The following is a 56981-nucleotide window of genomic DNA, read 5'->3' on the forward strand; positions in this document are numbered from 1 at the left end:
GCCTATACCTTTAACCGCGGTGCTAGATCATTTGCTTATGGTTGGACGGGTGGTTCGAGTGATGCACCTCAATCAGCAGATCAATTCACTGCAAGTTACTATAAAACCATCAATCGTTTTAGCGCCAATTTTTCACTTGTTTCCGATATGGCACTTGGCTTACTCGCAGGAGACCTAAAGCGTAAAGAAATGCTATCAGGCCGCTTGGCAGATATTCACGCGCACTTGTTTATTGCCACAGCGATTTTAAAATTTTATGAGGCTGGACAAAAAACTGAAGCTGAACAATTGCATGCAAAACTAGCACTGCAAAAAGCATTCTTGAATATTCAGGAAGCATTTTGGGGGCTATTTGACAACTTCCCAGCCAAGCTTCCAGCAGCATTTGTCAAATGGATATGTTTCCCGCTAGGTCGTGTGATTTCAAAACCTGACGATGAGTTAAAACAACAAGTTGCTGAACTCATGATGGAAGAACATCCGTTTAGAGAGCAACTCAAACGCCATGTGTACTATTCAACTGAACCTAATGATGTCACTGGCCGTCTAGAGCACACATTCCAAATGTTAAGAACCATTGAGCCGCTTTGGGATAAGTTTAAGAAAGCTGAATCCAAAGGCAAATTTACGGGTCTTACTTTTGAAGAGAATATTGCTCAAGCGATAAAAGAAGGCTTTATTTCTGAAAGCGAAGCTCAACAATTATTGCAGTACAACGCAATTCGATTCGATAGCATGCTTACCGATGTTTTTGATGAAAAGCTAAATAAAGACCTACCTTTATCAAATCCTCATCAAATAGTGTGACTGATGCCTCCACTAATTCACTATTGCAATCATTTTTGAATCGCATTAATTAATAAACAGCCATAAAAGCGTCACTCGACGCTTTTATTTTTAGGAGAAATTAATGTCTAAGCAAGATTACGAAAATGGATTAAAAGTTCGCACAGAAGTGATGGGAGAAGCTTTTGTAAAACGTGCCCAAGAAAATACCGTGCCCTTTACCCAGCCTTTACAAGACTGGATTAATGAACATGCATGGGGATCGACTTGGCAACGTGAAGGTGTGCTGCCACGTAAATATCGCTCATTAATTACTTTGGCAATGTTAACTGCACTCAAATCACCAACAGAACTCAAGGGCCATGTTCGTGGTGCACTCAACAATGGTTGTACAGTTGAAGAAATTCAGGAAACTTTATTGCATAGCCTGCCATATTGCGGTGCCCCTGCTACTCAGGAAGCTTTCCGGGCTGCGTTAGAAGTCATTCAAGAATATCAACAACAATAACTTCAGTATGAGCCAGCACTTTACTGGCTCATTTAAGTTTAATTCAATTTAGTCGAATGAATATTTAAATTACGATCACCAATCACGACAGCCTGACGGCAAATACCTTCTGCTTTACGTTGATTCTCAAAAACTGCTGCCGACATCGGCTCAAAACTATCAAAAAAGCAGATTTCATTTTGATCTATAGAATAAATGAGTGACTGATTCCCTACCCCTTCTAAAGTGTCGTAGTACACAATCACCATTTTTCCATTTTGCGTGTCTGTTTGAATATCTTGATAGCTCAGCGCTGGCCCAGTTGGTATTCTTAATACCTTTGCTTCTTTATAGCTCATGCGTTCGCTTGAGCTAATGTTAGGATCATGATCTGAGTGAAATGACACCTCAAAGCCCAACTTTTTTAAAGCAACGGCTAAAGCAATCGTATAAGTTCCTTCATCGTCATAGCGGCAAACTTTAATCAGCTCAGCAACATCAATTTGTACTCCATGATGTTGAAGTACCATCCAAACTGCAAAAAGGCCACAGTTCGCTTCGAGGGTTGCCAAAGATTCGGGAATATTTAAGGCCATAATTTAGATCTAAAGTCGTAATTACGCAGATAATAAACAAAACTGGATTGGCACTAAAAGCTTTTCCAAGTACAATGTTTCGCTAGTCGAGGGATGCTGCGACAAATGATCGGCACTAAAGATCATTTTGCCAGGCTCGACGATCGGTTAAACACTCGTTTTAACCAACAACGGCATCCGCGAACAGAATGATCAATACTATTTTTTCCTAGGAGATCCTGATGAACGCGGTTAATGCTTCATTTACAGATTACAAAGTTGCTGACATCTCACTTGCTGACTACGGTCGTAAAGAAATCAAACTTGCTGAAGCAGAAATGCCAGCTTTGATCGGCTTACGTAAACGTTATGCAGCGTCTAAACCACTTGCTGGTGCAAAAATTCTTGGTTGTATCCACATGACTATTCAAACAGCGGTTCTTATTGAAACGCTTGTTGAATTGGGTGCTGAAGTTCGCTGGACATCTTGTAATATCTTCTCGACTCAAGACCACGCTGCTGCTGCAATTGCTGCTCGCGGTATTCCAGTTTTTGCTTGGAAAGGTGAAACTGAAGAAGAATATGTATGGTGCCTTGAACAACAAATTAATGTAAATGGCCAACCTTGGGATGCCAACATGATCTTGGATGATGGCGGTGACTTAACTGCTCTTGTTCATGAAAAATATCCTGCACTTTTAGAGCGCATTCATGGTATTACCGAAGAAACCACAACAGGTGTTCAACGTCTTATCGAAATGTGGAAAGACGGCACTTTAAAAGTACCTGCAATCAACGTAAATGACTCTGTTACTAAATCTAAAAACGACAACAAATATGGTTGCCGTCACTCATTAAATGACGCAATCAAACGTGCAACAGATATGCTTTTATCTGGCCGTCGTGCGCTTGTGATCGGTTACGGTGACGTAGGTAAAGGTTCTGCTCAATCTTTACGTCAAGAAGGCATGATCGTTCGTGTAACTGAAGTTGACCCAATTTGTGCAATGCAAGCATGTATGGATGGTTATGAAGTTGTATCTCCATACAAAAACGGCGTACAAACAGGTAAAAAAGAAGATATTAACCACGATCTTCTTGGCAATACTGACCTTGTCGTAACAACAACTGGTAACTACCACGTGTGTGATGCAGCAATGTTAGACAGCTTAAAAGCTGGTGCAGTTGTATGTAACATCGGTCATTTCGATACAGAAATCGACACGGCTTATTTACGTGGTTACAAGTGGGTTGAAGTTAAGCCACAAGTTCACCAAGTTTATCGTTCAGAAGACGAAAACAACTATCTTATCCTTCTTTCTGAAGGCCGCCTTGTAAACTTAGGTAATGCAACTGGTCACCCATCACGTGTAATGGACGGTTCTTTTGCTAACCAAGTTTTAGGTCAAATTCACTTATTCCAAGAGAAATTTGCTGATCTACCTGCAAGTGAAAAGGCTGCAAAAATTCGCGTAGAAGTTCTTCCTAAGAAACTTGACGAAGAAGTTGCTGCTGCAATGGTTGCAGGTTTCGGTGGTGTACTCACTCAGTTAACTCAAGAGCAAGCTGATTATTTAGGCGTTGCTGTTGAGGGGCCATTCAAATCTGACGCTTACAAATACTAAGAACATAAGGGCAGACGGTGAACCGACTGCCCTTTTTTCTAAAAATGTTTCGCTGTTTACAAGGATTTGACATGACTAAACGTACACCTATTTCTTTTGAGTTTTTTCCGCCAAAAACTGATGCCGGTGCTGAAAAACTTCGTATTGTTCACCAAGAATTACAGCAATTAAATCCAGAGTTTTTCTCGATTACTTATGGTGCTGGTGGTTCTACTCGTGAACGCACACTTGCTGCTATTGAAGATTTCAATGGTAAAGGCACTCCTGTTGCCCCTCACCTTTCTTGTATTGGTGATGATAAGACGCGTATTGCTGAACTACTCGATTTATACAAAGCTCAAGGCATTGACCGTATTGTCGCTTTACGTGGCGACTTACCATCTGGACAGGTTGGTCTTGGCGAACTTCCTTATGCTCAAGATTTAGTACGTTTTATTCGTGAGCACTCAGGCGACCACTTTCATATTGAAGTTGCGGCTTATCCAGAAATGCATCCTCAAGCCGAAAGCCTCGACTCAGATATCCAACGTTTTATTGAAAAAGTACAAGCTGGTGCCAATGCGGGAATTACTCAATTCTTCTTTAATCCAGACTCATACTTTTATTTTATAGAGCGTTTGGAAAAAGCTGGAATTAACATTCCAGTCGCTCCTGGTATCATGCCTATTACCAATGCAAGTAATTTAATTCGCTTTGCAGATGGTACTGGTGCTGAAATTCCTCGCTGGATTCGTAAGCAATTACAAGCCTATGGCGATGACAGTGAAAGTATTAAAGCTTTTGGTCATGAAGTTGTTGTTAAGCTATGCGAACGCCTCATTGCAGGTGGTGCACCAAGCTTACACTTCTACTCAATGAACCAAGTCGAACCAACTCGTCAGCTTGTTGTTGACCTTGGTTTAAATTAATTTTGTAAGGCGTACCCAATGAATCGTTTTTTTATCGAAACTGAACTTACAGTTGGCTCAACAATTCAACTAACTGAATCAGTCTTCCATCATTGGGTACGTGTTTTACGCGCACAATTACAAGAACAAGCCATACTATTTAATGGCCAAGGTGGTGAGTATCTCGCGACATTGACCGAAATTAATAAAAAAAATGCGTTTGTCACTATTGAGAATTTTAATCCTGTAGACCGTAATGCCCCATTTAAAGCCATTCTTGGTCAGGTCATGAGTAAAGGTGACCGAATGGATTATGCCATTCAGAAAGCAACTGAACTTGGCGTCAGTAAGATTCAGCTCTTGACCAGTGAACGTTGCGAAATGCGTTTAAAATACGACCGCGATCAAAAAAAACTAGATCATTGGCAAGCTGTTGCAATTGCAGCATGTGAGCAATGTGGACTCAATTTAGTTCCAGAAGTTTTAGCCCCTATTTCTCTTCATGAATGGTTAAACTCATCTGACCTTCCTGTATCTAAATTTGTTTTAGCTCCTGAAAAAGAACAAAAAGATGTATTGGCAGGGATACAACCTGAACTAGCCCTCTTAATTGGTCCTGAGGGTGGTTTAAGTGACAATGAAATTACGCAAGCCAATCAAGCTGGATTTATGAACTGGTGTATTGGGGACCGTGTATTACGTACTGAAACTGCACCTGTTGTAGCATTATCTATTTTAAATTATCGGTTTTTATCCATATAAACTTATTGAACATTGATTAAATCAACAATTAAAGTTAACTTACTTTTACGGTATGAATATTAATTTAAATTTTTTTCCACTGATAAATCAGATTCTTTCTGTATAAATGTAAAAAAATAGGATAGAAAAATCTTATGTCTGGCCTTCAGGAAGAATATTTACAGCATCAAACAAAAATTGAGCAGCTTCGCCTCTCAATTCAATATATCCGCTGGTATCTTGTTAGCCTAATTTTACTGTGCCTAATTTCAGCTATTATTTTCTTTTGTTACTTTACTTCTTACATTACAAACTTTATTTGGTCAATTGGCTTTACTATTTTAACGCTTACTTGTCTATTATTTGTCCCAAAGCTATTAACACATTATCGTGATATTCATTTCATTAAGAAAACAGATTTAGTGCTACAAGGCATTTGTTTAGCATCTGGAATTTTAATGGGAATAAATATCATTGTTCTGCATTTTTCCCTTCCTGACACTTTAATATCTGTTTCTGATGTTCATATCCTCATAGCATTATTTATTACCTCAGCCCACATAATTGGTCTTACATTTTTAACTCAACAACCTCGATATTTTTATTTACTCTTTATTCCAAGTACAGTTCCACTCATTATTGGACAGTTTACTCATTCTCAAATCACCCAACTCCCCTTTTACTTTGCATATAATTTAGCTTTCGTCGCAACTTTACTTTGTGCTTATGCAACTCAGCGTAACTATCAAAAAATTTCTCAACTATTATTTAAAAATAAACAACTTGTTCAAGTAGCAGAACAGCATACTCAATGGGCTGAAGAGTTATGTGTACAGCTCCAACAAGAAGTAAATAAATCTAAAGATATTGAAGCACAGCTTCAATTTAATAATCATTTGCTCGAACAAAAGGTTCGGGAAAGGACATATGACCTCACTAAAATGAATGAGAGGCTTGAAAGCCATCATCATAATTTAGCATTTGCACATGAAACAGCAGGTATCCGACCGTGGGATTGGGATATTGAGAAACAAAAATTAGAAATAACGTTTTTTGATCAACAAAAACAAACTCAAAATACTCCTTTACACCTCAAGTCAATTTTAGAGCGCATTCATCCCAATGACCGAAAGTTATTTGATGAACGTTTAAAAGAACACTTGGAAGGAAAATCTGATCACTTCAATATTACCTTCCGTATTCTACGTCGTAATGGTTCGTGGCGTTGGATTCATGACGTAGGACGTGTCATTAGCCGTGATCCTAAAACCAATAAAGCTTTACGTATGGTTGGAATGACCAGAGATATTCATCAGGAAAAAAAAGATCAAGAACATTTGAGACTTTCTGCGATTGTGCTTGAGCAGGCAGCTGAAGGAATTTTTATTCTAGATGAAAAACTCAACTATATTGAAGTTAACCCCTATTATGAGAAATTAACTGGCTTTTCAAAATCTGAATTATTAAGTCAGCAGCTATTTAATATCACAATAAATCAGAAGCTACAGCAACAACAATTTCACGACTCCATTACTCAACAACTTCTAAAAACTGGCGAATATATGGGCCAATTTGATGAAAAGTTTACATCGGGTAAAAGTGTCTATTTATGGCTTCATATTAATGCAGTTAAAGATGAGTACAACCAGATTATTAATTATATTGGTTTTGCACGTGATTTAACCGACCAAAAGCGACAAGAGCAGCATTTATCTTATTTAAAAAACTATGATAGTTTGACTCACCTTCCTAACCGCTTTTACTATTATAATCAATTACATCAATATCTTGTTAATCCATCTTATAGTTTTAAAAATCTGGCTTTAATACGTATTAATATCGATAGATTTAGAGCATTTAATGAATTTCTAAATAATGATAGTGGGGATGAGTTACTTAAACAATTTGCACAGCGACTACGACTGACCAATATCAATGCAATTTTAGTGGCTTACTTAAACGGCGATGATTTTGCAATTATTTATGAAATATCACCTATTCATCCCAACATTGAGCAATATTGCCAAAATATATTACAAGCTTTAAATGCGCCTTTTTATATTGATGAACAAGAATATTTCATTACAGCTTCTATTGGGGTTGCTTGTTTCCCTGAGCATGGCCGGCAAATTGATCACCTCAACAATCATGCCGAACAAGCCTTGTCGGAAGCAAAACGTTTAGGTGGCAACACTATTAGCTATTATTGTAATAAAACTACAAACCCATATAAGACAGCAGACTTAGAACAAGAGTTGCGTAAAGCCATTCAAAATAATGAATTTGTGGTGTATTACCAACCAAAAATTAATTTAAATGACAAATCGATTAAAGGTTTTGAAGCCCTCATTCGCTGGCAGCATCCTGAAAAAGGGTTAGTTATGCCAAATATGTTCATTCCTTTTGCTGAACGTAGTAGCCTTATTTCCGATATTGGTAAAGTTGTTTTAGATAAAGTTGGCAAACAGCTACAAGAATGGAAAAAAGCTGGCTATGCCGATGTCCGAGTTTCTGTAAATATTGTTGCTCAACAAATTCATCGAGGTCTTTTACTCAGTGATTTAGACGAAGTTTTAGACACATATCATCTTGATGGTTCAAATTTAGAACTAGAAATCACGGAATCTGCTTTATTAGATAATACTGACAATGTAAAAAAACTATTGCACTCCATTAAAGAACGTAATATTTCAATTGCACTAGATGATTTTGGCACTGGATATTCATCGCTAGCTTATTTAACAGAATACCCAATCGATGTTTTAAAAATTGACCGAGCCTTTGTTTCGAAAATCGGTGATCAAAAACAAGAAGCAATTGTGAATGCGATGATTGCGATGGGTAAAAGCATGGGATTAAAGCTAGTTGCAGAAGGTGTGGAAACCGAAGAACAAGTTATTTACCTACAAAAGCAGCAATGTGATTTTTTACAAGGCTTTTTCTTTAGCCGTCCACTTCATCCAAATCAGATTCTTCAATATCTACAAACAAATACGCATATTTGATAATTGTTTTAACAGTCTATTTTACATGCGCTGGTTTTTCCAAAAATGAGCGTTTTTGACTGTGAGAAATAGAGAAGTAGTGTTATATTCTTTAGCATTTAGCTCACCATGAGGCTATTGGCCATTCGTCTACCTATTATGTTACTTGATATAATTTTGTACATAGTAAGCAGATAAATTACCAACCTTTGTGAGCAACTTGACTAGTTTGCTTTTTTGTATCAATAGAGACTCAGATGGACGATCAATCTTTAAAACAGGCCGCTTTAAATTACCACGAATATCCAAATCCAGGGAAAATCAGCGTCACGCCAAGTAAGCAACTTGTCAACCAACGAGATTTGGCTCTAGCTTATTCACCAGGGGTTGCTGCTCCATGTTTAGAGATTGAACGTGATCCTTCAGCTGCTGCAAAATATACAGCGCGTGGTAACTTGGTTGCTGTTGTCAGTAACGGTACTGCGGTTCTTGGTTTAGGTAATATTGGTCCATTAGCTTCTAAACCGGTAATGGAAGGTAAAGGCGTTCTGTTCAAAAAGTTCGCTGGTGTCGATGTATTTGATATTGAAATTGCTGAAAACGATCCAGATAAAATCGTTGATATTGTTGCTTCATTAGAACCAACTTTCGGCGGTATTAACCTTGAAGATATCAAAGCGCCTGAATGTTTCTACATTGAAAAGAAACTTCGTGAACGCATGAAAATTCCTGTGTTCCATGATGACCAACACGGAACAAGTATTATTGTAGGTTCAGCATTATTAAATGCTCTACAAATCGTTAATAAGAAAATTGAAGAAATCAAAATCGTTGCTTCAGGTGCAGGTGCTGCTGCCCTTTCTTGTTTAGATTTACTTTGTGCTTTAGGCGTAAATAAAGAAAACATCATTGTTGCCGATTCTCGTGGTCTTCTTACAACTTCACGTGAAGGCTTGGATGAATCGAAAAAACGTTATGTACAAGACATTAAAGCGACTCAATTACATGAAGTAATGGCTGGCGCGGATATGTTCTTAGGTCTTTCAGCTGCTGGTATTCTCACCAAAGATATGGTGAAACAAATGGCTGAAAATCCGATTATTTTTGCATTAGCAAACCCAGATCCAGAAATTCTGCCTGAACATGCACATGAAGTACGTCCAGATGTAATCATGGCAACTGGTCGTTCGGACTACCCGAACCAAGTAAACAATGCTTTATGTTTCCCTTATATCTTCCGTGGTGCACTTGACGTAGGTGCTACAACAATTAACGAAGATATGAAAATTGCATGTGTACACGCAATTGCACGTATGGCTCACGTAGAAGCTGACGCAGCTACTTATGGTGAAAAATCTGCTTCATTTGGCCGTGACTACTTAATTCCACGCCCACTTGATCAACGTTTGATTTTAGAAATTGCGCCTGCTGTTGCTAAAGCAGCAATGGATTCAGGTGTTGCAACTCGTCCTATTGAAGATTTCTCTGCATATCGTCAAAAACTTTCTGAGTTTGTTTATAACTCAGCATTCTTGATGAAACCGATTTTTGCTCAAGCAAAAACAGATCCTAAACGTATTGCATACGCTGAAGGTGAAGATGAGCGCGTATTACGTGCTGTTCAAATTGCAGTTGATGAAGATTTAGCTAAACCAATCTTAGTTGGTCGTACAGCAGTCATTGAAGCAAACATCAAAAAATTAGGCTTACGTTTACAACACGGCGTAAATATCGAGATTGTAGATCAAGAACAAAATCCGTTATACGAAGAGTTCTGGAAAGACTACTATCAAACTATGCAACGCAAAGGCATCACTGTTGAATATGCTCAACGTGAAGCTCGCCGTCGTTCAACACTCATTGCTGCACTTCTAGTTAAGTTTGGCAAAGCAGATGGTATGTTATGTGGTACTTACAGTAGCTATAACATTCACCTTGACTTCGTACGCAATGTAATTGGTCTTAAAGAAGGCATGAACAACTTCTTCACGCTTAATGCATTAATGCTTGAAGATCGCAACTTGTTTATTGCTGACACTTATGTAAACACTAATCCTACTGCTGAACAACTTGCTGAAATGACTATTTTAGCGGCTGAAGAAGTACGTCGCTTTGGTATTACACCACGCGTCGCGCTACTTTCTCATTCAAGCTTCGGTAGTGACCAGACAGACTCAAGCGCTCAAAAAATGCGTGAAGTTTATCGTATTTTATCTGAGCAAGCTCCAGAGCTTGAAGTTGAAGGTGAAATGCATGGTGATGCAGCATTAGACGAAAATATTCGTCATTTTGCATTCCCTGGTTCTCGTTTCAAAGGTTCAGCGAACTTGTTGATTATGCCGAACCTAGATGCAGCAAATATTTCGTTCAACTTGTTAAAAGCAACTTCTGGTAACAACGTAACAATTGGTCCAATTTTGCTAGGTGCTGCTAAACCAGTTCATATTTTGACTCCGACAGCGACGACTCGCCGTCTTATCAATATGACTGCTTTAACTGTTGCTGAAATTCAACAGCAAGAAAAGTAATTTAGAAACCGCTTTTTACGAAAAGCCTTTCTAATGACTTGAGAAAACCTCTATTCTGTAGCATGATTGCTTGAAGAATAGAGGTTTTTTCATGCAAGTGTATTTAGTAGGCGGTGCTGTTCGAGATTATTTACTTGGGCATCCCTATCAAGAAAAAGACTATGTTGTGGTCGGTGCAACGCCGGAACACATGCTCGCCCAAGGTTTTCAACCTGTAGGCAAAGATTTCCCTGTGTTTCTTCATCCCGAAACCAAAGAAGAATACGCACTTGCACGAACCGAACGAAAGTCTGGACAGGGATATCACGGGTTTCAATTCTTTACTGATACAACCGTTAGTTTAGAAGATGACTTAATTCGTCGAGACTTAACCATTAATGCGATTGCAATGGATCAAGATGGTAAAATATATGATCCATATGGTGGCCAAAACGACTTAGAAAATAAAATTCTGCGCCACGTTTCAGAAGCTTTTGCTGAAGACCCTTTACGGGTATTGCGAGTCGCGCGTTTTGCCGCCCGATATTTCCCATATGGTTTTCAAATTGCGCCAGAGACATTGCAACTTATGCAAACCATGGCAGATTCAGGTGAACTTGATGCACTAACACCAGAGCGCGTCTGGAAAGAAACTTCACGCGCTTTAATGGAAAATCATGCCGATATTTATTTCCAAACTTTGCGTGATTGTGGGGCTTTAAAACATCTTTTCCCTGAGATTGATGCTTTATTCGGTGTGCCTCAACGCCCCGAATATCATCCTGAAGTGGATTGTGGCATTCATACTTTAATGTCATTACAGCAAGCTTGTAAGTCGAACTACTCGCTTGATGTACGTTTCGCTGTTTTAGTGCATGATCTTGGTAAGGCCCTCACTCCAGCTGAAGAACTTCCTCGTCATATCATGCATGAAGAACGCGGGATTAAGCCAGTTACCCAATTATGTGAACGTTTAAGAGTTCCGACACAGACCAAACAATTGGCATTATCAGTGTGCAAAGAACATTTAAAATGTCATCAGATTATGTCCTTGAAACCTGGTACTTTATGGCGTCTATTACAACGCTTAGATGTTTTACGTCGTCCAGAAAGAGTGGAAGCTTTTGTACAAGCCTGCGAGTGTGATGCAAAAGGCAGATTAGGACTAGAAGATCGTCCATATCCTCAAGCTCAATACATGCGTGAAGCCATGCAAATTGTTCGCTCCATTAAAGTTCAAGATTTACCGGAGAACATTAAGGGTGCTGAAATTGGTGAAATGCTTATTCAATATCGAATTGAAGCTTTAGCTGAATTTAAAAATCAGCATCAAAGTCTTAGTCACTCCTAATGAACAACAATAAAAAAAGCCTCAAAATGAGGCTTTTTTTATTTAGGTTTTAACGTCTTGGAAGCGGAATATACTGAGATTGTGTATTCTGTGCTTTTCGCTCACCTACCGTCACAACATAGTTTTGTTGTTTGCCTTCTCTTTCAACCAAAACATTAATTTCGCTATTTGGTGCTTGCAAAGCGACATAATTAATTAAATGAGAAGCTGAAGTGATCGGCTCATTATTCACCTGAACAATTTTATCGCCAACTTTAATTCCTGCAGCATCTGCTGGACCATTTTTTAAGACATCAGCAACCACTACACCTACTTGCTGCTTAGGTGCCAATACATCGTCTTGTGTAGGTGGAAGTAAACTAATACCCAACCAACCACGAACAACACGACCATCTTTTAAAATCGAGTTTAATACTTGCTGACAAACCTTTGCCGGAATCGCGAAGCCAATTCCTAAAGAGCCACCCGATTGTGAGAAAATCGCCGTATTCACACCAATCAAGTTACCAGCCACATCGATTAATGCGCCACCTGAGTTACCTGGGTTAATTGCAGCATCAGTTTGAATAAAGTCTTCATAGGTATTAATACCTAAATCAGAGCGACCGGTTGCTGAAATAATCCCTTGAGTTACAGTTTGCCCTACGCCAAATGGGTTACCAATTGCTAAAACAACATCACCAACTTCATTACCACTGAGCTTAAAAGGCAGTACTGGCAATTTATCTAAATCGATTTTAATAACTGCCAAATCTGTATCAGGGTCGGTGCCAACAATTGTAGCTTCTGCTCGACGTCCATCATGTAATGCCACCACAATCTGGTCAGCTTGAGCAATCACATGATTATTGGTGAGAATATAACCATCGGCGCGAACAATAACCCCTGAACCTAAACTATTTTCATTTTGCTGTTGTTGCTCAGGAACCTGATTTCCAAAAAATTCACGGAATACTGGATCACTTAATAAAGGATGATTTTGTTTAACTTTCTGGGTCGTAAAAATATTAACTACTGCTGGTGCTGCAACTTTTACCGCAGCACTATAAGACACCACCCCGCCCGTTCGAGAAGTATCAACCAGTGGCTCAACTTTCTCAGCTGGCATTTGCACCCCATCAACTGCAACAGTTGGTTTCGGCTGATGGTATTTTTGCCATGCAATAAAACTGGCAATTACAATAATAAGTAACACCCAAGGTAACCATGTAAAGGTGCGGCGCACGTTCATATCCTCTACGCAAAGAAGTTTTTAATTAAATTAATATATTGAACAAAAAGAGTTTTCAGTTAAGCATTTTAAATTAAATATGTCGATATACATAAAAAAGTCAAAAAAGATTTGTCTAGCTTTAGTTACACAACAAAATATGTTTCTATAGCTTTAGCAACTTTTACTACTCAATTCAGGAAATATCATGGCAAATTTGCATGAAATTATTCAGTGGTGCGACCAAACCTTAAAAGCAGCAGAATTTAAAGATTACGCACCAAATGGCCTGCAAATTGAAGGTTCAACTGAAGTAAAACGTATTCTTTGTGCGGTTACTGCTTCTGAAGATGCAATTGATGCAGCCATTGCTCAGAATGCCGATCTCTTACTCGTACACCACGGTTATTTTTGGAAAGGCGAACCGTACCCAATCACTGGTATGCGAGGTAACCGTATAAAAAAACTTATTCAAAATAATATCTCATTAGTCGCTTATCATCTGCCTTTAGATGCACATCCGAGTTTGGGCAATAATATCGCTATTGCAGAAAAACTAAACTTACAAAATTTAGAGCCACTTGATCTAACTGAGAAACATCCAATTGGTAATATTGGTTATTTAGAGCAAGCGCTTTCTGTAGAGGAATTTAAAGCAAAACTACAAAACAGTTTTGATTTTAAAGTGATCCATTTACCGGCTGAAAAACAAAGTATTCAAAAAGTGGGCTTCTGTACAGGCGGTGCTCAAGATTTTATTGCTAAAGCTGCTTTACAAAATTGCGATGCTTATATTTCAGGCGAAGTCAGTGAACGAACTTTTTATGAAGCAAAAGAATTAGGCGTTCATTATTTTGCCTGTGGTCACCATGCAACCGAACGTTATGGGGTTCAACGTTTAGCACAAGCAATTTCAAAACAGTTTGCTATTGAAAGTGAATATTTTGAATTGAATAATCCGATTTAATTAAGTCTTTTTTTCAATCTGTGTTATGCGTATTAATTAGATCTTTATTGTGTATAGTTCTTTAAAAGGCTGCCCTATTGCATCCAGAATCATTTACAATAGAGCCACTTAATTGTATAACCCAGCAAATGCAAGGAATAGGAACATGACAACCATTACTTTACCTGCACTTCCATATGGCTATGATGATTTAGCGCCACATATCAGTAAAGAAACTTTAGAATACCATCACGATAAACACCACAATACCTATGTTGTTAACTTAAACAACTTAATCAAAGGTACTGACCTTGAAGGTAAAACTTTAGAAGAAATCATTAAAGCAACTGCTGGTGATGCATCTAAAGCTGGTATTTTCAACAATGCTGCTCAAGTTTGGAACCACACTTTCTACTGGAACAGCATGAAGCCAAACGGTGGTGGTAAGCCTACTGGCGCAATCGCTGCTAAAATTGACGAAGCTTTTGGTAGCTACGAAAAATTTGCAGAAGAATTTACTGCTGCTGCAACAACTCAATTTGGTTCAGGTTGGGCTTGGTTAGTTGCTGATGAAGTAAACGGTAAACTTTCTATTACTAAAACTTCTAATGCAGACACTCCACTTGCACATGGTCAAATTGCTGTATTAACAATTGACGTATGGGAACATGCTTACTACATCGATTTCCGTAACTTACGTCCTAAATACATCGCAACTTTCTTAGAAAACCTTGTGAACTGGGACTATGCAAATGCAAAACTTGCAGGCCAACCAGCTGGTGTAGAGAAATAATTTTATTTCTTTATAAAAAACCACCCTGTTTTGGGTGGTTTTTTTTATTTTTAGTACAACAAAAGCATATTAATCAAGCAAACGATTCATTTTCTTTAATATTCTTATTGACGCTTTTAGATTTCATCCATAAAATGCGCATCAGATTCTCCAATAGCTCAGTCGGTAGAGCGACGGACTGTTAATCCGCAGGTCCCTGGTTCGAGCCCAGGTTGGAGAGCCATCTACTAATCTCCCATAGCTCAGTCGGTAGAGCGACGGACTGTTAATCCGCAGGTCCCTGGTTCGAGCCCAGGTGGGAGAGCCAAGATTCTAAAAGCCCACATTCATTGTGGGCTTTTTCTTTTCTAATCATTTAATATTTTTCTATTATTTTGAATAAAATCAATGTTTCGAATATTTTTAAACCAATCAGTTAGATATTCTCACTAATTCCATTATTAACCCTTGACCTCGCCCCCTTTCCTGCCTAAAATCCCTTTCCAGATTCTCCCATAGCTCAGTCGGTAGAGCGACGGACTGTTAATCCGCAGGTCCCTGGTTCGAGCCCAGGTGGGAGAGCCAAGATTCTTAAAAACCCACTCATCATGAGTGGGTTTTTATTTGTATGATGTCTTCACATGTTCGAATCGAGTCACTTATTTTTTATTATTTTAGGTTGCTTAAGCACCTGTATTTTTCTTCTTGTTTGTTTACGCCCTTATTTATTTCCAAAACAAAAATTTTTTGCCCGTCCTGTTATTACTAATTTTGAAACTCAAATGTTTATACGCTTAAAACAGAGTTTCCCAAGTTATCATGTTCTAGCACAAGTGGCTTTTAGCGCATTAATAACCAGTAATGATTATAAGATTCGTAGTCAGTTCAACCGTAAAGTCACTGATTTTGTTTTGCTTGATGAAAACATGGAAGTAATAGCCATTATTGAGCTAGATGACCCTACTCACCTTGAGAAAGTAGAAGAAGATCGTCTTCGTGATCAAATGCTCATAGAGGCAGGTTATATCGTAAGACGCTATACAAACATCCCGAGTGTACGCCAGCTACAAAAAGATATTTATTAAAAACTACTGTTATTTCTTGTCAGAATTGGCAGCTTCTTTCTCAGCTATTCTTTTTTGCATTTCTAAACGCTGCTGTTCATATTGTTTCTTATTCTGAGCATCACTTTTTGCAGCCAAAAAAAGTATTCCAATAATCAGAAAAGGAATAAGTAAACCTAATCCCATTAATAACCAAGGAACAGATTTTTTTTCAACAGATTGCTGGCTCATAAGTTCTTCAAACTCAAATAATATCGATTTCAGAATGCGTAACAATATAACAAAAAGAGCCTCTATAAAGAGACTCTTTTTAAAACTAATTTTAATCAAGTAAATAGATCTTAAAATTTACCTGTACAGTGAGGGCTTTGGCTGGCATCTTTCTGCGCATCAGTTAACACAATACCTGTACCCGCTGACATTTTAGCTTGAATGAAATCTACAGCATTGGCATTTTGACATACGATTGCTTGGGTATGGGTCGCATTCGGTACAATGGTTAGCTTATAACCTTGATCGTAGCCTGCTTGAGGGAAAAACTTCAAAGCATTCGCTTTCATATTCGCGAATAAGCCTTGTGTCACCACAGGCAATACTGCTTGATCTTTTTCGCCTTGAATAATAAATACCGGTGTTTTAATAACTTTCTCGGCTGTAGCATTTGTTGCAGGTTGAGTTGCTGTCAAAAAGTTTTGAACAACTTGATCTGTCTTAAATTTACTTAGATCAATACCATACTGTGCAATTTGGTGGGTAGGATCTGCCAAGTAAGCTAAAATACCCGCCTTAAACTTCGCTTGTAAACCATTTGCACTATCAGGTGTAGGGTAACTTAAACAAGCACCATCATCCCCTGTACGACCATAAGCCAATTCTGCAATATCACCCGCTCCTGACGTAAAAATTGCCTTCAAATCATAGTCTGGTTGCTGTGCTTTAATACCCGCACTTGCCAAGGCTGCATATGCTAATAATTCAGCATAACCATCAGCAATTTGGTCAATCATCGCCTGACCTTCAGCTTCTGTAATCAATTTATTAGCCACTGCATAACGAACTTGCAGCAAGTTTTCATCCAATTTATTTACTTCTTTAGGTTTTCCGTTTGAATCAAGATTAAATTGCGGATCAATATAAATTTGAATGATTGTTCCCAAACTTGAAGCAGGTGCTCCGGCTACCGCACCTTTATAACTCGCATCCGTATTGGCAAATTCAGCAGTACCCAATGATGCATGTCCACCTTGAGACTGACCAATTGACATCCAATCACCTTTTAACTGGGCACCATAATGCTCTTTTACTGCTTTAACTGCAGCTAATGCTGATTTTGCTTCGCTAGATAAGTTTAAGTACGGATGTACCCCTGGGGTGCCTAAACCCTCATAATCTGGTGCCACAATCACATAACCTGCTGCCAACAAAGTCTCAGCAAGGATTTTAAATCTCGGATTAATTGCATTTTTACTTGGTGCGCAACCATCACCCACCCCAACAGTTCCGTGTTCCCATACTACTACACGATAACCATCTTTCGGTTGTGTTGCTTTTGGAAACAGTACCATTGCTGTAGCAGTTGCGGTTTTTCCTTGAACATTTGTCATGTTATAAGTCATGACTTTAATTGATGAAGCATTATCAACTTTATCAATAGCATAATTACTTTCAGAGACATAAGCTTTATTTGTGTCTACCCCTGTGTAGTCATCATCATCGTCATTACATGCTGTAAGAAATAATGCTGAAATTGATAATGCTATAGCTAAAGCAATTTTTGACCGTTTCATAGAATATCCTTTTTATGTGTTATTTATTCCGCATATTTTTCATGCACAAATATTAAGACATAAAAAAAGTGCTCTGCATAGAACACTTTTCAACCTCACGGTCATTTTTACTATATGAAATTTAAAAATATTCCTAGAAAAATGATTAATCCAACCCAACGATTGTGACGGAATGCCCAAAAACATACCTGAGGGTTGCGGTCTTTGGTTTTAATTGTTTGATATACAAAATCGAATGCCACTACAACTAAAGCAATAATGGCCCAAGGAAATAAGATATTTTCTAAATATAGCGCTGTACCAATCAAAACAAGACTTATTGCTTGTAAAAGCGCAATAATCTGGATGTCATATCGACCAAAAAGAATAGCGGTAGATTTCACACCAATCTTTAAATCATATTCACGGTCTGTAATTGCATATTGAGTGTCATAAGCCACTGTCCAAGCCAAATTACCAAAATAGAGCAACCAGCAAGTCAGATCCGGAGTTTTACCTACCGCAGTAAAGGCCATTGGAATTGACCATGAAAATGCTGCTCCTAAAAAAACTTGCGGTAAGTTGGTATAGCGTTTCATGAATGGATAAATGAAAGCTAAAAATAATGCTCCAAATGACCAGTAGAAAGTTTCTATGGGTAAAAAGAACAACAAACATGCACTTGCTAAAACAAGACCCAAGAATACATATACTGCTTCTCTTGCTCGAATAACCCCTGTTGCTAAAGGGCGTGTTTTTGTACGCTCTACATGACCATCTACTTTACGATCAGCAAAGTCATTAATGGCACATCCAGCAGCGCGCATAAAAATGACGCCTAAAATCATGACGAATAAAATACCTAAATTCGGTATTCCTTTTGATGCAACCCAAAGTGCCCACATGGTTGGCCAAAACACCAGTTCAGTACCAATTGGCTTATCAAATCGGCATAGATAATAATAAGCTTCTAAACGCTGACGCCATGTTGTACCTGTTGCAGTCGTCATAGTAATTCCTTGTCGTGCTGCTGATATAAAAAAGCTTCAAAAGCCGGTAAGAATGTTTCTTGAACAATAAATTTACATCCATGCCAAGTATAGCAACTTTGTCGCGTCCAGCCTTCTGGTAAACGAATAACCCGGCGATCACAAAGTGGTGTTGTTCTTTGAAATAAAAAAAGACCTATCGGCTTAGAACCAATATGCTGAAATATACGGGCTTTTTTTTGTAAACTTTGAATGGGAAAAATACTTTTTGCTTTCACCCACGGCTCTACATCACTGCCATATAAATAGGTTTCCCTTACCCAAGAAGTGTGGGTATGAGGCATGTTCATCCATTGACTGTCGGCAAAAGTTAAACGCTGGAAATGTTCTTTGAAAGGCTTTACGCTGAACTTCCCCCCACCCAGCTCAGTGAGTTGTTGTGTCAGAGAACCAGACGCATACAACCATGTTTTCAATTCAGGATTTAAAGTCTTTTCCTGCTTAAGTACTGGTTGTCGTTTACGCATAATCTGCTCACATGAAAACTCGCACCTAGTTTACCCCAATTTTTTGATAAAAAACGTAGAGAATTCAATCAACATTCCAAGCAATAAAAAAGCCTGCATAAGCAGGCTTTTTTATGAAGTATGTATTACAGGCTATAGTACATATCGAATTCAACTGGGTGAGTAGTCGTGTTAAGACGACGTACATCTTCAGTTTTAAGTTCGATGTATGCATCAAGCATTTCTTTAGTGAACACGCCGCCTTTTAACAAGAATTCGTGATCTGCCTGAAGTGCTTCAAGAGCCATATCTAGGCTATGAGCAACTGTTGGGATTTTTGCTTCTTCTTCTGGAGGAAGATCGTACAAGTTTTTGTCAGCAGCTTCGCCCGGATGGATCTTGTTTTGGATACCGTCGATACCAGCCATTAATAACGCAGCGAAACCTAAGTACGGGTTCATCATTGGGTCTGGGAAACGAGCTTCGATACGTTTGCCTTTAGGGTTAGAAACGTAAGGAATACGGATAGACGCAGAACGGTTACGCGCTGAGTAAGCAAGCATAATTGGTGCTTCGAAGTGAGGAACCAAACGCTTGTATGAGTTTGTAGATGGGTTTGTGATTGCATTCAATGCACGAGCGTGCTTGATGATACCACCGATGAAGTACAACGCCATTTCTGAAAGGCCTGCATATTCATCACCAGCAAACAAGTTCTTGCCATCTTTAGAGATAGACATGTGAACGTGCATACCAGAACCGTTATCACCTACCATTGGTTTAGGCATAAACGTAGCTGTTTTTGCATATTGATGTGCAACGTTCCAAACAGCATATTTGAACTGTTGAACTTCGTCAGCTTTACGTACAAGCGTATTGAAGCTCACACCAATTTCTAATTGGCAAGAAGCAACTTCGTGGTGGTGTACTTCTACACGACCTGGGCCCATGATGTCTTCAATTTTTGCACACATTTCTGCACGCATATCTTGTGCAGAGTCAACTGGAGGAACTGGGAAGTAACCACCTTTAACACGTGGACGGTGACCTGAGTTACCAGACTCGTAATCTTTACCAGTAGACCAAGCAGCTTCTTCAGCGATTAATGTATGACGAGCGCCAGACATATCGATGTCCCATTTCACTTCGTCAAATACAAAGAATTCTGGCTCTGGACCAAAGAATGCAGTATCACCGATACCTGTAGATTTTAAGTATTCTTCTGCACGGCGAGCAATCGAACGTGGGTCACGTTCATAACCTTGACCAGTTGAAGGTTCAATAACGTCACAAGTCACAACTACTGTTGGCTCAGCAAAGAACGGGTCGATGAAACCAGTTTCTGCATCCGGACGTAAAATCATGTCAGATGCTTCAATACCTTTCCAACCAGCGATTGAAGAACCATCGAACATTTTACCGTCTTCAAAAGTATCTTCATCAATAGAATCAGCTGGGTAAGTTACGTGCTGTTCTTTACCCTTAGTATCAGTAAAGCGAAAATCGACCCATTTTGCGCCACTTTCTTGTATGAGTTGAAGGACCTTGTTCGCCATGCTCATTTTGCTCCAATGAAATTTTGTTGCACTTGTTGAGTGCGTGTTAGTTGCTGGTATTTATTAAGCAATTCTCATACCAACTTTATAAGACTTACCTAAAACATTGAATTGCTTATAAGTATTCATGCTTTAGGCCCCTTGTCTTGAACCCATTATACTGTTTGCTTGTGTAAATGCACCATATTCACACATTTTCAAATTATGGCATATTTAAATAGCTCATTATTGCCCTAATTTAGTGCAAAATTGTTGCACTGATATAAACCGCTGCATCAATTTCTAACAGTCGTCCATGATCATAATACTTTCTTATATATAATGCTGAGATTCTTATCGGATTACTTGAAAATAATCACTCCTTTGACATCGATCTTCCCCAATGAGTTCCTTTGGTTTATTTCAGCAACTTAAATTTATGACTTAAACCATCAGTTAAATGCCTTCTGCTTTAGTTAAAATCTAATAATTATTTTTCTTTTTTATGAATTTCTCTAAATAAACGCACTATTTAGTCGCTATCTAAGCAGTTAATAAGACCACATATAGTAGATCTCACATTACTCAGCAAAAAATAAATTTTACTATTCATGTTCTTTTTCATTCACTTTTTTTATACAGGCCAAACTTGCTTTTATTATTAAAAAAAACTAAAAACTATATGCATAAATTTTTGTTATAAATAAACAAACCAAAAGTTATGTTTATAAAAAACTTAAAAGCATTCAAGGATTTGAATAATGAAATATGACTTTGAACAATCGGATAAAGCTTTTTTCGGCCATCCTAAACCATTACAAACGCTATTTTTTACAGAGCTTTGGGAAAGATTTTCTTATTATGGAATCCGACCCTTACTCGTTCTTTATATGATTGCGATGGTCAATGACGGCGGTCTAGCACTTGATCGACCAACTGCCGCAGCGATTGTTGGATTATTTGCAGGCTCCATGTATTTAATGACCGTTTTTGGGGGGTGGGTTGCTGATAACTGGTTAGGCCAAGCACGTGCTGTCTGGTACGGTTCAATTATTATTGCCTTAGGTCACTTATCAATTGCCCTTACATCTGTATTTGATCAATCTTTCTTTTACTTAGGTTTAGTACTGATTGTTTTAGGTACCGGATTATTTAAAACATGTATTTCTGTGATTGTGGGAACACTATATAAAGCCAATGATTCAAGACGTGATGCAGGTTTTTCCATTTTCTATATGGGAATTAACATGGGGTCATTTATTGCCCCACTTATTACAGGGCTTTTGGCGAAAGACCATGGCTGGCATTTAGGCTTTGGTATTGGTGGCATTGGGATGTTAATTGCTTTATTAATTTTCCGTTTTATGGCAATGCCTCAGCTCCAAACATTTAATGAGCTACGCCAAGAAGCCAATAGCTGTAGCAAACCTGTCGTAGAAAATAAAAATGCGCCTAAAATTGTATTTAGCTTTTTATTCGCAGTTGCAGTCGTTATTGCGCTAACCTTCCTTGGTATCATTCACATCAATCCCGTGGCTGTCGCGACCTATTTAACCGTAGGAATTAGCATTGGGATTATTGCTTATTTTGCATATTTACTACTTTTCCTGAATTTAGAGCAACATGAAAAATTTAAAATAATTATTTGCTTCGTTTTATTAGCAGCCTCTGCCCTATTCTGGTCAGCTTTCGAACAAAAACCCACAACTTTTACTTTATTTGCGCAAGATTATACCGACCGTATTGTTTTCGGATTTGAAATCCCGACTGTATGGTTTGAATCAATCAATGCTCTTTTTATTATTATCTTTGCTCCAGTTGCAGCTTGGCTATGGGCGAAGCTAGGTAAAGCGAATAAAGATCCAAGCTATATCAGCAAATTTATTATTGCGTTGTTATTCGCAGCAGGTGGCTTTTTACTTATGTCTCTAGCCAGTCATTTTGCTATTCATAGTGGAGTAGTTTCACCATTTTGGTTAGTCGGTACTTTATTTCTTCTTACCATAGGTGAACTTTGCTTAAGCCCAATTGGCTTATCAACCATGACCAAACTTGCACCTGATGTCATACGTAGTCAAATTATGGGTTTATGGTTTACAGGTACAGCTCTTGGCAACCTCATGGCAGGTTTAATTGGCGGGCAAGTCTCGGCAGATGGTATTAATCATTTACCTAGCCTATTTATGCGCTGTGTATTAGCCTTGGTTATTGGCGCAATCGTGTTATTTTTATTAAAGAAACCAATGAATAAATTAATGGACAAAAGTACCAACAAAGTTCAACCTGATTTGGAAACGATATGAACGACTTAACTGTTCCAGAAAAACTAGCGAAACTTCGAGAACTCATGATCAATCAAAGTATTGATGTTTTGGTTGTTATGAGTGCAGATCCCCATATGTCTGAATATTTACCAGACTATTGGAAAGCAAGGCAGTGGTTAAGCGGTTTTAGTGGCTCTGTTGGCACTTTAGTTGTGACCCAAAACTTTGCAGGACTCTGGGCCGATGGACGCTATTGGGTACAAGCCGAACAACAACTCGCTGGAACTGGCTTTCAGTTACAAAAACTGACCAGTGATGAATCTTCTACACATCTTGCATGGATTGAGAAAAATCTACCGGCTGGTTCGGTTATTTCAGTAAATGGGCAAACACTTTCAATCCAGCAATTTAAAGCGTTGGAAAATACAGCAAAGCAACGTGGCTTTAAGCTTGAAACACAGCAAGATTTAATTGGTTCAATCTGGTCTAATCGTCCAGAACTTCCTTTAGAGCAGATTCATTTAATGCCTGAAGGATTAAATGCCCTATCTCGTAAAGAAAAAATTCAGGCAATACGCGAAACATTAAAAACTAAAGCGATTGAAGGACATTTCATTTCATCTTTAGATGATATTGCTTGGGTCTTAAATGCACGTGGACAAGATGTAGAATACAACCCTGTATTCCTTTCTCATTTATATATCAGTGCTCAACAGGCTGTTTTATTCATTGATAGCAACAAAGTCGATTTAACCACTCAACAGGCTTTCAAAGCTGATGGCATTGAGATTCGTGACTATCAAGATTCAGCTCAGTTTTTAGCAAATATTTCTAATGCATCTGTGCTGTTAGATCCCGCCAAAGTCTCGATTTTTCATGAGCAAGCTATCGCAAAAGATATTCAGGTTGTCTACGACATCAACCCAAGTACACTTTTTAAATCGCGTAAGCATGAAAGTGAAATAGCTCATATCCGTCACGCAATGGTTAAAGATGGAGTCGCGCTTTGCCACTTTTTTTACTGGTTAGAGAGAGCCCTTCATCATGGTGAAAGCATTTCAGAACTCACTATTGATGAGAAGATTACAGCTTTCCGTGCTGAGCAAAACGGATTTATAGGCCCAAGCTTTTCAACGATTGCCGGCTTTAATGCCAATGGTGCTCTACCTCACTACCGTGCAACTGAAGAACATTACTCATTCATTGAAGGCGATGGCCTATTACTGATTGACTCTGGTGGACAATACGTAGACGGCACTACCGACATTACCCGTGTTGTTCCTGTAGGAACACCAACAGAGCAACAAAAACGTGACTATACTCTGGTTTTAAAATGTCATATTGCTTTGGCAAAAACGATTTATCCAGAAGGTTTAGCCGCTCCTCTACTCGATTCAATTTGTCGCCATACTTTATGGCAACATGGTTTAGATTATCGCCACGGCACAGGTCACGGCGTAGGCTTTGCGCTTAACGTACATGAAGGGCCGCAAGTGCTTTCTTATTACGCACCTATTCATGCCTATAGTAAGTTGCGTGAAGGTATGATTCTTTCCAACGAGCCGGGCTTATACCATGAGGGACAATACGGTATTCGTATTGAAAATCTGGTTGCAAACAGACTTCACTCAGGGTTTGAGAAAACCTACGGCGATTTCTTAGAGTTTGAAACGCTGACCCTTTGCCCGATTCATTTAGATTGTATTGTCGTTGACATGCTAACGGATGAAGAGAAAGACTGGTTAAATAGTTATCATCAAACTGTTCAAGAAAGACTGGCTGAACATTTATCTGGCGATGTTTTAGATTGGTTGATTTATAACACACGTAAGATTTAATCTTCTTGTATGACCAAGGCAGAATAGTTTTTTTATTTACAATAGAAGCTTATTCTGCCTTATTTGTACTTATCTATAATTTCAAAAAACCTCACTTTTTAAAGCCGTTTTTTCTGCAAATTTCTAACGAATGAAATAGTTAAACTGGTTACTTCTTTTTTTGCTATATTAGCCCATTAGAAAACGGCTTCTTATTTTTCAAACCTAAAAAGTCTTTTCTAAACAGTGAGTATGAATGTGAGTAATATTCTAACTACTCATTAAATATATTTTAATTATCATGAGGTTAAGTTCATCATGCTTCTAATGATCGAAAAGAAGTATTGAGCAAATCTAAAAAAATCTAGCAAAATTTTAAAATCCTCAAATTATTGAAAAATATTAAAAATACAAATCTAAGCAAATCTAGGCAAACTATGCAAAATCACCAATCTTGAGTATCATTTTGAGTACCGCCTCAAAAATCAAATCGGATACTCAAGATTTCATGTTAAGTGACTCAAAAATCAGAAGTGCAAAACCAAAAGAAAAGCTTTATCGACTTGGTGATTCCGACGGTTTATGTGTTGAAATTAAACCCAATGGTAAGAAGTATTGGCGCTATCGTTTTCAGTGGCTCAAAAAAACACAAATGATGAGTTTGGGTGAATACCCTATTGTTGGCTTAGCCGAAGCTCGAACAAAAAGAGATGAAGCTAAATCATTAGTAGCGAGTGGTATAAATCCAATAGAAGAAAAAGAAAACCAGAAAAAAGCTAAACATGAAGAATATGACAATAGAGTTCTATTTAAAGATGTAGCTGCAGAATTTAAAAAAGAAAAATTAAATAATCGATCAGAGCGATATCAAGAAGCTTTTCAGCGAGCGCTCGATAAAGATATTTTAAAAGTTATTGGCGATAAAGATATTAAAGAAGTTACCTCGGCAGATGTTTTGACAATAATGAAAAAAACCATTGCACGAGTTAAGCGCCAAAAAAATCATGGTACCGGCGAAGTATCAGCAATTCAGAACCGTACTTTTATTGGCGGTGTAATGCGTTATGCAATCGCCACACTTAGAGCTGATTATGATCCTACATATGCAGTTAAAAATGTAGTTGAGCGTCCAGAAATAGAGCACGCAAGACCTATGGAAAAACATGAGGCCGTACAACTTCGAAATAAATTAAATAGCTATGGTGGATCTACTACAGTAAAAAATGCTGGGCTAGTAATGCTCTACTCTATGCTTAGGACTATCGAGATCCGCCGCATGAAGTGGGAATATGTAGATTTTGAAGCAAGAACAATCACATTTCCAAAAGAGATGATGAAAAAGAAGCGCATTCACATCGTTCCAATGTCTGACCAAGTTTTCAATATTCTTCAAGAGCAACGCAATATTGTCGGCAATCGTGAATATGTGTTCCCTGCGATTTATCAAGATGGAATGCTGTCAGCAACAACGCTTAATAAAATGCTTGACTATATAGGCTTATCTGATGTGACTGCCCATGATTTTCGTGCTACCGCATCTACCCTTCTAAATGAAAAGGATTACGACGACAAGTGGATTGAAAAGCAATTGGCACATGCAGATGGAAATAAAACCAGAGCAACATATAACCATGCAAAATACCTAGAAAGCAGACGTAAAATGCTGCAAGACTGGGCTAATATTGTAGATAGTTGGGCTGACTAATTTCCGACCAAATGCACTTTTGACTACGTCAATTTTTGACTTCTATTTGTTTATCCACAGCTTTTTAAATTTGAATTTAAGCTCATCCCTAGAATATCATCTTGAATATGTTACAAAATCAAGCTAGGGGAAACTTATGAGCGAAATTGCACCGTCCATTATTCAGATAAAACCGTACATCACACAAAGTATTGTTTTATCTGAAGCTTTATCATTTAAGCAAGTTGTACCTTCAACTCACATGCTTATCCCCTACGCACTCGAAAAGATTTCAGCAGGCTTCCCCAGTCCTGCACAAGATTACATAGACAAAGTGCTCGATATGAATGAGCACTTAATTAAGAACGAAACTTCAACGTTTATTGTTAAAGTTGCTTCGCTTTCGATGCTCAATGCAGGTATAGATATTGATGACGAGCTAATTGTTGATCGAAGTCTTGATGCAAAGCACGGCGATATTGTTGTTGCACTAATCGATAATGAATTTACGGTTAAGCGGCTAATGATCGATGAAAAAGGAAAATGGCTAAAAGCAGAAAATCCGGATTATAAAAATATTTACCTTTCGGATGGCCAAGAATTAATTATCTGGGGTGTTGTTACCTGCGTAATTAAAATGATAAGAAAGTCATGAAACACGAAAACAAAGTCTTTTTCTTGATAGACGTCAACAACATGTACGTTTCATGTGAGAGAGTCTTTGACCCATCTTTGAATGATAAGCCCGTAATTGTTTTGTCAAATAACGATGGGTGCGCCGTGGCGCGTAGCAATGAGTCAAAAGCCCTAAATATAAAAATGGGTGTGCCTCTTTTTCAAATTAAAGACATTGTTCAGCAGCATAACGTAATCGTACTTTCTAGTAATTATGCAATGTATGCAGAAATGTCGAGGCGTTTTCATAAGATTCTGAGTTCGTACGTAACTGCAGAAGAAGTTGAACCGTACTCTATAGATGAATGCTTTGTTGATTTCACAGCTTATGAAAAGAACTTTGATTTAGAAAAAGTCGGTCAGCAAATGCGCCAACAAATATGGAAATGGCTTGGTTTGCCCGTGTGCGTGGGAATTGGTCGCAGTAAGACGGAGGCAAAGATATCCAACCATATAGCTAAGAAAAATCAAGGCTTTAACGGCGTTTGTGATCTGGTGAATATGGATCCGTGCAATAAAGAATATTATTTTTCTTTAATTGATGTGTCGGAAGTTTGGGGCGTTGGTCGTAAGCACTCAAAAAAGTTGCAAAACATGGGAATTAATACAGTGCTTGATTTAGCCTGTGCTGAGCCGAGAGAGATGCAGAAAAAGTTTTCAATTGTGATGGCAAGAACAATCTATGAGCTACAAGGTATCTCATGCATTGAGATCGAGCATACTCCCCCATCAAAAAAACAGATTGTTGCAAGCCGGTCTTTTGGCGGTCGTGTAACAGAATTGAATGATCTTAAAGAAGCTATCTCAATGTATGCTCAAGATGCTTGTAAGCGCTTAAGAGATGAAAAGTTACTATGCGGTTGCATGATTGCTTTTGTACAGTCAAATCCTTTCGACCCAAATGTGCCTTTCTACAACAAATCAATCACAGGTTCGTTCTCTGAGCCTACGGATTGCGCTATTGATTTTGTAAGAGCAGCAACAAGGATGGTAGATGAGATTTATAAGGAAGGAATTAAATATAAGAAGTGTGGCGTAGTGCTAACGGGGCTTGAACCAAAATCTGGACATACCTATGACCTACTTACCGACTTTGAGGACATAGAGAAAAAGGAGTGTTTAATGCAGGCTATGGATGGTATCCACAGTAAGTTTGGAAAGAAAAAGATTGGTGTAGGTCCCTGCTTTATACCCGGTCGAAACTGGTCGATGTCGAGAGATAAATTAAGTAGAAATCCATTTAGCTTTGATGAACTAATAATTATAAAAGACTAAAATACAATATATTAGGAATAATGAGTTTATTTTTTATGAAGAGAAATATGAAAGAAATTGAAAAATATGTTGGATATTATTTGCTTGTATATATTTGTGTTCTTGTAGTGTGCGGCTTTTTTCAGTATATGGTTGTGTGCCAAGGGAAATCTTTAGAATGCAATTTTAGTATGAATGGAATAAATACTATTATTACCACAACGGCTTATGTAATTACTCCAATTGTAGCAATTATTGGTTTTCTTTCATGGCGTAATCAAGAAACATATAAAAAATCTCAAGAACTTATTGAAATGATTCTTGATAAAATTCGTGATTTACAAAGATGTTGGCATGCAAGCCGAGATTATGAGGATTTCAGTTTATTTCAGCAATATTGTGCAAGGGAAATTTTCGGAACTAAGAATTTTGATGAGTTAGATTTATTTCAAATTACAGAAAAAAGAAATCAAAAAAATATTCTTATTTTTAATGATTTACTGTTTCTTAGTGACAAACTATCCCTTGAATGTGACTTAGACTTCAGCGGACTCGATGAAATTAATGAAAACATAAAACTCACTTTAGAAAACAATATGGATGACTTATATAGTTTCCGTCAGGAACTGGTAAACCTAAAATATGGTAGTGAACACGAAATAAAATCTGAAACTGAAATGCGTAAAATTTGTGACAAATTTGATAGTCATTGTAATTATATTATGGGGCGAAAAGAAAATGTAGACAGGCATGATTATTCAAAAGAAATTAATGAAACTATTCATAAATTGAGTAGAGAGGTTATAAAACTTAAGAGCCAAATCTAAAATCTAATTGTTTAAGCAGTACTACGATACTTGAGTAACAACTCACCTAATTAAATGCTTAAAATTAATATATGAGAATAATTTTGCTCAAAAGCTGATTTTTTTATTAAAACTGTGCAAATATTTTCTCAATTAAAGCCCTCCTCAGAGGGCTTTAACACAAATACCCACATTCACATTACTATTGATTGTATGAGCTGTGCACCCTGAAAATAGAATGCACAGCAATGTAATTGTGAAAGCTATCTTTGAACGTCTGCAATGGAAGACTTTCATACTAGCTGATCCGGTTAGCAATCCAGCCATAGAAAAACTGTTTCTGCTTTGGATTACGCTCACAGATTTCAATGTAACGCTGCCCTTGCATAATATTGAGCACACGCACCAGAACCTTCTCGCCTTCTTTCCCGCGTTTTGCCAGATAAGTTTTTAGAGCACCTAAAGTGTTAGAACCATAAACGCCATCAACCTTCAAGTCTGCATACCCGGCTTTACCTTGGTTATTCAGCAAATTTAATGCACGCTGTAAAAGTGGTTTTGCAAAGTTGATACCGCAGTTCACACCAGTATCTAAAAGTTCTTCAGCTACAGCAGAGCTAATTGTATTCACCTGATCAAATCGTGGGGCTGTCCAGTACTGCTTCTTGTAAACCGCTTTGGCTACTTCAAGCGGCAAATCTTTCATATTGCCCTTGTAGCCATTTTCCCGTGCCACAGCTTCAGTAATACCGTACTTTGTTGCCCCTCCTCGATCCGCAGGATTATTTACATACCCGCCTTCGCGTTTAATGAGTTCTTCAAGATATTGTTCAATGTTCATTTCGGTTTCCTTTGGATGTAAAAAACCGCCCGAAGGCGGTATTAACTGTTCGTAATATCGTTTTTGGCTTTCTTAAACTCTTTGATCACTTCAACGATCGTTTTACCTTCCTGTTTATCAATAAAGTTAAAAATCCAACGGACCAAAGCCCAACCGGGTAATCCACACACAAAGAAGAAACCACCAAGTGCAATCATCCCCCATACATCAGTAACCCATTCATGAAGCCCCCACTTCACAATAATGAATGAGCCACCAGCCAAACTTGATACAACCGTACAAATCAGACCAACTGCCCATTCTTGTGGTGAGCGAGGCATACGTGTCATTAATACAACTGCTGCAACCAAGCCGACCGCTAAAGTCACCATAATTGCAGCCCCATAGAATTTTAATAGTGCTGTAAAACCGCTTGTTGAAACTGGTTCCATGCCTTTTACTCCAGATTTTTGGCAATAAAAAAACCGCTAACTGCGGCCATAATTCTTTTTTAAATTTATAACGCTTGTGCATAACGCCACATTTCATCAATTTCATCATTAGAAATGTTCAAAAGTGGAAGCATATATTTGACTGAATCATTTGTGCGTTCAAACTTTTCAGATTCGTTATATTCGATCTGGACTCGTGTTTTTAGCGCAGGATCTTCAATGTCAGCTATAGCCTGTTCAACTTTTTCTAAAAGCTGGTACTGAAGAAGAGCAAGCTTAAATTGGCGCCTTGTAAGTGGTTTAAACTCAGCAAGATGTAGCTGCTCTTTTTCTTCATCAGAAAGATAATTTTGCGGATTTAAATGACGATCAACTTCTTCAGCTGTCATTTCAATTAAATCGTCTTCTAAAGCAAAGACTTCACTCGTTTTTGTGTTTCTAAAATATTTCATCGTAATTCACTCCAATATAACGGCTGTATTGCACTACTTGCACTAATTTTGTATGTGCTACCCGCAGGGACAATAAAAGAATAGAAGCCGGAGCCATAGTTAGGCCCTGCCGCATCATACGTGTGTTTAAAAATGCTAACTCCATCTACAATTGCTTCAATAACCATTGTTGCACTATTAGTGTCTGGAAAAGTGAGACATAACTGGATGGGCCGACCCGTCGAATTTAAATAAGTTGTTTCTAACGATCGATTAGCTTTTACATCTTGCCAAGTCTGACCAATACCTATCGCATTATTTGAAGTCGTATTAATCGAAATATTTCCAGAACCGTCAAAGTTAGCTGAGCCGGAAATTGCACCAGTTAATGCAATATTTCTAGCAATCTGAAGCTTTGTCGCAGTAGCCGCATTACCAGTAATATTAGAATCTGTATATGCAAGCTCTTTTTTGATCAATAATTCGATTGTTCCATCACTGCGTTCAACACAAGTCATTACCCTTGTTTTACCCGACACGGGATCACTTGCAATAATAAAAGTCCCACCAGTAGATAGAGATGAGACTAACCCAACAGAATATTGAGGGAAAAATTTACCCTGACCATCGTCAAAAAATGCCGTAGATTTATTGCTATAGTGATGAATAAACTCTTGATCTGATGTAAAACCTGTCCATTCTATTTCAAGTTTATCAGCAGCTACTGCCGTAGCATTTTTATCAAGTTTATTATCTTGTAAAGCTTTCCCCTGTTTTGCAGTTAAAGCCTTATTTGCATCATCAGTTTGTAAATCATCAGCAAGTTGTACAACACCACTTTGATTTGTTGATGCTGCTCGAATATTTTGCTGAGATATGCCTGTGATTTGGCCTTTGTCATTAACTGTTATTGATGGGATCTGAATCGTTGATGCATACGTTCCAGCAACTACCCCACTATTCGCAAGTGTCAAAATACATGTTGAATTGCTAGAACCATCATAATTAAACGCGCCTGTTGCTGCGCCTGAAAAGCTCACGGTTCGTGCCGTTGCAAGTTTGGATGCTGTAGCTGCATTGCCTTCTAACTGGGCTGCAACAAGCTTTCCGGCAGTTCTAATATCCCCTTGCGAATAAATCCCATTCACTGGAACTAAATTACTTAGACTAAAGGTACTTGATACTAACAATCCACCAGTTAATACCCGTTGGCCATATTGTTCAGCTTCATCCGTAAACCAAATATCACTATTACTACGGATTTTACTGATATATGTAATCCCATTAACCCGTAAATCCCCTGTGACAGTTCCACCCGAAAGTGGCAACTTTGAATCGTCCCGAGTTCCAACTACACGCCACTCTGTCCATGATGCCGTTGTACCATTCATATTCCATGTCTGGCGCATTGCCATTGTGCCGTTATTAACCCCACTAGCTTGATGAGGATAATATATTTGATGACATGTGCCTCCACTTCTTAAAACAACAAGAACTCCGTAACCATATAAACCTGCTATTGCAACTTCAGCTACAGTATATTTGCCATCATTTATGGCTGCATCTAGCTGTGATCCATTAGAGATACTTCCGTTTAGTCGCAAAGGAGCTTCAATATTAATATCCTGAGTACCATCAAAATTAATACTGTTAATCTTTCTAGCTGTTTGGAGCTTTGTCGCAGTAGCTGCATTACCAGTAATACTAGAATCTGTATATGCAAGCTCTTTTTTATTTAAAAAATCGATGACCCCGTCATCTCGTAAAACGCAACTAATAATTTTAGTTTTACCGGTAACAACGTCATTACCAATTATTAAAGTTCCACCTCCCTTTAACGATGAGACTAACCCAACAGAATATTGAGCAAAGAACTTGCCGGTTTGATTGTCAAAAAAACTTTTTGGTTTATCTGCGAAGTACTTAATAAAGTCAGTATCATTCTCAAATGACGTTGTTTCAATTTCTAATTTCTTGGCAGCTACTGCCGTAGCAGTTTTATCTAGTTTATTGTCTTGTAAAGCTTTCCCCTGTTTTGCAGTTAATGGTTTTTTAGCATCACTGCTGGTCAAATTGTCGATGAGCTCATCATGACGAATGTAATCTTCATCAATAATTTGGTTAATAGCTAAACTAAGTTTGTTAAAAAGAAAATTAAACCATTGACGTGCTGGTTTTAAATTAACTGGAAAGCCATCTTCTTGATCTAAACCATCTGTATTTTTTTGCCCGTTTCGGGCAAATTCTGGAAGTTTATCTACTGCCATTTTTACACGCTCTCAATAATAAGTGAAACACCCGCAGGCAATGGAAAAAAGAGTTGAACAAGAATCCGGTCTGAATAAGACTCTCTTGTCAGAAATTTAAAAGTTACCGACATATCTTTGTTATCAATAACTTTGAATTTGTCATGATTGAGAACAAGCTTGAAGATTTCTTTGGTTTGATCAATGTTCCCGGTGCTGGTGTTCTTAAGAATTTTTGCCTTTATCAGACTTCGCAAAAATTGCCCTTTAGGAATTAACCCACCTGTGCCAGATTGGCCTGACTCACGGAAATAACCACCAACATCTGAATCATCCGTTTCACCAAATGTCAGAGCATTCTCTTGGTCAATAAAACCAAAGTATTCAAGCTGCGCTGCACCCGGGATAATTAACGGGGTACCCGTCCAACGTGCTAAAGTTTCCAGATAAGGATCGTCTGCAGAGTCAACATCGTAATGTTTGTGCAAGTTATTCAAAAAATTGAAGCAGTCAACTAACGGGGAATTGACTGCTTCAACCATTGCAACAAACTTTGTTTTAGAACGATGTTGACTGGTGATTAATTTCTTATAATCACCAATCGTTTTATCATCCACTAGTCACCTCAATTTCTATCAACGCAGGATCACAAAAAGCAACACAGCCGAAAGGCAAAATATAGTCACCCAGATGCTCAGCACCGTTGGCCACAATTTTAATGGAAGACACTTCATAAGTTTGGCTCTGCTCTGCGCCATATAAGTTAGCAGCACCATACAACTTGTTTTGAGTAATCTTGTCGCCAATATCCAAAGCATTGACATATTCAGCAAGCAGTTTACAAATTGAGTCCGCTGTATCAGCACTGTATGATTCATATGTTGTGATTTGCAGTTTAAAAGTAATATTGACAACATCTGGTCGATAAAATGAAATTGTCTCAGCGTCACCATAAACATTAACAACAGTCACGTTTGTATTGCCATAAAGCGCACAACCCATTGATTTGTATTTTTGGATTAAGTTTCCAATAGCTTGAGAATCGCCACCATAAACAATCACACATAACGATTTAGGCGGCAGTCCGTTTCCATCGGAGACTGTTTCTTTGTTCTCGAAATACTTGCAACGAGTAACGTTTGGCAGGTCAAGAATAGCCCCCCTTAATCCCTCTGGCATCGACTGAGAAGGTATCGCCACTGATAGTGCCTGTCGCTGTCTAAGCTTCGCATTGGTTTCAGCATCTTGGCCAATAGATGATGAATTTTGATTATTCACACCTTGCCAGCCACGAGTTGGCGTTAAAATAGTCTTAATGGTATTTGCTGATGCCAATATTGCGCCAGCTTTTTCAGCAGTTGCAGAAACTGTAATGAATCCCGAAGGTGGTATGGTGATATTGAGTGGTAATATCCATTTATTATTGTTTTTATCGGCAACAATGCCCGCACGGATCAGTGTGCCAGACAATCCTGTAATAGTTACATCAACTGTAGAATAGGTCGCCAAGGAACGTGCAATACCGTTGATTTTAACATTGCGAGTTAATGCATCGGTATTCGCAGTTTTAGGATTAAATGAGTTATAAGTCTTTACGCACACCGCATTCACATCAGAAATCGCAAGCGATAAGATGCCTAAAAATTGTCCATCTAAACTATCATTTTCAAGGTAAACATCATTACCATAAATACTTCTGTATTTATCTTTTAGATATGAAAGAACTTGGTCAAAAGTTGGTGCTGTAATTCCGCTTTCATCAATAACGGGTGCTACTGTAGTAAGTGCCATTAATCATACGCCCCTGTTAATGTTGTTTTTCCAAAAATTGTATTCACAGTCATTGATACTGTTAAACGGCGCACATCTGGGTCTAGTAAACTTTGAAATGATTCAATACTTACAACACCATAAGTTTCTAAAACACGTTGGCGCAAAGTTAGCTCATATAAACTCTTGGATTGTTTGCCTAGTATTGCTTGTGACCATCCCGTTCCATCGGATGTATCGGCAAACCACTCGCCAATCCATAGCTTTAAACGTGTGTCAATTGCTTGAGCAATAGCTTCAGCACTATCAATATGAAAGTCATTTAGTCCAGAACCAAAGCTGTAATCACCCATATCATCTTGTTTTCTATAACGCATAAAAAAAGTAGCCTTTCGGCTACCCCTCACAATATGATTAGATTATTTTGGAGTTCCAGTATCAGATTCACCACTTTGAACATTGCCATGTTTATGAGTTTTAAACTCAATACCGTCAATTTTTGCCCCGCCTGATAATTCAGATTTGCCCGAAACCGTCATACCACTTTGCATAGTTGATTCACCAGTAACTTGCAAAGTCTGTTGCATCTCGACAGGATGGTGAAACACCGACTTTGTGCCAATAAAATGTATTTCTCCATCTGGCGTGATTTGAATCTTACATGTATTAGCATCATTGCGGATTTCAAGATTTTCCGAAGAGATATCGCTGATCTTTTTGGCTTGAGATTGAGGCTTGAAAAATGCAAAACCATCAGACAAATCGTGTTTACGCATGTCAAAAGGGTTTTGAATACCACCCGATTGCCACCACAAATCAATATTACGGTCTGCAAATGACACCAGACATTCATCACCTTTATTGATTGGATGAGTAATAGTAAAACCACCAGCGCATGGAAACATTACCGGCACATCTTGAATGACTGGAAGTTCCACAGTTTCAATATCACCAGATTCTGTGCGAATTGGAATTTTAATGAGCGGCTGGACATTGACGGTTACTTCTTCAGGATTATAGCTATCTACTTCACAGGGTAAAGCTGTCCATAGGTTTGCCAATTCAGAGCGAATAGCATCTTGAATAATAGAGAGCTGATCAGGTGAAAGTTCATTAAGACTGAGTGCCATTGATACCCCCTGATGGTCGCCAATTTTCATCGACCGATTCAATCGTGATTCCAGATTTAGGTACCATAGTATCTATGCCAATGCATACTAGGTAGGTGTACCAGTCATTTCCTCTTGTATCTCCGTAATGTTCAACAGAGCGTATAAGAAAAAGGCCACCTGCATTGGTGGCCATTCTTGGATCTTTTTGAGCTTGGTCAACTTTTTGCCCTCCATAGGAAATATCAAAACTCTCTGTTTGAAGATTAGTCATATCAACCTGAACTCGCCCACCCCATTTCATTTTAGGATTAAGTAAGCATGTAACTTTTAAACCCTCACTAGTGAGTTGCGGCATACCAACCATACCTGTTTTAGCAGTCAGTATTTGAACTGGTACGGGAATGTAACTTGCTACTGGTACCATGCTTAATGTGTCATCTGAGAAGTCTATCAGCATGTTATTTTCTTCATAAAATTGTCTGAGATTCTGCTCAAGCGATCCAAAAAACACACGGCCACGCGGGTATTGTTGTTGCCTCAATTCAACAAGATCACCACTTTCCACACCCTGTTTATTAGCTTCCGCAATCAATATTTTCCCAGAATCATTAATTGTAGTACCTGCTGGTATACATTGATTCACCAAAGCTGTGCTTTTTAGCTTGTCGCCCGATTGGGCAAGAATGCATAACCATGTATCAGTAGGGTTATCACGTCCGCGGCGAAACTGAAATACTCGACCTTTAAATACTACCTCCATTGGCCCAAGTAAATATCCACACTCTAAGATTACAGTGGTGTCGATACGCTCGTTATTCACACCAGCCAAGCGATTCATTGTTGATTCGCTCATATTATAAATATAGAACTCAGCGGCTTTAGGGGTTGATGTTGTTGCCTGACCAACATGAAATACAATCCTAAAGTCAGATAAATCCAAAGCATCAGGCTGACCATTGTTAATTTGAACTGTCAATTTGCATTTGCGTTCCCATTGTAATGTCATTCAGGATCCCTCCAATACAATTGGATTTTTGAACCCAAATCATAAAATCCTTGCAACTCATCTTTATTGTTATTGATCACAAACATTGAACCTTTGATTAAGTATTGATGTTGTTCAAGTAAATCAATACCAGAATTCATTGCTAGCCCCGAAATAATTTCATTTTCAGAACTATCCATAATGTCCAAAAACCAAGTATCAATACGATAAATAAGTTGTAGCTTGTAACTGATCTTATTGAGCTGAACGCTAAACTTCTGATTACCAGTACTTAGTGGTATTTCATATAAAGCCATTTCATCCACCAAATATCCCTGTCGCTAATTTGCTTAAAACAGATTCATTCACTTGTTTTGGTTGAACCGTTCCGCCATTCGAGACACCTGCGGTTACTGCTGGGTTTGCCTGATTATCTAAAAGCACAATGGTTTCAGAAGACTGGACCATAAAGACTTTTTTTAGCGTCATTTCAATCATTAAAACATTTTCAGTTTGTAGATCTGTCGTGCAACCCAGTGACTTGATCAGCATATTTGTATAAAGTCGTTTACCAGTCGAAATGACCAATAAGACTTTTGAATCTTGCAGTTGCTGCAATGTTTCATAAATTGTGACAAGACCAGTAGTTTCAGACAAGATCGAATCACCAACCATTCCATTGAGTTTTCCTGCACTTTCAGACCAACCCACTTTTATAGTTACCTCTGGGGGCTCTTTATATGCATGATCAGACATAGGGGAACCCACTTCAGTTGGATGGTCTGTAATTACCAATTCATCTTTATGCTTTTCCTCAATTGTTACATCGGCAAACAACCCCATAATTGTGCGACCACGGCCAGCAAGCAATAATGATCCGACCTTTTCAGTTAGCGGTGATGATGCCAATGTTCCAAGCGCAGTATTTAAAATTGTTGAGATTGCCATTTTTCACCCATTAAAAAACCTCCCAAAGGAGGTCTGAAATTCACTATCACTTAGATACTTACATGCTTCAGTAAGATGAATAAATATGTGCCAGAAAACAAAGGGATTCTGGTTTATTATGAAATAGTTAGTTAACTCTTAATTAATATAGGGGAAATAATGAGTCAAGTTAAATGCCCATATTGTGGCAGCATTCAAGTTAAAGCCATGTCCAACCAGCCAAAAAAATATCCTAGGCCATCCGACCTTGAGGATTTACAGCGTTGGCAGCGCGGTTATGATTGTAAAAAATGTGGTAATGATTTTATTGTCACCCCACCTAAACCCCTTGGATTATTTACCAAGATTTGTGGCTATATTTTACTAGCAATAATTGTATTCATAGTTTATAGCGCCTTTACTAGAGATGATAATAAAAACTCAACCAAGATCAAAGAAGATAAACCAGAAGAAACCCAAATCATTGATCATGCTCCCTCAGCACAGCAGGAAGACCCATTAAAACAGGAATTCTCAAAAGAAGCTGAGGAAGCAGCCCATGCCTATATTCCACCAGTTGAAGAAAAACCACACAAAAGTATTTCTGATAGCCAAGATCAAAATGATACATTGAGTATTAAAACCACTATTCGGGGGTCTAATTAATGAAAAAACTAATCCTTTTGTCTTTACTTTTGGGTGTAAATTTTAGCTTGTCTGCAAACACAAATTGCTCAAAACTAAGTGACATAGCTGATAACAATTATTTAGAACTGGATGCTCTTGAAATAATGAAGGTTTCATCAGATAAAGGAGCTCGTGTTTACTTCCATTCAGCACCATCCCAGTCATGCAAAATTAAGCAAAAGTTTGTGATTTCAAATGATCAAGTAATAGCTTACTATTCATTTGAAAACGAGGGTCAAGAGTGGCTTTATGTTGTCTATACTGGAAAGAACAATAAAAAAACTGTGGGCTGGGTTAAAAAAACAGATCTAACTTTTATTAAAACCACAGCCCTAGATGGTTAAAATCACCAACTAAGCAACAGGCCCAACAGCATTCCTTGCCATGATAATGTTTGCATTTTCATGGCTTCTTTTTACTGCTTGAGCAGATGCTTGTGGGTCTCTTGCACCATTGATAGTCATCTCAGTTTTGTATTCTTGATGAATCGTAACCTGAGATGATTTAGTGCTTGAGTTGGTTTGGTTTACCTGCTCCTTGTTTGGGTTGCTCGTTGGTGGTGCAAATGTTTGGATATTTGATTCATTGGTATTATTTGAAACTGGCAATATATTACTGCCACCAGTCCTCTGTACCGAACCTTTTTTCAATCCCTCAGCAATAACCATACCCATTGCTAGTGCCTCAAACTCTTCCTTCGTTAGACCACTAATAATTTTATTGGTTAAGCTAACACCGCGCCTACCAGCCTCAGAGTTAATAATATTTTCATAACTCTTATAGTTTGCTTTGCCAGAATAATCACTTTTAGCATATTTTTTCAACATTTGCGGAATAGTTAAGTTTCCAAAATTGCGCTTAAGTAATTGGGCTTTTGCAGAAGCACCTAGTTCAGGTGTGGCAAATATGGCATTCCCCCATTGATCTAGATCAACTACTCCTTGGTATCTTTTTTGAGCGTCTGATAGTGCTTTCTCTCGACTTCGCTTGGATTTTACCGTTTTATCAGCACTACCTTTGAACTCAAATTTAAGATTACCAGGATTGTTATTTCTCCAAGCAACTGTGCCATTATCTCTGGTTTCGGTTGCACCATCAGCCATTTGATAGACTCGTTTTTTACCATCAACACTTAAAACTTTTACAATTGTATTTGATAACTTATTTGATTCCTGAATGGTAGTTTTCACCGCCCCATCAACCGACTTACCAACACCCATCACAGCCTCAACACCTTTTTGGGTAATAGCTCTAACACTGTCAGCCAGTGCGGTAACAGTGGTTGTGCCAACATCAAGAACCTTACCAACAATATTATTAGCACCATCAACAATGTTTTTACTGACTTCATTTATCGTTTTAACTGGCTGACTTGGCTCCCCACTATCTTTTGTTTTTAAAGTATCTTTTGCCGTATCTACAACTTCATTTACGGCCTCAACTGGATCTGAAATGATTTTTTGAACAAAGTTGACCACCTTGTCTTTAACACCACCTAGTAAGTCAAGGAAACTGCGAATTTTATCCATAATGCGATCAATACTTTTCGACCACTTAGCCCATGGTAAAAATGAATCAGCTCCGCTTTTCCACTTATTAAAGTCTTTGATCAACCATCCGATAGCAGAAGTTAGTAGACCAATTAAAGCAATGGCCCGGCCAATAGGGGTGAGTGCAAATACTTTAAATAAAGCGCGTAATACCTTTGCCAAACCCAAAGCTGATTTTCTGGCCATGGTGAAATATTTAATACCAAAACCATGCTTGGCAATTAAAACACCAATGATAGCCAATCCACTGATTGAACCAATGATTGCTTGTATTGCAGGGTCTAGCCGCCCAAATTCATTAATCACCTTGCTGACAAGTGATGACACCCAATCGTATATAGAACCAAGAATTGCCAACCCTTTATCTATATCTTCAGACCACTTAGACCAATCAATTAAAGACTTACCGCCTTCTCTCCACGTCTTGTAGTCATCATAGAGAAGTGCTAATGCTGTTCCTAAAGCCAGGATCATGCCTAACGGTGATGAAAGAAATGCTAAACGTAGAGCTTTTAGCAGCCAGATCAGATTCTTAATAGTAGGAAGAAATTTCCCCAACAAGCCAAAGACCCTGATCATTCCGCTAAAGGCTAAAGCAACCAAGGTGAATCTTAGACCGATTCCCAACATGTTTTTTATTTCAGGATTCAGTTGGCTAAATGCTTGAATTCCTGATTGGAGCAACTGATTGAGTAACCGTAGTATTGGAATAAGAGCTTTACCAGCCTGCATCACTACCACTTGAAAACCTGTTTTGGTCATCATTGTCAGATCACGATATTCAGTCATGAATTCATTACCTGATTTAGTCAAGTCGTCATTCATGCCGAGTTGCTCTTGAATCTTCTGGTATTTCTCCATATTTGAGAGAAATTTACCATCACGCATTGCAAGCAATGTATTTTGATCTATACCCAATGATTGAGCGTAAGCATTCGCTTGATATGCTGGCATTTGTGCAAGCACAACGCTTAAGTCCTTCATGACTTCTACGCGGTCACGCATGTCACCATTAGCCTGTTTGGTATCCACACCTAAGCTATTGAGCATTCCCTCATAACCTGGAGAATTACGCACCTTCTCAGCTAAGGATTCAAGCGTACCAATTGCACTTTCAGCATTACCACCCATTTGAGATATGGCATTTCCAAAAGCAGTAATATTGGTCGCACTAGCACCAATACGCTGAGATGAGAAGTAAAGTTTATCCAGCTCACTTGCAGTTTGACGTACTGCAATAACCGCACCAGTAGCCAAGGCAAGTAATGCACCTTTTAATGCCACAGCTTTTAATTCAATGCCTTTCATGGCATCTTGCATTTGTCCCAGACCTGTATTGTCAGTCTTAAAACCCAATGCAACCATGAAGTTGCGAATCACACCTTCTTGTGCCATGAAATCACCTGTTATTTTTACTATTAATTTTCATTATTCAGTTCTTCACATCACAATGAAATTTGTACGAGTTGTTAAAGTAAAATTAACAACTACTTTGATTTGCGTTCTCGATCTTCATTGATCAGATACTCATTATCAGCAACGACATCTAAAGCATCATTCATCAATGCAATATCAGCAAGATCGATCTTTCCATTTTTCAAAGATTCAAACTTACACATGCCTTTAATGACTGGCCGCATAAGCCAGTCTTCTTGTCCCGGTAAACACTTATAATTTATGTGGACTGTGTCTGAATGCTCGATGCCTTCGTAAGCAGTCCTTGAATAAAATTTGCCATACTGACTCGAATCACAGCGATGACAAGCGGTAAGATTTGCGCCATGTCCAAATCATCAAACATGATTGATTGCCCACGGCATACAATTGCAGATCCACGCTTAACAACCGATAGGCACTTGTGAATAATGTAATTCACATCATCCTCAGGCATCTTTGCAAATGCTTCCATGAATGGTTCTAATGCTTCAGCAAGGGGTTGCAGCCCGGTCAAATCTTTACCGTCAACAGCTTCATCATCTTTACCGTCAACAGCTTCGATAGATTCAATTACCTTTGCAAAATCACCTTTAGCAACTTCGGTTATGATTGGCATCAGGGTTGGGATAATTGGGGCGATTTTTCGTGATACATGAAACTGATCGAGCGCATTTAAGCGTCCGATCGTGTATGCATGCTCACCAATATTGATGATCTCATTCATTAAAAATTAATCCTTTTTCGTTTATTCGTATGTGCCAAGCTTCATATCGAGTTTGATTGAATCAAATACCCACTCAACTAGCGAACCATCTTTGGCATTGGTATAGTCAGGAACTTTTTTAAATGCACATTTGGATGCTGTGTGGTTATCACCAGATCCAGTGTGGTTTAGAGTGATGGTATTTTTGCCCCATTTACGTGTATTACCTTTTTGGGCATTGTAAATGTTCATGAGTTTGGCATTTGATGGTGATGTCTTTAGCAAACGAATAGTGACTTGACCTGAGTTGTCAGCATGCAATGAATGCATCCCCTCACCATCAGCGCCAATTGTCATTGTGTTTTTATCGCCTGCCATAGCGAAAGTAATACCTTCGTCAGCGACACCTGCACCATAACCAAGATCAATGACACCATCATCACTAGTAAAGGAACATTGGGTGTCCATAAAGCTATAAGTAGACATAAATTGCTCCTTAGCGATTTACTGAGACAACAACATCAGCAAAGTGCACCGCACCTGCTAATTTAGCTGCAATTTGAAAAACTGGCGCTTTACGTGCTTCACGCTCTGATTGAGCTTGATCATCTAAACTATTGGCATAGACATAAAAGCCTTTTGGTAGATAGTCGCCAGTGCTCAAAGCTCCAAAGCTGTCACCATTCCATTGACCCTCCCCGAGCAAGCCATTGTTCATACCTTGTTCACATGCACGCTCAAGCACTCCACACTGGCGATTTACACCCGCTGGAGTCTGGGGAATTTTGGTGGTACTGGTGTAATAAAGATTCCAAAGTGAATTTTCTAAATGATTTTGAAACCAATCCAATCCGTGGATTTCATCAATGAATGTGCCATCACACATCACACCTTCTTGTAAAATAGCGGTGTCATTATCATATGAAGCAAAAACATTACAGTGCTTTGCAGTGAGCGCATTAGCTTCTGAAATTTTTAAATCTTCAGGTGTAATGCCGGGTAATTGTTTAAACTTCAACGTGATCGTGGTGTTTGTACCGTTGAAATTCACGCTAAATGCACGACCAAATACTGATGCGGCTGCATAAGCGTTATGGCTTGAGAATATGCATAATGTACGGCGGTATTTTGCATTTGAGAGCTTATAAGCAATATCAGTTGCACTGGTTGATTTAGTTGCATCTTCAATCTGAGTTGTATGACCAAAAAGGCGAACTGGATCAGAGGCTTCGATTAATGCTGCAACTGATAAAACTTGTTCATCGGTTAAATCTGATGCGATCACCAATCCATACCATTTGAGCGAATCCAAACACGCTGTAACTGCTTCTTGAATTGTTTCTGGTGTTTGACCATCTTTGTGCCAATAACCAATATATAAAGTGCGTGGCTTTGGCGATTGTCCAAAATATGCCAATGCTGCTTTATATTCTGGATCATCAACACCATAATTTTTACCAACCTCTTCAATGCTAGAGAACTCTCGCATACGTTCAATGGTATCAATGACACCACTAGTTGAGCCTAAAATCAGTAGAGAGCCAAACGAACGTGGCCCTGCCGCTAATGCAGCAAGACTAATGCTGACATTTACGACATTAGAAACAGGTAAGGTCATGATGACTCCTATTTATTATGAATATCGATTTGGTAACTTTTGAAAGTTTTTACTGCATACGTCCGTTTGGTTTTACGTCTAAATGACGCAACCAAGTCATAACGATGCACATATTGTTTGTTTAGAAAATCAGGGGCAGTGATGATCTCACTACATCCAACGAATTTGATTTTTTGCGCTTTAAGTTGCTCGATGTTTTGCGGAATGCCTAGACCATCCTTAAGGACGTTTGCAATCGATTGCCCGTGGTCGCCATAAAACGATAAAAACAGCGTCAATTCTTCATGTCGAATTGAATCCATTGTTTCGTCTTTTTGGTCGAAATAAGGCCCATCATCAGAAATTATTGACTGTACGGCGAAGGCGCACCAATCCTCACCAATTTCGGGGAATGGTGGTGGAACACGCTGAAAACGTGGCCGAACCATTGCACCTGGTAAAGAAGTAATACCGACAATGAAGGCTTGAAAGATGTCCTCTAGGTCTTGGTCATAAGCAGATCCGCCACTAGGGGGGATATATCCCCCTGAAGCAGAATCACCCATGATTTACCCCAGTGGTTTAAGCTCACAAATTGCTTTTATAAAACCTTGGCCATAATGCAAGTTATTCAAAACCTGAGCTACGATGTAAGTTTTACCCTTCCAAGTAATCTCATCAGCTTTGGTTTTTGCATCGCCCGAAGTTAAAGCGAACTGTGTGTGAATGTTGATAGCGCCTTTAATCAATGTGCCATCCGGTCGGCGGTCCATGTTAAGGCCATTATTTGTAGTAACCACACCATTAAAGGATGTTGAGGTAGTTGTTTCTTGAGATCGCCCATTATTTCCTACGATGACTTCTGTACGCTTACAGATAATGCCTGTGTCCATAAAGTCTGGATCTAAAAGCACGTCTGAAACATCAAGTTGAGCCACGCTTTACCTCCTTTTCCTTTTTCATGATCACGTAAGTAACCGACTTTCTAAGCTCTCCAGTATCAATCAACGGCCGAACCAGGCCTGCTTCAGCTGGACCAGTTTCAAGCTGTTTAAGATACTGTTTAGCACCTTTACGGCCACGCCGTGCACGAGCACGGATTGTGGCCAAAGATAAGGGGGCAAATTCACCATTCACGAAATAAGCACGAACTGAATTCATTGCAATCATTCCAGCGGACTCAAGCAATTTCATCATTCTTTGGCTATTACCATTTAAAGCAGCATCAACCGCTTTAACTAGCTTATCGCCTACCGGTTCTTGAACTTCTTCAACACCCGGCACCAGGAAAGGTCGCTCAGGAATGTTTTGAGAAGGTGAGCCGGTTTCCTGAAGGTAACCAATTTGTGCATTGGTAAGGCCGTCACCCTCGGTTCGAGCTTCCCCATGCGGAATACCTACTAAAACATCCATTTGAGAGAGTTCAGCTACAGCTTGGAAAATGTCAGCTAAACCATTACCTGAAGATTTAACACCACTGCTCATAATTGGATGCCTCCAGTACCAGCCATCCGCAACAACTGATAAAATTGGACGCCCCAGGTAGTTTGGTTCCAATGACCAGCATCAGTAATAAGAACACCGGAAACATCCATAGATTTTGAAACGCCATCAACTGATTTAGAGGTCTCATTACCTACGATTTTTCCGGCATCCGCACCAATACTTGCTGCAGTCATCGTACGCCGATAAAGCGTAAGATAATGAGCTATGAACAGCGTTAAACCGTAATCAAGCATATCCTCCCAACGTTCCTCGCGAAGTAACTTTTTCCCGAGGTTTAAATAGAAATTAAACTGAAATGACGGATATTGCGTTGTATCAGCAAATGCCGGCATTTCTTCACGAAAAGAGGATTCACTGATCATGGGTTAGGTTTCCTTTTGTGTGGCCTTTTCTTTGGCTGGTGTAGCTTTAGCTAACTCAGCTTTCAACTTTGCAATTTCGGCATCACGGTCTTGGAGTTCTTTTGCTGACTGGATTTTAAGATCACTAAGTTCTTTATCCTTAGCTTTCATTTCTTCGTCATGCTTAAGAATTTGTTTTGCTGCTTCATCAAGCTGGATTTGCATTGCTGCAATATCTTGATCCTTTTTCTCAAGGACTTGTTCAAGCTCATTGGTATATGCTGAATGTGCTGGAATTTCCTGTGAATGAGCTTTCACGAACCAATGATTGGCCACGTATTCTTCAACTTCTTGAATTCCAGCTTGCAAAACGATTGTTTTCGCTTCCCCTTGCTCATCTCGACCAAGGTTAACGGTTAGCGGCTTACTTAAAAGAATTTGTACTAACTTAGACATGCTCACCCCTTATAGGCCATCAGCGTAATAAGCTGTTTCTGGATATACCCATTCAACAACACCTAAACGGCCGAAATAGGTAGTAATTTGTCGAATACCACGATATTCGATCGGTGTACGTTGCAACGGTACAAGTGGGAAACGCACACGATCTTCAGACTGTGTATACGTCAACATACGATCCGTACCACCTGCACCACGGCTTACACACCACTTAGAAGGCTGAATATTTAGAGGTCGGCCATTCACTGAATTACTTAAGCTATTGAGCTTTAAGAACTCAAGGATAGAGATATTCCCTGCTTCGCTGACAATACGCGAAGTTAAGAGACTAAATTGCACTGGTGGCAATAAAAGCTTGTCCGGGCAAACCGCAAAACCAGAAGCCACCCAAGCGTTATTTAAGACAAGGTTTACATCGTCTAAAATTTCTTGTGGGGTTGCTAGTTTCCAGTTTTTATTAACGTTGGTTGCACCTACTTTAGAAGAGTTTAAAAGGCCTTCTACACCAAGCGTGTCATCGCCGATATATACCTGCTCGTCAATATCCATTTGATATTTCAGATTCATACCTTTGAATTTCTGGTCATCCACTGGACGGCCTACAGCTCGTGCAGACTCCAATTCTGGAATGGTATAGCCAATTTCCATACCCCATAAGCTAAGAGGCTGGGCAGTCTTACCAATATCCAATGCAATGCCGGCAATAGCATCGGTATTTTTACCAATCCAAGATTTACCGGTTGGTGATGGACCACCAGCTGCAGCAAAAGTAGAGTTTGTGAATGAAGATACTTCATCTGCAATAGATACATCAGAGCGCAAGTCAATATCACGGCCCCATGTAATATTTGCTAATGGCTCATGTAGAGTTTGGTCAAGGCGCTCCAATTCACCTAAAAGAAATGCACCAGTACTATCAATTGTACGTGCATCAAAGGTATGCATAGTGCCAGAATCACGTGTACGTGCTCGAATTGGTCGACCCATTGCTACTGCTTGAGTCATGGTCGAAGCTAAGAGTAATTTACTCATGTTTTCATTTTCTCCAGGCGTAAAAAAGACGCATATAGCGCCGTGATTTACGTCAAAAATATTTTAAATGTTGTAAGAGATTTCTACGTTGCCTTGAGCATCTGCATCATGCATAAACATTGCATTTTTTAGTTCAATGGTATTCACACCATCTGCAACCGCTTCAATCCCGCCGATCGGTTTTAGTTCTGTTCCTGTAGCTACACGCACATAAACTTTCCCGGCTTTTTTCGCTGTACCGGCGTTACATTTAACTGTCATGTAACCACGGCGCATAATGTCATGCACAATTCCCGATTGAGGTACAGCTGCACCGATTCCATTTAAAGCTGATTGAGTAGGGTAAGAACGAACAATTAAGCCATATACATCGGTATCAGCCGCTTCAAGCGGTACAATTCCATCTGCTGTTAGCTTTCCGAAAATACCGAAGACACCAAAACTACCTTTGAGAATGTGTGCTTCAACTGTGGAATGTGCTTTTCGTGAAATATCACCTGGAATGCCTGAAGGCATACGATATAGATATGCATTACCCATTTATTAATTTCCTTTGTTTGCCCAGTGTTCGCGGTTACGTTTGTTAATTTCTGCAGGTGTAAGTGGCGCACGACCAAAATCACGGGTAGAAATGCCTGAACGCACCCCAGCAGCGTTATTTTGTTGTTTGATGAGTTCCGATGCCCCAATAAATGCAGCATCGACTGTATAGGCTGGCATAGTGTCAAAGTTCGGAGTAGCACCTACAAACGGCTTCAAGGCTTTTTGGCCATCTTCCGTAGCATAAGCCTGCTTTAATACATTGCGTTTAGTATTTAAGACAGCTGGGCCATTATTGGCACTATCGAAAGTTGGCATTTTAAAGCCAGGCACTAAAACTTCTGCGCGTGATAAAACTTCTTGAAGCGAATCACCGGTGTGATTTTGAATACCTTGTTCAGATAGTTTTTGAGCTTGTTCAGCTTCCAAAATATCGTCTTCGGTTTCTTTACCCTTACCATCTTCTTCTTCATCATCTTCAGTTTCCGATTCAGAATCTTTGGTTTTTTTCTTTTCCAGATTTGAGAGTCGCTCATCAAATGTTTGGACTGTTGTTTGAACTGTTTTGAGGGCTTTTAAAAGTTCACGATTGATTGCAGCATCAGTTGTTTTGCCGTCATCGTCTTCTTCGTCATCTTCGGTTTCGACATCCTCCTCATCAGTGCTCTTGGCTTTTTCCAAAGCCTCATCAATTGTACGTTTAGCTTTGCGCAAGCTTTCCAGCCAGCCTTTACTCTGTTTAGGCATAAAACTATCTCCGATTTTACAACGCGACCCACAACGCCCCTTTTTAACCAGAGCAATGTGATTTCCAAAAATATTTGTTTGAATCCCTTTTCCTACGCTAATTTCCGTGTAATCAGCGTCATACCCTAGAGAGATTTCAACCTTTCCTTTCATCACAGCATCAATCATGTCTTTGTCTGTAATGAGTAGATCCGCTACTAAACAATCAGAATCTTCATCCTCTCCACGGCGTACATCATGTGCAGTTCCGTTTGAAAGTTTCTTCCAATTCTCCGGGGTTACCCAACCCTTTGGATGATCATTGGTGACAGGCTTACCTTCAAAACTGGCGATCGTACGTGGATCGAATAAAACATCTTCACCACGTTCAATGATGATTAAACCGGAATTATCAGCAGTAACTGGCACTTCACCATCGGCATAAAGCAATTTACCAATCCGGGCTAATGGAACATCTCGGCAAAGTAAATAACCTTCAGGCGTTGTCTCCCGTGTTCTACCAAGTTGGCCAGTAGTGTAGAAATTAGCTCTATCTACTGTGGCCTTTGATTTAGATTTCTTTTTAAACATGGATCACCTATGGTTTTTTTGGTGGAACAAGAAAGAAAACTAACTCACGACCTCGAAAGAAATCTGGGTAATTTTTTGAGTCTGCAAAAAACTCTTTAATACCTATAGTGATTTGTTGGCATGAAACCCAAATCCTTAAAGCTCCATTCCGCCCAATTTCTACCGCACTTATCTTTTGCTCTCCGAACACTTGCTGAAGTTTTTTTAGCAATTCATTCATATATTTCTGCTCAAAATCTTCAAGATCATGCGTTTCCTGGCTTTTCAAGCCACTCACCACAAAATCAGCTAATGGATCCACCAATCCTGGAATTGCTCCAGGGTGAACACCTATATCCATTGCTTGCTTAACCAGCTCTAGTCGAATGTCTTGAATGTTCATAGTTTTTCTCGGCAATAAAAAACCACCCGAAGGTGGCTGTTAAATTTCTGGTATAACCGGTTCCGCATAACAACGGCAATTAGGCAAACATCCGGCATGACCTTTTAAATTATCCAAAGTTGGCGGACTATCCCAAGCAACAAATTTTCCATTCATTGCCTTATGGCTTGGCCTTACATCACCATCTTCACTAGTTCGCCAGATATAACCCTCGGATCCAAGATTTTCGGCTCTCGCTTGAGTAAATACGCATGATGCTCGGCTAACCTCAGTCCGGGCAATTGTATTTGCTCTGGATCTTGTCACACGGCCAGTGGCCATAATCAAGCCAGCAATCTCACTTGAACGGTTACCTTCAATTAGCGATCGAGTAGATAGGTCATGAATGCGCTGGGCAGCATCTAACGGCAATGACTTTATAAGCCTTACTTGATCATTTAAAAGCTGCTGATATACAGCTCCCATATCAGTATTACGGATTTGTTCACGTACACCTCGAGATAGATCCTTTGCATAAATGAGCCAAGTTTTCTCATCCCTTAAAGCGACATCAGTAATGATTCGACCAGCTGCATTTTGCGCCCAAAATTGAAGCGTGTTGGCATATTCGTTTAATGACGCAATCATTAGTGGGTATGACTTTGGATCATTTACATCAAAGCCTTTAACGATCGTATCAATGTAACCCGCAATTTTTCTAAGCTGCTGGCTGTACCGTATCTCGGTCTTCCTCGCCAGCTGCGGTGATATCCGACTTATTTGACTCTTCATCGTCATAACCTTCATTTGGCGGCGGTGGATCATCTTCAGCCTGGTTAATTTCCTCATCAGAAATGTGAGAGAAGATACCGGTAGATTCGCTAGATTGACGCAATTCTTTTAACGCCGTCTGACGTGAGATGATTCCAGCATCTTCAACCTTAGTAACTGCCTCGGCAACTTTGGCCGCAATCTCTGCCTTTTTCTCATCATCGATCTGCCACAATGAAGCAAAATCAAATTTAAAAGAACTAGGTAAAGGTTTACCCAGCTTTGACCGAGAAACAATTTCAAGCAGTTTATGCAACGGCGTACGCATACGACCTTCTTGTTGCTGGTTAATATTGTCGTAATAGTTCGATAAGTCAGATTCACCTGTAGCATTAAAACCGGCTGGCGACTGACCAAATAAGCGAACAAGAGGAATTCCCAAAGCACCAGCAATTTGCTGGCCAAACTGCATCAGAATATTATCAAGCCCGGCAAAGCTATATTGATGGGCTTCATAAGTATCTTCAGCATCCATCAGCGTTAGGCCTTCGTTAGATTGCCATAGACGGATTTGATTGATCTGCTCAACCAAAGCGTCATACATTCGCCCACCAGCAGCAATAAGACTACGTAAGCCTTTTACCTTGTATGTGCGTAAATGAGCTTTATAGATAAGCTGACCAGCACCTAACGTGGCACTATCAAAAATAGTTAAACGATCCTCTAAGCGCTCAATAACTGATTGGCCCCACAGATTTTCCGCTATAGCCTGCCAGTAAGGTAGTTTAATTCCATCCATTCTGAAGACACGTGAATAATGAACACGCTGATTACATAAGCCTACTGAGTCAGTAATGACATCATAGTATTTAGGCATTCCATAATCTGGACCATACTCGGTGACTAGATCTTGCAAGTCAGGTAAAACCATCCAGCGGTCTAAAACTAGCAACCCTTTGAACTGATCTTTACCAATAGTATTTACATTAAGTGGGGTAGATACATTTTGACCGTCAATTAACATTACAGCGATAGCTCCGCCGTAAAGTCGGGACCAGCGGATTGTCTCATTGATCTTATCCCACACTTGCAGGCTATCTAGTTCCTGGTTAATTGCCTCCACATCTTCTGGATCATCCATGCCACGGATGTTAATTCCTTCACGCGTCATGTCATCCGCTACAACATCGACTGCTTGCCCAACTACCCAGCTTGATCGATACATCGCTTCAAGCTTCAACCGATTTCGGCTTGTGAAGTTAAAGCCATAAGTCGATTGATCGTGTTGATTTCCAGAACCCAACCCAACTCGAGCTGCAAAGTTCTGGAACGAGTCTCTTGTAAATTTAATTAAGCCCATAACTTTCTCTTTATAGCTTGCCCCAAATATTGAGCTCAGCAATTTGCGGGTTAAAGCAAATCATCACGCTATCTGCCCGGTTCGGTGAAGCTGTGCCATCAGGTTGTTTGTTGACTAGGATTTTCCCAACACCATTTTTTGTGTACGTTGGTTGAGATAGCTCAGTAGTGAGTAGTGCCAATTCCTTGGCATCGATATCTTCACTTGATAGTGAAATGATCATGTCTGGATCATAATCACGCCCATTGATCGCTCTAAAAGTTTCCTGGAAGCGCAAACGTAATGACCACCAAGACTGAGCTTTTAAATTGGCAAAAAAGTCTTTGTTAAGACGTTTCTCTACCATTTCCCCTTCAGGATCATGAACTGAACCGGATCCGCGGAATGACTCCACATTAATCTCTGATAAGCCCAGCTCTCTGCGCTTTTCATTAATCACACGGGCATCACCACGGCACCCGGCGCCAAGACCATCGGCATCATAAAACAGCGTATCGATGGATTTCTCGAAGCAAAGATCCATAGCTTTTTGAGTCGTCCCAAAAATGTCATCACCCTTACCAGACCATGTGGCCAAGTAAGTCATGACAACGCCGTGACGCGCTGCAAAAGAGTTTTTATCCTTACCTTCATCTGCAACGTCTAAGCCGCCAATACGATCTCCAGTAGGCTCAATCTGAAGCTTCTTATGTGCATCGATAGCAGCTTGAACCCAAGTACTAGGAATTAAGACGCCTTCTACAGAAGCGGCATAGTTAATATCAACCTCTTGAGCAAGAACCACATCATCAAGTGTGGCCAGCTGCTTTTCATACCACGGGTAAATAACTTTGCCGTTATAGGTAACAGTCCAGTTCTTATCAGGATTATCACGCCAAGGCATGGTAAAGACGGCGTAACGACCACTGAATCTATCCTGGTGAAATCGATCGCCAATACCGTTCGGTGTAGATCCTTTAATGTGGACGTTGGTGTTCTGAGATATAGCTGCATCTACAGCTTCTTGCCGTTCTACGAATGCCCATTCGTCCAAAAAATACATTGTGGTACGTCCACCACGGCCGATGTTGTCACCCGCTTCACCGGTAATCGTTGCGCCGTTATCCGGGTTAATGATGCGCATGTAGTTATCATGCACTTTTTCAACAAAGCCCTTAGGTTTTAACCATTGGGGCATTTTGCTGAACATATCGCGGAACTTGTGAAATAGTGTTTTAGGGTCACCCTTCTTATCTACTAGTTCCTCTTTACGGCTACCAACTCCACCCGCAAAACCTTCTACGAATAACCAACGGTGTAAGAAAAAGCCCAGCACAACATAGCTCATGCCCTCATCACGGGATTTTTCAATTAGACCGTGTGTTTGGGTGCTTTCACGTTCCTCTAGCCATGCCACAAGCTCAACTTGTTTAGGTCGCAATACAAACGGAATGTTTGCCGGCAATCCAAATGCCATACCACGCGGGTCGTATGTCCATATCCAATTGTTAAACCAATGCACAGGATCATTGCGGCACTTGTATAGTTCCGCTTGAATACTAAGTTCGTTTTGCTCGATTGCAGCCTTGTAATAATAACGCCGTGTCATCTCGGTCATTATTTCGGGCAAGCGTACGTTAATAGTCCACTCTTTAATTAAAGGGGCTATTTCATCTAATGCGTATGTCATAGCTTTCCATTAATCACTAAGCGCGATAATTCTTGCGGTGTGAGTTTAGCTAAGTCATCAGGTGTTAAAGCTGGAGGCGATGGAGTCTGAGTATTTTCTGTTTTAAGTGGCCCACCACCAGCTCCAGTAATCTCAAGTCGCTTCTCGTAAAACCCTTTCATGATCTTTTGCATTTGGTCCACGATCTTAATTGTCATGGTCACGTTATTTTTTTTGGCAAAAAGCAAGTCACTCAAGATTTTTAACTGAACAATGTCATTTGCCCCACTTATATTGTGAATTGGCTGTTTGAGATATTCCTCTCTTGTAGACTCGAATACTTCCTTGTACTCCTTTCTTAAGTCGCGCCCTGCCACCTTAGTCGGGTCATAAGCTTCAACTTGCTGAGGTGACACAGTGATGTTGAAAGTTTCCTTGATAGCCTTAACAACTTCAGTAGGTGTCATGAACTGCGCAAGAGACCGAACTATAAAGAGTTGCTCGGCTTTTTTAAGCTTCGCCATAATTCAAAATCCATCAAGGCTCATCAAGGAAACAAGGCAAAAAAAATGAGCCGGATGGCTCAGTTAATTAGGCAAGTTCCACAGCACTTGGAAATATTTACATCAGATACAAACGGCGCTTGCTTCGCCACTTCAATAAGTCGCTTCACGTTCTCGTCTGCTCCCCATCGTTTAACTACGCCCACAAACTCTTCAACATCATGGCCAGCCAAATAATGTTTTGGTAATCCTGTCATTTCACTGTAAAGAGGTTCGCCATCTTCATCACGCTCAACGCCGATGTGATAAAGCTCATGTTCTATAAGCGCACAAAAATCTCGGTCCGTTGCTTGTTCGCAATAACTCGCATCAATTGTGATGAGATAAACCGGCACATAACCAAACCAATCACGCATTTGTTGTTCCTGGCGAGCCTTGCGCCAGCCCCCAACATTGAACATGACTTTTTCACACTGGCCAGAAACCATTTGCTTTTTAACCGTACACGCTTGAGAGGCCCACGCGAATGCTAGAAAGCCCTCATTCTCATGTATAAGCTCAGCGATATGGTCATGGTCTGGATTGTAGAGTTCACCTTCAATGGTTAAATAATTTTTAATTACCCAATCCATCAGATCTGGTGCTGGTGTTAAGCGTGTAGCTTCTTCATCATCAGCCTGATCAATAAAATCAGTCGGTGGAAATGGTCTGATCTGTTCCATTTAAAATGTGCCTCTTCAAGTTTTTTAACCATTGGCTTGCGTAGTCAACTCTTAATTGCAAAGGTCCAGATTCATTAACCTTAAATCTTGTGGCCGACTCTAAGCGAACAACCGTATAACCCATCTCTTCAGCCACATCGTAACGGTCAAGACTCCATGCTTTATTTTTAAGCCTTCCTTTTCGTCCACCAGACCAAGGACCGCCAGCAATTTCAACTAAGATACGATGTTCAATTAAATGAAAATCAAATCGCCAATGCTTTGTAGATTTAAACTGAAATTTCTTTTCATACTTAAACCCAAGAACATCTAAAGCCTTCGTAAATTCTTCTTCAGCTTTTAAGTATTTTTCTGTAGCTTTCGGCAACGGCATGCTCTTTGGTTTAGGTTTCCTTTCTTTTTTTCTGGTGAGAATAAAATACTTTTTAGGATCCATTGCACCACCAATATTTATAAGAAGCCCTCAGGCTTATTGTTGAGCCGTGCGATTAATTTATTTTGCTTTGCTATGGCCAAAAAAAATCGCTCATCTAGGTGAGCGATCTGTTCTGTTGTTAAGCCCTTTGTATTGCAGCTTCCTAAATGATTTAACTCTACTTGGAGTTGTCTAATCTCATGAGTAATTTTTTGAAATTCAGTCATACATACTCCAGAAAAGAAAAAGCCCCGCCAATAACTAGTATGAAGCGGGGCCGTTTGCGCCGTAATCCGTCCGGCTAAAAGAGAGGTGTGCTTATAAAACACCTCTCTCGAGATTAATAAAACTTATTTGCGTGTATTCCACTGGCGAATAGCATAATTAACAACTGATCTTTCTTCATAAACAGTGTCGTAATGAAAACTTTCATCCCAAGCGATCATCGCCCAAGCACTAGGGCCTTTTGATCCACAATCATGACACCATGTGAAAGCATCCCATGCTATAGAGCCGTCTTCATCTGGTTTTCCATAATGTGAAGAATCTGTACAAATTGAATCAGATCCACAAAATGGGCAATTTAAAGGTTTTTCATCTGGCCGTAATTCTGGTTTTTCTTGGTCAGCATGCCAGGTATTTCCCATTTCCAGTGCTCCAGATACGCAAAAAGCCCACTAAAATTAGTGAGCTTTTATTAAGTTTTTCAGGCGATCCATGTATAAAGCGCCCATTTTAGAAATACTTATACTCAACCGTTCTGTTTAAGTCAAGCTAATGATATTTCTTCTGGTTCAAAATGAAACGATCTAGCCAGGCTAGTTCTAATGGTGTTTTCCCAATTTTCGATACATGCTTCAGCAATTAATTCATATGGTTCATATCGCTCAGAATAACCAGACTTAGACACTTTTAATTTTGCGATCGTAATTTTTTCATGCAATGTATATGGGCGTTTCCCCGTACCACTGCATTTATCACAAAACTTAGATCCGCTTGGATATCCCTTTTCATTAAATAACTCCAATTTGCCTAATCCCTGGCAATGGCCACACATTGCCTTTGTAAATAATCGCCCACGCAAAACAACCTCAGCAATACCTTTGGCCACATTTGATAAATCGCCCTGACAATTATTTGGCTTAAAGTTCTTTTTGATCATTTCACGATGGATCTTACCCGCTAGTACGTTTCTAACGCGGAAAAAATCAGCTGAGTTAATCTCCCCTTTTTTTATTTCAACTTTGCCCGGTATTTCACCAATACGCTTTTTTGATTCCTTACCATTAATTATCCTGGTCTCATAAATTTTCTTTGTTTCTGTGATTTCTGCTATGCGCTCAAAATCAACACGTTCAAGCAGTAATTCTGCCCATTTTTTTGCGCCTGCAGGCAATAAGGCAATTTCTCCCAAAACAACATGCTTAGTAATTTTCCCTTTACCTTCGCTTTGAGCAATAGCAAGGCGAAGTAACTCAATAAAATCAAACTTTTCAACTAGCATAATCGCCTTCCTACTTACCCTTTACCTTTAATAAAAAACAACTTGTTAAAACCTTTTTCACATCAAAATTTTGCATATCGCCCGAATACAAGCATTGCTGCATCCCGTGCATGTTCATTAGTTCGCTTTGCCCACCCTGTTAGTTTTGAAAAATACTTAGCATCAGTTTTGGTTTTGTTAGCTGCAGGGTGAATCATCTTGTATTTCAAGCCTTGTTCTTTGCACCAATCCTCCCAAATCTGAGCATCCCTCTTCACGGATCCGATCCCCTCACGAACTCCGGCACCGTATTTCTTTTGTTCTGAATCAATACGGCCAAACCATGTACGCAAACGAGCATCCTCAATAAACAACATCAGATTTTCTTTGCCATGGCCCTCTACCAGCTCTAAAACTTTGCTCATCGCCTGAGTAATTGTTAAAGATTCAACATCGTGTAGTTGTCCGCCATTACCCTGATCAAATGCCACTGCAAAGCCGGTATTCACTCCAGTATCAATTCCAATTAAAACTTTGCTCATTACACTTAACCCTTAAGTAACTGGTCTAATTGA

62 protein-coding genes and 3 tRNA genes (2 of these 65 running past the window's edge) are annotated in these 56981 nt (G+C 39.3%); 22 read left to right on the top strand and 43 right to left on the bottom strand.

All coding sequences use genetic code 11. From position 1 onward, the window contains the following. Both KNQ97_RS03145 and KNQ97_RS03150 read left to right on the top strand, forming a co-directional pair. Positions 1–807 carry the end of an acyl-CoA dehydrogenase gene (locus KNQ97_RS03145; RefSeq protein ID WP_253611801.1) on the top strand. 1659 nt of this gene lie to the left of the window's left edge, so 807 of the gene's 2466 nt are visible here — the last part of the coding sequence; its start codon lies beyond the left edge, outside the window; it ends in the stop codon at positions 805–807. A gap of 103 nt (positions 808–910) precedes the next feature. Continuing rightward, a complete protein-coding gene (locus tag KNQ97_RS03150; RefSeq protein WP_000043121.1) occupies positions 911–1294 on the top strand; it encodes a carboxymuconolactone decarboxylase family protein in 384 nt (127 codons plus the stop codon). Positions 1295–1332: 38 nt separating this feature from the next. Here KNQ97_RS03150 and KNQ97_RS03155 read toward each other — a convergent pair whose 3' ends face one another. Further along, a complete protein-coding gene (locus KNQ97_RS03155; RefSeq protein ID WP_253611802.1) occupies positions 1333–1869 on the bottom strand; it encodes a cysteine peptidase family C39 domain-containing protein in 537 nt (178 codons plus the stop codon). 221 nt (positions 1870–2090) lie between these two features. Between KNQ97_RS03155 and ahcY the strand changes: the two genes are divergently transcribed. The 6 genes from ahcY (at position 2091) to KNQ97_RS03185 (ending at position 11943) form a co-directional block, all read left to right on the top strand. After that, positions 2091–3473 (top strand): adenosylhomocysteinase, encoded by a 1383-nt coding sequence (gene ahcY / locus KNQ97_RS03160; RefSeq protein ID WP_000994845.1) that lies wholly within the window; start codon positions 2091–2093, stop codon positions 3471–3473. A gap of 71 nt (positions 3474–3544) precedes the next feature. Next, positions 3545–4381 carry a methylenetetrahydrofolate reductase [NAD(P)H] gene (gene metF / locus KNQ97_RS03165; RefSeq protein WP_000167014.1) on the top strand — a complete coding sequence of 279 codons (837 nt, stop codon included), beginning with the start codon at positions 3545–3547 and terminating at the stop codon, positions 4379–4381. A gap of 18 nt (positions 4382–4399) precedes the next feature. After that, a complete protein-coding gene (locus tag KNQ97_RS03170) occupies positions 4400–5122 on the top strand; it encodes a 16S rRNA (uracil(1498)-N(3))-methyltransferase (protein ID WP_001078574.1) in 723 nt (240 codons plus the stop codon). A gap of 134 nt (positions 5123–5256) precedes the next feature. Beyond that, on the top strand, positions 5257–8106 hold the full coding sequence (locus tag KNQ97_RS03175; protein ID WP_253611803.1) for a bifunctional diguanylate cyclase/phosphodiesterase: 2850 nt from the start codon (positions 5257–5259) through the stop codon (positions 8104–8106). 236 nt (positions 8107–8342) lie between these two features. Next, positions 8343–10613 carry an NADP-dependent malic enzyme gene (locus tag KNQ97_RS03180; RefSeq protein ID WP_000342684.1) on the top strand — a complete coding sequence of 757 codons (2271 nt, stop codon included), beginning with the start codon at positions 8343–8345 and terminating at the stop codon, positions 10611–10613. 91 nt (positions 10614–10704) lie between these two features. Continuing rightward, complete coding sequence (locus KNQ97_RS03185; RefSeq protein WP_001198539.1) at positions 10705–11943, top strand: multifunctional CCA addition/repair protein; 1239 nt, start codon at positions 10705–10707, stop codon at positions 11941–11943. A 49-nt stretch (positions 11944–11992) separates the two neighbouring features. On the opposite strand, the gene KNQ97_RS03190 is transcribed toward KNQ97_RS03185, so the two are convergent. After that, positions 11993–13168 (bottom strand): S1C family serine protease, encoded by a 1176-nt coding sequence (locus KNQ97_RS03190; protein WP_001254962.1) that lies wholly within the window; start codon positions 13166–13168, stop codon positions 11993–11995. A gap of 193 nt (positions 13169–13361) precedes the next feature. Between KNQ97_RS03190 and KNQ97_RS03195 the strand changes: the two genes are divergently transcribed. The 6 genes from KNQ97_RS03195 (at position 13362) to KNQ97_RS03220 (ending at position 15956) form a co-directional block, all read left to right on the top strand. Then, a complete protein-coding gene (locus KNQ97_RS03195; RefSeq protein ID WP_001284927.1) occupies positions 13362–14120 on the top strand; it encodes a Nif3-like dinuclear metal center hexameric protein in 759 nt (252 codons plus the stop codon). Positions 14121–14265: 145 nt separating this feature from the next. Next, positions 14266–14892 (top strand): superoxide dismutase, encoded by a 627-nt coding sequence (locus KNQ97_RS03200; RefSeq protein WP_000208082.1) that lies wholly within the window; start codon positions 14266–14268, stop codon positions 14890–14892. A 147-nt stretch (positions 14893–15039) separates the two neighbouring features. Next, positions 15040–15115 (top strand) — tRNA-Asn (locus tag KNQ97_RS03205). 8 nt (positions 15116–15123) lie between these two features. Continuing rightward, positions 15124–15199 (top strand) — tRNA-Asn (locus KNQ97_RS03210). A gap of 181 nt (positions 15200–15380) precedes the next feature. Beyond that, a tRNA-Asn gene (locus KNQ97_RS03215) sits at positions 15381–15456 on the top strand. A gap of 56 nt (positions 15457–15512) precedes the next feature. Further along, complete coding sequence (locus tag KNQ97_RS03220; protein ID WP_000464147.1) at positions 15513–15956, top strand: DUF2726 domain-containing protein; 444 nt, start codon at positions 15513–15515, stop codon at positions 15954–15956. Positions 15957–15965: 9 nt separating this feature from the next. Here KNQ97_RS03220 and KNQ97_RS03225 read toward each other — a convergent pair whose 3' ends face one another. From KNQ97_RS03225 to glnA, 5 genes are all read right to left on the bottom strand, one after another. Then, positions 15966–16166: a hypothetical protein gene (locus KNQ97_RS03225; RefSeq protein ID WP_031993203.1), complete on the bottom strand. Its 201-nt coding sequence runs from the start codon at positions 16164–16166 to the stop codon at positions 15966–15968. Between the two features lie 110 nt (positions 16167–16276). Beyond that, on the bottom strand, positions 16277–17722 hold the full coding sequence (locus KNQ97_RS03230) for a lipase family protein (RefSeq protein ID WP_024433590.1): 1446 nt from the start codon (positions 17720–17722) through the stop codon (positions 16277–16279). Between the two features lie 110 nt (positions 17723–17832). Then, entirely contained in the window at positions 17833–18711 is an 879-nt protein-coding gene (ubiA, locus tag KNQ97_RS03235; protein WP_000205474.1) for a 4-hydroxybenzoate octaprenyltransferase, read from the bottom strand. Next, positions 18708–19217, bottom strand: a complete 510-nt coding sequence (locus tag KNQ97_RS03240) for a chorismate lyase (protein ID WP_001231791.1) — start codon at positions 19215–19217, stop codon at positions 18708–18710. The genes ubiA and KNQ97_RS03240 overlap by 4 nt, the downstream gene beginning before the upstream one ends. A 125-nt stretch (positions 19218–19342) precedes the next feature. Continuing rightward, positions 19343–20758, bottom strand: coding sequence for a type I glutamate--ammonia ligase (gene glnA / locus KNQ97_RS03245; RefSeq protein WP_000061267.1), 1416 nt, complete (start codon positions 20756–20758; stop codon positions 19343–19345). Between the two features lie 734 nt (positions 20759–21492). On the opposite strand from glnA, the gene KNQ97_RS03250 reads away from it, so the two are divergent. The 6 genes from KNQ97_RS03250 (at position 21493) to KNQ97_RS03275 (ending at position 29252) form a co-directional block, all read left to right on the top strand. After that, on the top strand, positions 21493–23034 hold the full coding sequence (locus tag KNQ97_RS03250) for a peptide MFS transporter (protein ID WP_253611804.1): 1542 nt from the start codon (positions 21493–21495) through the stop codon (positions 23032–23034). After that, entirely contained in the window at positions 23031–24833 is a 1803-nt protein-coding gene (locus tag KNQ97_RS03255; RefSeq protein ID WP_253611805.1) for an aminopeptidase P family protein, read from the top strand. Before KNQ97_RS03250 ends, KNQ97_RS03255 begins: the two co-directional genes overlap by 4 nt. A gap of 487 nt (positions 24834–25320) precedes the next feature. Continuing rightward, entirely contained in the window at positions 25321–26517 is a 1197-nt protein-coding gene (locus KNQ97_RS03260; RefSeq protein ID WP_188137829.1) for an integrase arm-type DNA-binding domain-containing protein, read from the top strand. A 136-nt stretch (positions 26518–26653) separates the two neighbouring features. Further along, positions 26654–27151, top strand: coding sequence for a LexA family transcriptional regulator (locus KNQ97_RS03265; RefSeq protein WP_045899668.1), 498 nt, complete (start codon positions 26654–26656; stop codon positions 27149–27151). Next, complete coding sequence (locus KNQ97_RS03270) at positions 27148–28446, top strand: Y-family DNA polymerase (protein ID WP_253611806.1); 1299 nt, start codon at positions 27148–27150, stop codon at positions 28444–28446. Before KNQ97_RS03265 ends, KNQ97_RS03270 begins: the two co-directional genes overlap by 4 nt. Positions 28447–28493: 47 nt before the next feature. Then, positions 28494–29252 (top strand): hypothetical protein, encoded by a 759-nt coding sequence (locus KNQ97_RS03275; RefSeq protein WP_253611807.1) that lies wholly within the window; start codon positions 28494–28496, stop codon positions 29250–29252. A 277-nt stretch (positions 29253–29529) separates the two neighbouring features. On the opposite strand, the gene KNQ97_RS03280 is transcribed toward KNQ97_RS03275, so the two are convergent. From KNQ97_RS03280 to KNQ97_RS03330, 11 genes are all read right to left on the bottom strand, one after another. Next, positions 29530–30072, bottom strand: coding sequence for a glycoside hydrolase family 108 protein (locus KNQ97_RS03280; protein WP_253611808.1), 543 nt, complete (start codon positions 30070–30072; stop codon positions 29530–29532). 41 nt (positions 30073–30113) lie between these two features. Continuing rightward, positions 30114–30503, bottom strand: coding sequence for a hypothetical protein (locus KNQ97_RS03285; RefSeq protein ID WP_253611809.1), 390 nt, complete (start codon positions 30501–30503; stop codon positions 30114–30116). Between the two features lie 65 nt (positions 30504–30568). Then, a complete protein-coding gene (locus tag KNQ97_RS03290; protein WP_253611810.1) occupies positions 30569–30955 on the bottom strand; it encodes a hypothetical protein in 387 nt (128 codons plus the stop codon). Beyond that, positions 30952–33201 carry a pyocin knob domain-containing protein gene (locus KNQ97_RS03295; RefSeq protein WP_253611811.1) on the bottom strand — a complete coding sequence of 750 codons (2250 nt, stop codon included), beginning with the start codon at positions 33199–33201 and terminating at the stop codon, positions 30952–30954. Before KNQ97_RS03295 ends, KNQ97_RS03290 begins: the two co-directional genes overlap by 4 nt. Positions 33202–33203: 2 nt before the next feature. Further along, positions 33204–33797, bottom strand: coding sequence for a DUF2612 domain-containing protein (locus tag KNQ97_RS03300; protein ID WP_253611812.1), 594 nt, complete (start codon positions 33795–33797; stop codon positions 33204–33206). Continuing rightward, positions 33790–34971, bottom strand: coding sequence for a baseplate J/gp47 family protein (locus KNQ97_RS03305; protein ID WP_253611813.1), 1182 nt, complete (start codon positions 34969–34971; stop codon positions 33790–33792). Before KNQ97_RS03305 ends, KNQ97_RS03300 begins: the two co-directional genes overlap by 8 nt. Next, on the bottom strand, positions 34971–35327 hold the full coding sequence (locus KNQ97_RS03310; RefSeq protein WP_253611814.1) for a hypothetical protein: 357 nt from the start codon (positions 35325–35327) through the stop codon (positions 34971–34973). Before KNQ97_RS03310 ends, KNQ97_RS03305 begins: the two co-directional genes overlap by 1 nt. A gap of 42 nt (positions 35328–35369) precedes the next feature. After that, a complete protein-coding gene (locus KNQ97_RS03315; RefSeq protein ID WP_253611815.1) occupies positions 35370–36080 on the bottom strand; it encodes a Gp138 family membrane-puncturing spike protein in 711 nt (236 codons plus the stop codon). Beyond that, positions 36064–37068, bottom strand: a complete 1005-nt coding sequence (locus KNQ97_RS03320; protein ID WP_253611816.1) for a hypothetical protein — start codon at positions 37066–37068, stop codon at positions 36064–36066. Before KNQ97_RS03320 ends, KNQ97_RS03315 begins: the two co-directional genes overlap by 17 nt. Continuing rightward, positions 37065–37364, bottom strand: a complete 300-nt coding sequence (locus KNQ97_RS03325; RefSeq protein ID WP_001240307.1) for a hypothetical protein — start codon at positions 37362–37364, stop codon at positions 37065–37067. Before KNQ97_RS03325 ends, KNQ97_RS03320 begins: the two co-directional genes overlap by 4 nt. Position 37365: 1 nt before the next feature. Continuing rightward, positions 37366–37995: a phage baseplate protein gene (locus KNQ97_RS03330; protein WP_098714967.1), complete on the bottom strand. Its 630-nt coding sequence runs from the start codon at positions 37993–37995 to the stop codon at positions 37366–37368. A gap of 159 nt (positions 37996–38154) precedes the next feature. On the opposite strand from KNQ97_RS03330, the gene KNQ97_RS03335 reads away from it, so the two are divergent. Next, positions 38155–38640 carry a hypothetical protein gene (locus tag KNQ97_RS03335; protein ID WP_253611817.1) on the top strand — a complete coding sequence of 162 codons (486 nt, stop codon included), beginning with the start codon at positions 38155–38157 and terminating at the stop codon, positions 38638–38640. After that, on the top strand, positions 38640–39005 hold the full coding sequence (locus KNQ97_RS03340; RefSeq protein WP_253611818.1) for a hypothetical protein: 366 nt from the start codon (positions 38640–38642) through the stop codon (positions 39003–39005). Before KNQ97_RS03335 ends, KNQ97_RS03340 begins: the two co-directional genes overlap by 1 nt. A gap of 9 nt (positions 39006–39014) precedes the next feature. On the opposite strand, the gene KNQ97_RS19250 is transcribed toward KNQ97_RS03340, so the two are convergent. The 25 genes from KNQ97_RS19250 to KNQ97_RS03465 form a co-directional block, all read right to left on the bottom strand. Beyond that, entirely contained in the window at positions 39015–41606 is a 2592-nt protein-coding gene (locus tag KNQ97_RS19250) for a hypothetical protein (RefSeq protein ID WP_367398832.1), read from the bottom strand. A gap of 92 nt (positions 41607–41698) precedes the next feature. After that, a complete protein-coding gene (locus KNQ97_RS03350) occupies positions 41699–41851 on the bottom strand; it encodes a hypothetical protein (protein WP_001247957.1) in 153 nt (50 codons plus the stop codon). A gap of 35 nt (positions 41852–41886) precedes the next feature. Beyond that, positions 41887–42372: a phage tail assembly chaperone gene (locus KNQ97_RS03355; protein WP_001002533.1), complete on the bottom strand. Its 486-nt coding sequence runs from the start codon at positions 42370–42372 to the stop codon at positions 41887–41889. A gap of 21 nt (positions 42373–42393) precedes the next feature. Then, positions 42394–42837, bottom strand: a complete 444-nt coding sequence (locus tag KNQ97_RS03360) for a phage protein (protein WP_000109245.1) — start codon at positions 42835–42837, stop codon at positions 42394–42396. Between the two features lie 10 nt (positions 42838–42847). Beyond that, positions 42848–43969, bottom strand: a complete 1122-nt coding sequence (locus KNQ97_RS03365; protein ID WP_000174800.1) for a DUF3383 family protein — start codon at positions 43967–43969, stop codon at positions 42848–42850. An 8-nt stretch (positions 43970–43977) separates the two neighbouring features. Then, positions 43978–44514, bottom strand: a complete 537-nt coding sequence (locus tag KNQ97_RS03370) for a hypothetical protein (protein ID WP_000502799.1) — start codon at positions 44512–44514, stop codon at positions 43978–43980. Between the two features lie 3 nt (positions 44515–44517). Continuing rightward, on the bottom strand, positions 44518–44886 hold the full coding sequence (locus KNQ97_RS03375; RefSeq protein ID WP_000057777.1) for a hypothetical protein: 369 nt from the start codon (positions 44884–44886) through the stop codon (positions 44518–44520). Then, a complete protein-coding gene (locus KNQ97_RS03380; protein ID WP_253611819.1) occupies positions 44873–45433 on the bottom strand; it encodes a hypothetical protein in 561 nt (186 codons plus the stop codon). The genes KNQ97_RS03375 and KNQ97_RS03380 overlap by 14 nt, the downstream gene beginning before the upstream one ends. Next, complete coding sequence (locus KNQ97_RS03385; protein ID WP_019767504.1) at positions 45430–45816, bottom strand: DUF4054 domain-containing protein; 387 nt, start codon at positions 45814–45816, stop codon at positions 45430–45432. The genes KNQ97_RS03380 and KNQ97_RS03385 overlap by 4 nt, the downstream gene beginning before the upstream one ends. Before the next feature lie 3 nt (positions 45817–45819). Further along, complete coding sequence (locus KNQ97_RS03390) at positions 45820–46251, bottom strand: hypothetical protein (RefSeq protein ID WP_253611820.1); 432 nt, start codon at positions 46249–46251, stop codon at positions 45820–45822. Between the two features lie 9 nt (positions 46252–46260). Beyond that, positions 46261–47286: a DUF2184 domain-containing protein gene (locus tag KNQ97_RS03395; RefSeq protein WP_019767502.1), complete on the bottom strand. Its 1026-nt coding sequence runs from the start codon at positions 47284–47286 to the stop codon at positions 46261–46263. A 63-nt stretch (positions 47287–47349) separates the two neighbouring features. Next, complete coding sequence (locus KNQ97_RS03400; RefSeq protein WP_253611821.1) at positions 47350–47826, bottom strand: hypothetical protein; 477 nt, start codon at positions 47824–47826, stop codon at positions 47350–47352. A 3-nt stretch (positions 47827–47829) separates the two neighbouring features. Then, complete coding sequence (locus tag KNQ97_RS03405) at positions 47830–49143, bottom strand: DUF2213 domain-containing protein (RefSeq protein WP_253611822.1); 1314 nt, start codon at positions 49141–49143, stop codon at positions 47830–47832. 7 nt (positions 49144–49150) lie between these two features. Next, the gene (locus KNQ97_RS03410; protein ID WP_253611823.1) at positions 49151–49525 is read right to left on the bottom strand and encodes a hypothetical protein; all 375 of its coding nucleotides are present in this window, start codon (positions 49523–49525) and stop codon (positions 49151–49153) included. A 39-nt stretch (positions 49526–49564) separates the two neighbouring features. Continuing rightward, positions 49565–50152 (bottom strand): phage minor head protein, encoded by a 588-nt coding sequence (locus tag KNQ97_RS03415; RefSeq protein WP_253611951.1) that lies wholly within the window; start codon positions 50150–50152, stop codon positions 49565–49567. A 70-nt stretch (positions 50153–50222) separates the two neighbouring features. After that, positions 50223–51635 carry a DUF1073 domain-containing protein gene (locus KNQ97_RS03420; protein WP_000522916.1) on the bottom strand — a complete coding sequence of 471 codons (1413 nt, stop codon included), beginning with the start codon at positions 51633–51635 and terminating at the stop codon, positions 50223–50225. A gap of 10 nt (positions 51636–51645) precedes the next feature. Further along, positions 51646–53304, bottom strand: a complete 1659-nt coding sequence (locus tag KNQ97_RS03425; RefSeq protein WP_000220357.1) for a hypothetical protein — start codon at positions 53302–53304, stop codon at positions 51646–51648. Further along, entirely contained in the window at positions 53301–53807 is a 507-nt protein-coding gene (locus tag KNQ97_RS03430) for a DUF2280 domain-containing protein (RefSeq protein ID WP_001096341.1), read from the bottom strand. Before KNQ97_RS03430 ends, KNQ97_RS03425 begins: the two co-directional genes overlap by 4 nt. 59 nt (positions 53808–53866) lie before the next feature. After that, positions 53867–54508 carry a putative metallopeptidase gene (locus KNQ97_RS03435; RefSeq protein ID WP_137415098.1) on the bottom strand — a complete coding sequence of 214 codons (642 nt, stop codon included), beginning with the start codon at positions 54506–54508 and terminating at the stop codon, positions 53867–53869. After that, positions 54477–54944, bottom strand: a complete 468-nt coding sequence (locus tag KNQ97_RS03440) for a hypothetical protein (protein WP_057066765.1) — start codon at positions 54942–54944, stop codon at positions 54477–54479. Before KNQ97_RS03440 ends, KNQ97_RS03435 begins: the two co-directional genes overlap by 32 nt. A gap of 14 nt (positions 54945–54958) precedes the next feature. Further along, entirely contained in the window at positions 54959–55150 is a 192-nt protein-coding gene (locus tag KNQ97_RS03445; protein WP_019767559.1) for a hypothetical protein, read from the bottom strand. 123 nt (positions 55151–55273) lie between these two features. Continuing rightward, positions 55274–55570 carry a Lar family restriction alleviation protein gene (locus KNQ97_RS03450; RefSeq protein WP_000528643.1) on the bottom strand — a complete coding sequence of 99 codons (297 nt, stop codon included), beginning with the start codon at positions 55568–55570 and terminating at the stop codon, positions 55274–55276. A gap of 122 nt (positions 55571–55692) precedes the next feature. Beyond that, positions 55693–56427 (bottom strand): hypothetical protein, encoded by a 735-nt coding sequence (locus tag KNQ97_RS03455; protein WP_002121321.1) that lies wholly within the window; start codon positions 56425–56427, stop codon positions 55693–55695. Between the two features lie 62 nt (positions 56428–56489). Continuing rightward, positions 56490–56948: a hypothetical protein gene (locus KNQ97_RS03460; protein ID WP_253611824.1), complete on the bottom strand. Its 459-nt coding sequence runs from the start codon at positions 56946–56948 to the stop codon at positions 56490–56492. 5 nt (positions 56949–56953) lie between these two features. Continuing rightward, a protein-coding gene (locus tag KNQ97_RS03465) for a hypothetical protein (RefSeq protein ID WP_253611825.1) crosses the window boundary here: on the bottom strand, positions 56954–56981 show its final stretch. It continues 290 nt past the right edge of the window; the window shows 28 of its 318 coding nt (coding positions 291–318); its start codon lies beyond the right edge, outside the window; its stop codon occupies positions 56954–56956.

Source organism: Acinetobacter sp. UC24323 (genome assembly GCF_024151445.1).
Lineage (GTDB): Bacteria > Pseudomonadota > Gammaproteobacteria > Pseudomonadales > Moraxellaceae > Acinetobacter > Acinetobacter baumannii.

Coding starts and splice junctions, on each gene's coding strand:
- KNQ97_RS03250 (WP_253611804.1), top strand. CDS start 21,493: ATGAAATATGACTTTGAACAATCGGATAAAGCTTTTTTCGGCCATCCT.
- KNQ97_RS03370 (WP_000502799.1), bottom strand. CDS start 44,514: ATGGGTGATTCTGCTTCAGGGGGATATATCCCCCCTAGTGGCGGATCT.
- KNQ97_RS03280 (WP_253611808.1), bottom strand. CDS start 30,072: ATGAACATTGAACAATATCTTGAAGAACTCATTAAACGCGAAGGCGGG.
- KNQ97_RS03265 (WP_045899668.1), top strand. CDS start 26,654: ATGAGCGAAATTGCACCGTCCATTATTCAGATAAAACCGTACATCACA.
- KNQ97_RS03395 (WP_019767502.1), bottom strand. CDS start 47,286: ATGAGTAAATTACTCTTAGCTTCGACCATGACTCAAGCAGTAGCAATG.
- metF (WP_000167014.1), top strand. CDS start 3,545: ATGACTAAACGTACACCTATTTCTTTTGAGTTTTTTCCGCCAAAAACT.
- KNQ97_RS03335 (WP_253611817.1), top strand. CDS start 38,155: ATGAGTCAAGTTAAATGCCCATATTGTGGCAGCATTCAAGTTAAAGCC.
- KNQ97_RS03430 (WP_001096341.1), bottom strand. CDS start 53,807: ATGGCGAAGCTTAAAAAAGCCGAGCAACTCTTTATAGTTCGGTCTCTT.
- KNQ97_RS03445 (WP_019767559.1), bottom strand. CDS start 55,150: ATGACTGAATTTCAAAAAATTACTCATGAGATTAGACAACTCCAAGTA.
- ubiA (WP_000205474.1), bottom strand. CDS start 18,711: ATGACGACTGCAACAGGTACAACATGGCGTCAGCGTTTAGAAGCTTAT.
- KNQ97_RS03330 (WP_098714967.1), bottom strand. CDS start 37,995: ATGGCAATCTCAACAATTTTAAATACTGCGCTTGGAACATTGGCATCA.
- KNQ97_RS03240 (WP_001231791.1), bottom strand. CDS start 19,217: ATGCGTAAACGACAACCAGTACTTAAGCAGGAAAAGACTTTAAATCCT.
- KNQ97_RS03410 (WP_253611823.1), bottom strand. CDS start 49,525: ATGAACATTCAAGACATTCGACTAGAGCTGGTTAAGCAAGCAATGGAT.
- KNQ97_RS03435 (WP_137415098.1), bottom strand. CDS start 54,508: ATGGAACAGATCAGACCATTTCCACCGACTGATTTTATTGATCAGGCT.
- KNQ97_RS03340 (WP_253611818.1), top strand. CDS start 38,640: ATGAAAAAACTAATCCTTTTGTCTTTACTTTTGGGTGTAAATTTTAGC.
- KNQ97_RS03275 (WP_253611807.1), top strand. CDS start 28,494: ATGAAAGAAATTGAAAAATATGTTGGATATTATTTGCTTGTATATATT.
- KNQ97_RS03260 (WP_188137829.1), top strand. CDS start 25,321: ATGTTAAGTGACTCAAAAATCAGAAGTGCAAAACCAAAAGAAAAGCTT.
- KNQ97_RS03320 (WP_253611816.1), bottom strand. CDS start 37,068: ATGACATTACAATGGGAACGCAAATGCAAATTGACAGTTCAAATTAAC.
- KNQ97_RS03460 (WP_253611824.1), bottom strand. CDS start 56,948: ATGAGCAAAGTTTTAATTGGAATTGATACTGGAGTGAATACCGGCTTT.
- KNQ97_RS03290 (WP_253611810.1), bottom strand. CDS start 30,955: ATGAAATATTTTAGAAACACAAAAACGAGTGAAGTCTTTGCTTTAGAA.
- KNQ97_RS03365 (WP_000174800.1), bottom strand. CDS start 43,969: ATGACCTTACCTGTTTCTAATGTCGTAAATGTCAGCATTAGTCTTGCT.
- KNQ97_RS03325 (WP_001240307.1), bottom strand. CDS start 37,364: ATGGCTTTATATGAAATACCACTAAGTACTGGTAATCAGAAGTTTAGC.
- KNQ97_RS03255 (WP_253611805.1), top strand. CDS start 23,031: ATGAACGACTTAACTGTTCCAGAAAAACTAGCGAAACTTCGAGAACTC.
- KNQ97_RS03405 (WP_253611822.1), bottom strand. CDS start 49,143: ATGTTTAAAAAGAAATCTAAATCAAAGGCCACAGTAGATAGAGCTAAT.
- KNQ97_RS03285 (WP_253611809.1), bottom strand. CDS start 30,503: ATGGAACCAGTTTCAACAAGCGGTTTTACAGCACTATTAAAATTCTAT.
- KNQ97_RS03455 (WP_002121321.1), bottom strand. CDS start 56,427: ATGCTAGTTGAAAAGTTTGATTTTATTGAGTTACTTCGCCTTGCTATT.
- ahcY (WP_000994845.1), top strand. CDS start 2,091: ATGAACGCGGTTAATGCTTCATTTACAGATTACAAAGTTGCTGACATC.
- KNQ97_RS03415 (WP_253611951.1), bottom strand. CDS start 50,152: ATGATTGCGTCATTAAACGAATATGCCAACACGCTTCAATTTTGGGCG.
- KNQ97_RS03450 (WP_000528643.1), bottom strand. CDS start 55,570: ATGGGAAATACCTGGCATGCTGACCAAGAAAAACCAGAATTACGGCCA.
- KNQ97_RS03315 (WP_253611815.1), bottom strand. CDS start 36,080: ATGGCACTCAGTCTTAATGAACTTTCACCTGATCAGCTCTCTATTATT.
- KNQ97_RS03220 (WP_000464147.1), top strand. CDS start 15,513: ATGTTCGAATCGAGTCACTTATTTTTTATTATTTTAGGTTGCTTAAGC.
- KNQ97_RS03440 (WP_057066765.1), bottom strand. CDS start 54,944: ATGGATCCTAAAAAGTATTTTATTCTCACCAGAAAAAAAGAAAGGAAA.
- KNQ97_RS03200 (WP_000208082.1), top strand. CDS start 14,266: ATGACAACCATTACTTTACCTGCACTTCCATATGGCTATGATGATTTA.
- KNQ97_RS03195 (WP_001284927.1), top strand. CDS start 13,362: ATGGCAAATTTGCATGAAATTATTCAGTGGTGCGACCAAACCTTAAAA.
- KNQ97_RS03175 (WP_253611803.1), top strand. CDS start 5,257: ATGTCTGGCCTTCAGGAAGAATATTTACAGCATCAAACAAAAATTGAG.
- KNQ97_RS03355 (WP_001002533.1), bottom strand. CDS start 42,372: ATGAATGAGATCATCAATATTGGTGAGCATGCATACACGATCGGACGC.
- KNQ97_RS03305 (WP_253611813.1), bottom strand. CDS start 34,971: ATGGCACTTACTACAGTAGCACCCGTTATTGATGAAAGCGGAATTACA.
- KNQ97_RS03390 (WP_253611820.1), bottom strand. CDS start 46,251: ATGTCTAAGTTAGTACAAATTCTTTTAAGTAAGCCGCTAACCGTTAAC.
- KNQ97_RS03230 (WP_024433590.1), bottom strand. CDS start 17,722: ATGAAACGGTCAAAAATTGCTTTAGCTATAGCATTATCAATTTCAGCA.
- KNQ97_RS03295 (WP_253611811.1), bottom strand. CDS start 33,201: ATGGCAGTAGATAAACTTCCAGAATTTGCCCGAAACGGGCAAAAAAAT.
- KNQ97_RS03420 (WP_000522916.1), bottom strand. CDS start 51,635: ATGGGCTTAATTAAATTTACAAGAGACTCGTTCCAGAACTTTGCAGCT.
- KNQ97_RS03360 (WP_000109245.1), bottom strand. CDS start 42,837: ATGTCTACTTATAGCTTTATGGACACCCAATGTTCCTTTACTAGTGAT.
- KNQ97_RS03170 (WP_001078574.1), top strand. CDS start 4,400: ATGAATCGTTTTTTTATCGAAACTGAACTTACAGTTGGCTCAACAATT.
- glnA (WP_000061267.1), bottom strand. CDS start 20,758: ATGAGCATGGCGAACAAGGTCCTTCAACTCATACAAGAAAGTGGCGCA.
- KNQ97_RS03150 (WP_000043121.1), top strand. CDS start 911: ATGTCTAAGCAAGATTACGAAAATGGATTAAAAGTTCGCACAGAAGTG.
- KNQ97_RS03180 (WP_000342684.1), top strand. CDS start 8,343: ATGGACGATCAATCTTTAAAACAGGCCGCTTTAAATTACCACGAATAT.
- KNQ97_RS19250 (WP_367398832.1), bottom strand. CDS start 41,606: ATGGCACAAGAAGGTGTGATTCGCAACTTCATGGTTGCATTGGGTTTT.
- KNQ97_RS03400 (WP_253611821.1), bottom strand. CDS start 47,826: ATGGGTAATGCATATCTATATCGTATGCCTTCAGGCATTCCAGGTGAT.
- KNQ97_RS03155 (WP_253611802.1), bottom strand. CDS start 1,869: ATGGCCTTAAATATTCCCGAATCTTTGGCAACCCTCGAAGCGAACTGT.
- KNQ97_RS03270 (WP_253611806.1), top strand. CDS start 27,148: ATGAAACACGAAAACAAAGTCTTTTTCTTGATAGACGTCAACAACATG.
- KNQ97_RS03310 (WP_253611814.1), bottom strand. CDS start 35,327: ATGCGTTATAGAAAACAAGATGATATGGGTGATTACAGCTTTGGTTCT.
- KNQ97_RS03425 (WP_000220357.1), bottom strand. CDS start 53,304: ATGACATACGCATTAGATGAAATAGCCCCTTTAATTAAAGAGTGGACT.
- KNQ97_RS03380 (WP_253611819.1), bottom strand. CDS start 45,433: ATGAGCAGTGGTGTTAAATCTTCAGGTAATGGTTTAGCTGACATTTTC.
- KNQ97_RS03185 (WP_001198539.1), top strand. CDS start 10,705: ATGCAAGTGTATTTAGTAGGCGGTGCTGTTCGAGATTATTTACTTGGG.
- KNQ97_RS03225 (WP_031993203.1), bottom strand. CDS start 16,166: ATGAGCCAGCAATCTGTTGAAAAAAAATCTGTTCCTTGGTTATTAATG.
- KNQ97_RS03385 (WP_019767504.1), bottom strand. CDS start 45,816: ATGATCAGTGAATCCTCTTTTCGTGAAGAAATGCCGGCATTTGCTGAT.
- KNQ97_RS03350 (WP_001247957.1), bottom strand. CDS start 41,851: ATGCGGCCAGTCATTAAAGGCATGTGTAAGTTTGAATCTTTGAAAAAT.